This is a genomic window from Sphingopyxis sp., from assembly GCF_036675685.1.
Lineage (GTDB): Bacteria > Pseudomonadota > Alphaproteobacteria > Sphingomonadales > Sphingomonadaceae > Sphingopyxis.
Genome location: NZ_JAKFEM010000011.1, coordinates 57,370 through 115,040 on the forward strand (window position 1 = coordinate 57,370; position 57,671 = coordinate 115,040).

Annotated in this window: 42 protein-coding genes, 1 pseudogene and 1 riboswitch (2 of these 44 only partly in view); of the genes and pseudogenes, 24 read left to right on the top strand and 19 right to left on the bottom strand. The window is 65.4% G+C overall.

Annotated features, from left to right (window positions below; genetic code table 11):
* Nucleotides 1-912, bottom strand: the start of a protein-coding gene (locus V6M50_RS05800) for a TonB-dependent receptor (RefSeq protein ID WP_332817608.1). 2,124 nt of this gene lie to the left of the window's left edge; 912 of the gene's 3,036 nt are visible here — the first part of the coding sequence; its start codon is at nucleotides 910-912; its stop codon lies off the left edge, out of view.
* Between the two features lie 246 nt (nucleotides 913-1,158).
* Between V6M50_RS05800 and bglX the strand changes: the two genes are divergently transcribed.
* The 8 genes from bglX (at nucleotide 1,159) to V6M50_RS05840 (ending at nucleotide 11,986) form a co-directional block, all read left to right on the top strand.
* Nucleotides 1,159-3,477, top strand: coding sequence for a beta-glucosidase BglX (gene bglX / locus V6M50_RS05805; protein ID WP_332817609.1), 2,319 nt, complete (start codon nucleotides 1,159-1,161; stop codon nucleotides 3,475-3,477).
* Nucleotides 3,478-3,487: 10 nt separating this feature from the next.
* On the top strand, nucleotides 3,488-5,047 hold the full coding sequence (locus V6M50_RS05810; protein WP_332817610.1) for a sulfatase family protein: 1,560 nt from the start codon (nucleotides 3,488-3,490) through the stop codon (nucleotides 5,045-5,047).
* An 81-nt stretch (nucleotides 5,048-5,128) separates the two neighbouring features.
* Nucleotides 5,129-6,367, top strand: a complete 1,239-nt coding sequence (locus V6M50_RS05815) for an MFS transporter (RefSeq protein WP_332817611.1) — start codon at nucleotides 5,129-5,131, stop codon at nucleotides 6,365-6,367.
* Between the two features lie 78 nt (nucleotides 6,368-6,445).
* Nucleotides 6,446-6,664: riboswitch (cobalamin riboswitch) on the top strand.
* Nucleotides 6,665-6,842: 178 nt separating this feature from the next.
* Nucleotides 6,843-8,765: a TonB-dependent receptor plug domain-containing protein gene (locus V6M50_RS05820; protein ID WP_332817612.1), complete on the top strand. Its 1,923-nt coding sequence runs from the start codon at nucleotides 6,843-6,845 to the stop codon at nucleotides 8,763-8,765.
* On the top strand, nucleotides 8,765-9,373 hold the full coding sequence (gene cobO, locus V6M50_RS05825) for a cob(I)yrinic acid a,c-diamide adenosyltransferase (RefSeq protein WP_332817613.1): 609 nt from the start codon (nucleotides 8,765-8,767) through the stop codon (nucleotides 9,371-9,373). Before V6M50_RS05820 ends, cobO begins: the two co-directional genes overlap by 1 nt.
* Entirely contained in the window at nucleotides 9,373-10,227 is an 855-nt protein-coding gene (locus V6M50_RS05830) for an ABC transporter substrate-binding protein (protein WP_332817614.1), read from the top strand. The genes cobO and V6M50_RS05830 overlap by 1 nt, the downstream gene beginning before the upstream one ends.
* Nucleotides 10,224-11,216 (top strand): FecCD family ABC transporter permease, encoded by a 993-nt coding sequence (locus V6M50_RS05835; protein WP_332817615.1) that lies wholly within the window; start codon nucleotides 10,224-10,226, stop codon nucleotides 11,214-11,216. Before V6M50_RS05830 ends, V6M50_RS05835 begins: the two co-directional genes overlap by 4 nt.
* Nucleotides 11,210-11,986 carry an ABC transporter ATP-binding protein gene (locus tag V6M50_RS05840; protein ID WP_332817616.1) on the top strand — a complete coding sequence of 259 codons (777 nt, stop codon included), beginning with the start codon at nucleotides 11,210-11,212 and terminating at the stop codon, nucleotides 11,984-11,986. Before V6M50_RS05835 ends, V6M50_RS05840 begins: the two co-directional genes overlap by 7 nt.
* Before the next feature lie 9 nt (nucleotides 11,987-11,995).
* Here the strand turns inward: V6M50_RS05840 and V6M50_RS05845 are convergent, their stop codons facing one another.
* Nucleotides 11,996-14,521, bottom strand: coding sequence for a family 20 glycosylhydrolase (locus V6M50_RS05845; RefSeq protein WP_332817617.1), 2,526 nt, complete (start codon nucleotides 14,519-14,521; stop codon nucleotides 11,996-11,998).
* A gap of 352 nt (nucleotides 14,522-14,873) precedes the next feature.
* On the opposite strand from V6M50_RS05845, the gene V6M50_RS05850 reads away from it, so the two are divergent.
* The 5 genes from V6M50_RS05850 (at nucleotide 14,874) to nagE (ending at nucleotide 22,371) form a co-directional block, all read left to right on the top strand.
* Nucleotides 14,874-15,611 (top strand): GntR family transcriptional regulator, encoded by a 738-nt coding sequence (locus V6M50_RS05850; RefSeq protein WP_332817618.1) that lies wholly within the window; start codon nucleotides 14,874-14,876, stop codon nucleotides 15,609-15,611.
* Between the two features lie 341 nt (nucleotides 15,612-15,952).
* On the top strand, nucleotides 15,953-16,990 hold the full coding sequence (locus V6M50_RS05855; protein WP_332817619.1) for an SIS domain-containing protein: 1,038 nt from the start codon (nucleotides 15,953-15,955) through the stop codon (nucleotides 16,988-16,990).
* Nucleotides 16,987-18,153: an N-acetylglucosamine-6-phosphate deacetylase gene (nagA, locus tag V6M50_RS05860; protein WP_332817620.1), complete on the top strand. Its 1,167-nt coding sequence runs from the start codon at nucleotides 16,987-16,989 to the stop codon at nucleotides 18,151-18,153. The genes V6M50_RS05855 and nagA overlap by 4 nt, the downstream gene beginning before the upstream one ends.
* Nucleotides 18,154-18,202: 49 nt before the next feature.
* Nucleotides 18,203-20,692 (top strand): phosphoenolpyruvate--protein phosphotransferase, encoded by a 2,490-nt coding sequence (ptsP, locus tag V6M50_RS05865; protein WP_332817621.1) that lies wholly within the window; start codon nucleotides 18,203-18,205, stop codon nucleotides 20,690-20,692.
* A complete protein-coding gene (gene nagE, locus V6M50_RS05870; RefSeq protein ID WP_332817622.1) occupies nucleotides 20,689-22,371 on the top strand; it encodes an N-acetylglucosamine-specific PTS transporter subunit IIBC in 1,683 nt (560 codons plus the stop codon). The genes ptsP and nagE overlap by 4 nt, the downstream gene beginning before the upstream one ends.
* Before the next feature lie 20 nt (nucleotides 22,372-22,391).
* On the opposite strand, the gene V6M50_RS05875 is transcribed toward nagE, so the two are convergent.
* Nucleotides 22,392-22,712: a DMT family transporter gene (locus tag V6M50_RS05875; protein ID WP_332817623.1), complete on the bottom strand. Its 321-nt coding sequence runs from the start codon at nucleotides 22,710-22,712 to the stop codon at nucleotides 22,392-22,394.
* A 648-nt stretch (nucleotides 22,713-23,360) separates the two neighbouring features.
* On the opposite strand from V6M50_RS05875, the gene V6M50_RS05880 reads away from it, so the two are divergent.
* From V6M50_RS05880 to V6M50_RS05915, 8 genes are all read left to right on the top strand, one after another.
* Nucleotides 23,361-25,370: a TonB-dependent receptor plug domain-containing protein gene (locus V6M50_RS05880; RefSeq protein ID WP_332817624.1), complete on the top strand. Its 2,010-nt coding sequence runs from the start codon at nucleotides 23,361-23,363 to the stop codon at nucleotides 25,368-25,370.
* A 3-nt stretch (nucleotides 25,371-25,373) separates the two neighbouring features.
* Nucleotides 25,374-25,907: a MotA/TolQ/ExbB proton channel family protein gene (locus V6M50_RS05885; RefSeq protein ID WP_332817625.1), complete on the top strand. Its 534-nt coding sequence runs from the start codon at nucleotides 25,374-25,376 to the stop codon at nucleotides 25,905-25,907.
* Nucleotides 25,904-26,275: a DUF2149 domain-containing protein gene (locus V6M50_RS05890; protein ID WP_332817626.1), complete on the top strand. Its 372-nt coding sequence runs from the start codon at nucleotides 25,904-25,906 to the stop codon at nucleotides 26,273-26,275. Before V6M50_RS05885 ends, V6M50_RS05890 begins: the two co-directional genes overlap by 4 nt.
* Nucleotides 26,272-30,021, top strand: coding sequence for a cobaltochelatase subunit CobN (locus tag V6M50_RS05895; protein WP_332817627.1), 3,750 nt, complete (start codon nucleotides 26,272-26,274; stop codon nucleotides 30,019-30,021). The genes V6M50_RS05890 and V6M50_RS05895 overlap by 4 nt, the downstream gene beginning before the upstream one ends.
* 445 nt (nucleotides 30,022-30,466) lie before the next feature.
* Nucleotides 30,467-32,911, top strand: coding sequence for a TonB-dependent receptor (locus V6M50_RS05900; protein ID WP_332817628.1), 2,445 nt, complete (start codon nucleotides 30,467-30,469; stop codon nucleotides 32,909-32,911).
* On the top strand, nucleotides 32,911-34,407 hold the full coding sequence (locus tag V6M50_RS05905) for a CehA/McbA family metallohydrolase (RefSeq protein ID WP_332817629.1): 1,497 nt from the start codon (nucleotides 32,911-32,913) through the stop codon (nucleotides 34,405-34,407). Before V6M50_RS05900 ends, V6M50_RS05905 begins: the two co-directional genes overlap by 1 nt.
* Nucleotides 34,408-34,761: 354 nt before the next feature.
* The gene (locus tag V6M50_RS05910) at nucleotides 34,762-35,118 is read left to right on the top strand and encodes an ArsR/SmtB family transcription factor (protein ID WP_332817630.1); all 357 of its coding nucleotides are present in this window, start codon (nucleotides 34,762-34,764) and stop codon (nucleotides 35,116-35,118) included.
* Nucleotides 35,102-35,605, top strand: a complete 504-nt coding sequence (locus V6M50_RS05915) for an SRPBCC family protein (protein WP_332817631.1) — start codon at nucleotides 35,102-35,104, stop codon at nucleotides 35,603-35,605. Before V6M50_RS05910 ends, V6M50_RS05915 begins: the two co-directional genes overlap by 17 nt.
* Nucleotides 35,606-36,039: 434 nt before the next feature.
* Here the strand turns inward: V6M50_RS05915 and V6M50_RS05920 are convergent, their stop codons facing one another.
* The 13 genes and pseudogenes from V6M50_RS05920 to V6M50_RS05980 form a co-directional block, all read right to left on the bottom strand.
* Nucleotides 36,040-36,381, bottom strand: a complete 342-nt coding sequence (locus tag V6M50_RS05920; protein WP_332817632.1) for a helix-turn-helix transcriptional regulator — start codon at nucleotides 36,379-36,381, stop codon at nucleotides 36,040-36,042.
* Complete coding sequence (locus V6M50_RS05925) at nucleotides 36,296-36,508, bottom strand: DUF2274 domain-containing protein (RefSeq protein ID WP_332817633.1); 213 nt, start codon at nucleotides 36,506-36,508, stop codon at nucleotides 36,296-36,298. The genes V6M50_RS05920 and V6M50_RS05925 overlap by 86 nt, the downstream gene beginning before the upstream one ends.
* Before the next feature lies 1 nt (nucleotide 36,509).
* Nucleotides 36,510-37,730, bottom strand: a complete 1,221-nt coding sequence (locus V6M50_RS05930; protein WP_332817634.1) for a TrbI/VirB10 family protein — start codon at nucleotides 37,728-37,730, stop codon at nucleotides 36,510-36,512.
* Nucleotides 37,727-38,545, bottom strand: a complete 819-nt coding sequence (gene trbG, locus V6M50_RS05935) for a P-type conjugative transfer protein TrbG (RefSeq protein WP_332817635.1) — start codon at nucleotides 38,543-38,545, stop codon at nucleotides 37,727-37,729. The genes V6M50_RS05930 and trbG overlap by 4 nt, the downstream gene beginning before the upstream one ends.
* Nucleotides 38,542-39,357 carry a conjugal transfer protein TrbF gene (gene trbF / locus V6M50_RS05940; RefSeq protein WP_332817636.1) on the bottom strand — a complete coding sequence of 272 codons (816 nt, stop codon included), beginning with the start codon at nucleotides 39,355-39,357 and terminating at the stop codon, nucleotides 38,542-38,544. The genes trbG and trbF overlap by 4 nt, the downstream gene beginning before the upstream one ends.
* 3 nt (nucleotides 39,358-39,360) lie before the next feature.
* Complete coding sequence (trbL, locus tag V6M50_RS05945) at nucleotides 39,361-40,719, bottom strand: P-type conjugative transfer protein TrbL (RefSeq protein ID WP_332817637.1); 1,359 nt, start codon at nucleotides 40,717-40,719, stop codon at nucleotides 39,361-39,363.
* Nucleotides 40,720-40,833: 114 nt separating this feature from the next.
* Entirely contained in the window at nucleotides 40,834-41,550 is a 717-nt protein-coding gene (gene trbJ / locus V6M50_RS05950) for a P-type conjugative transfer protein TrbJ (protein WP_332817704.1), read from the bottom strand.
* A gap of 51 nt (nucleotides 41,551-41,601) precedes the next feature.
* Nucleotides 41,602-44,022: pseudogene (gene trbE, locus V6M50_RS05955) on the bottom strand (conjugal transfer protein TrbE); the annotation flags it as partial.
* Nucleotides 44,016-44,276: a VirB3 family type IV secretion system protein gene (locus V6M50_RS05960; protein WP_332817638.1), complete on the bottom strand. Its 261-nt coding sequence runs from the start codon at nucleotides 44,274-44,276 to the stop codon at nucleotides 44,016-44,018. The pseudogene trbE and the gene V6M50_RS05960, both read right to left, overlap by 7 nt.
* Nucleotides 44,273-44,605, bottom strand: a complete 333-nt coding sequence (locus tag V6M50_RS05965) for a TrbC/VirB2 family protein (protein WP_332817639.1) — start codon at nucleotides 44,603-44,605, stop codon at nucleotides 44,273-44,275. The genes V6M50_RS05960 and V6M50_RS05965 overlap by 4 nt, the downstream gene beginning before the upstream one ends.
* Before the next feature lie 12 nt (nucleotides 44,606-44,617).
* Nucleotides 44,618-45,562, bottom strand: a complete 945-nt coding sequence (trbB, locus tag V6M50_RS05970) for a P-type conjugative transfer ATPase TrbB (protein WP_332817705.1) — start codon at nucleotides 45,560-45,562, stop codon at nucleotides 44,618-44,620.
* Between the two features lie 32 nt (nucleotides 45,563-45,594).
* Nucleotides 45,595-46,017: a CopG family transcriptional regulator gene (locus V6M50_RS05975; RefSeq protein ID WP_332817640.1), complete on the bottom strand. Its 423-nt coding sequence runs from the start codon at nucleotides 46,015-46,017 to the stop codon at nucleotides 45,595-45,597.
* Nucleotides 46,014-48,053, bottom strand: a complete 2,040-nt coding sequence (locus tag V6M50_RS05980; RefSeq protein ID WP_332817641.1) for a conjugal transfer protein TraG — start codon at nucleotides 48,051-48,053, stop codon at nucleotides 46,014-46,016. Before V6M50_RS05980 ends, V6M50_RS05975 begins: the two co-directional genes overlap by 4 nt.
* Before the next feature lie 322 nt (nucleotides 48,054-48,375).
* Here V6M50_RS05980 and V6M50_RS05985 point away from each other — a divergent pair, with 322 nt between their 5' ends.
* The 3 genes from V6M50_RS05985 (at nucleotide 48,376) to V6M50_RS05995 (ending at nucleotide 51,234) form a co-directional block, all read left to right on the top strand.
* Nucleotides 48,376-48,945: a TraY domain-containing protein gene (locus tag V6M50_RS05985; RefSeq protein ID WP_332817642.1), complete on the top strand. Its 570-nt coding sequence runs from the start codon at nucleotides 48,376-48,378 to the stop codon at nucleotides 48,943-48,945.
* Between the two features lie 184 nt (nucleotides 48,946-49,129).
* The gene (locus tag V6M50_RS05990) at nucleotides 49,130-50,038 is read left to right on the top strand and encodes a tyrosine-type recombinase/integrase (protein ID WP_263587997.1); all 909 of its coding nucleotides are present in this window, start codon (nucleotides 49,130-49,132) and stop codon (nucleotides 50,036-50,038) included.
* A gap of 5 nt (nucleotides 50,039-50,043) precedes the next feature.
* The gene (locus V6M50_RS05995; protein ID WP_263587998.1) at nucleotides 50,044-51,234 is read left to right on the top strand and encodes an IS91 family transposase; all 1,191 of its coding nucleotides are present in this window, start codon (nucleotides 50,044-50,046) and stop codon (nucleotides 51,232-51,234) included.
* 480 nt (nucleotides 51,235-51,714) lie between these two features.
* Here the strand turns inward: V6M50_RS05995 and dpdD are convergent, their stop codons facing one another.
* The 3 genes in view from dpdD to dpdJ are tightly spaced (each overlapping or abutting the next) and all read right to left on the bottom strand, a layout consistent with a single transcriptional unit that may run on beyond the window.
* A complete protein-coding gene (gene dpdD / locus V6M50_RS06000; RefSeq protein WP_332817643.1) occupies nucleotides 51,715-53,850 on the bottom strand; it encodes a protein DpdD in 2,136 nt (711 codons plus the stop codon).
* Nucleotides 53,847-54,374, bottom strand: a complete 528-nt coding sequence (dpdK, locus tag V6M50_RS06005) for a phospholipase D-like domain-containing protein DpdK (protein WP_332817644.1) — start codon at nucleotides 54,372-54,374, stop codon at nucleotides 53,847-53,849. Before dpdK ends, dpdD begins: the two co-directional genes overlap by 4 nt.
* On the bottom strand, nucleotides 54,374-57,671 hold the 3' portion of the coding sequence (dpdJ, locus tag V6M50_RS06010) for a protein DpdJ (RefSeq protein ID WP_332817645.1). It continues 1,292 nt past the right edge of the window; only the last 3,298 of its 4,590 coding nucleotides appear in the window; its start codon lies beyond the right edge, outside the window; its stop codon occupies nucleotides 54,374-54,376. Before dpdJ ends, dpdK begins: the two co-directional genes overlap by 1 nt.

Here is a 57,671-nt window from a genome sequence, read left to right on the forward strand (position 1 = left end):
GCCGAACTGGAAATCCTTCGTCTTGACCTTGCGGGTCGTGAGTTCGGTCGGCCGCGCGTCGCGAAGGCTCTGGTCGGTATAATCGATAAAGGCTTCGCCGTGGAATTCGTTGGTTCCCGACTTGGTCACCGCGGTGATCGCGACCGAGCTGACCTGGTCGAATTCGGCCTTATAGTTCGACGAAATGACGCGATATTCGCCGACCGCGAGCTGCGGGAAGGGATTGCCCTGCGTCGAATCCTGGCCCGTGATGCCGTTTTTAAGGACATAGTCCTTCTGCCCGACGCCATCGATGAAGATGTTGACGCCGCGGCTGTCCTGGGCGCCGCCTTGCAGACGCGATTGGCCCGTGCTGCCGGTCACGAACTGGACGCCCGGCGCCAGGTCGGCAAAGGCCAGGAAGTTGCGGTTGTTCTGCGGCAACACCTCGATCTGGCGCTGGGTGATGTTCGAACCGACCTCGCCACCCTCCATCGAACGGATGCGGGTGCCCGTGACGATGATCGCGTCGCCCGCGCCTTCGGCGATGTCGGGCTGCGAGAAATCGAAGTCGAGCACGGCACTCTGCCCAACCGAAAGGGTGAATTCGTCGGTGTTGCGCACGCCGCCCGGGGTCGTGATTTCAAGCCGATAGGTCCCGACCGGAAGCGAAGCGATATTGTAGCTGCCGCTTTCGCCGACCGCGACGCTGCGCGTCAGGCCGGTGTTGACGTTGATCGCGGTGACCTGCGACACGCCGCCTTCGGCCTTCACCGTCCCGCGTAGCGATGCGTTCGACACCTGCGCATGGGCCGGGGTCGCGACCCCGATCGCCAAGGCCGTACCGGCGCTGCTCCACGCCAGAGCGGCGGCGAGCGTCCGGGCGCGCGACCGGCGTGCGGAATTGGTCTGAAAATCATGCGAAAACTTCACGGCATCCTCCCTTTTTGGCCCCGACATTTCCCGCTTTCGCCTCATTCGCTGGTCGGCCTTGCCACCCGGTCAGCGACGAATCGCGGGAAATCGCGTCGTTGTTTTTTTGATTTGTAACCGGTTTCACGATCACTGTATAGGGGGAAGCGACACAGGTGGACACGATCGGGGACCAGCCGGTTTTTGGCCGATTTCGGCCAATCCGCGTGACAATGTATAAACAAATCCGACTGGGAAGGACGAATCATGCCGCCGAAAACGCGCAACCTGACATATCTGACGCTGGCGACCCTGATGATGGCGGGACAGCTCGCCCCTGCGCCCCTGCTCGCGAAGCCCGCCGAGAGCGCGAGCCAGAAGGCGCCCGCCGATTCGACGGGCTGGATGCGCCCCGATCCGAAGATGGACCGTTTCGTCGCCGATCTGATGGCGAAGATGACGCTCGACGAAAAGGTCGGCCAGCTGAACCTGCTGACGAGCAATTGGGAATCGACCGGCCCAACGATGCGCGACAGTTACAAGGAAGACATCCGCGCCGGGCGCGTCGGCGCGATCTTCAACGCCTATACCGCCAAATATACGCGCGAGCTGCAGCAGCTCGCCGTCGACGGAACACGGCTGAAAATCCCGCTGATCTTTGGTTATGACGTGATCCATGGGCACCGCACCATTTTCCCCATCTCTTTGGGAGAAGCCACAAGCTGGGACCTTCAGGCAATTGAAAAGGCAGCACGAATTTCTGCGATCGAAGCGTCGGCCGAGGGCATCCACTGGACCTTTTCGCCGATGGTCGACATCGCACGCGACCCGCGCTGGGGCCGTATTTCCGAAGGCGCGGGCGAGGATGTCTATCTCGGCAGCCTGATCGCCAAGGCCCGCGTGCGCGGGTATCAGGGCGACGATTTGTCGCGCCCCGACACGATCCTCGCGACCGCGAAGCATTTCGCCGCCTATGGCGCGGCGCAGGCCGGGCGCGACTACCACACCGTCGATATTTCGGAACGCACGATGCGCGACGTCTACCTGCCGCCGTTCAAGGCCGCCGCCGATGCCGGCGCCGCGACCTTCATGACGTCGTTCAACGAATATGACGGCGTACCGGCATCGGGCAGCCGCTATCTCTTGACCGACGTGCTGCGCGACAAATGGGGCTTCAAGGGTTTCGTGGTAACCGATTACACGTCGATCAACGAAATGGTCCCGCACGGCTTTGCCAAGGACCTGAAACAGGCGGGCGAGCAGGCGATCAGCGCCGGGGTCGACATGGACATGCAGGGCGCGGTCTACATGGAAAACCTCGCCGGGTCGGTCACCGAGGGCAAGGTCGACATGAAGCGCATCGACGCGGCGGTAAAGTCGATCCTCGAGATGAAATATCGCCTCGGCCTGTTCGAGGATCCCTATCGCTATGCCGACGAGGCGCGCGAGAAAGCGACGATCTATAAACCCGAATTCCTCGACGCGGCGCGCGACGTCGCGCGCAAGTCGATCGTGCTGCTCAAGAACAAGGACAATGCCCTCCCCCTCGCCGCGACCGCGAAATCGATCGCGGTGATCGGTCCGCTGGGCAACAGCAAGGAGGATATGATCGGCAGCTGGTCGGCCGCAGGCGACCGCAAGACGCGGCCGGTGACGCTGCTCGAAGGGTTGCAGGCGGGCGCGCGGAAAGGGACGAGCGTCGCCTATGCCAAGGGCGCGAGCTATCGTTTCGAGGATGCGGGCAAGCAGGACGGCTTTGCCGAAGCGCTGGCGCTGGCGCAGAAATCGGACGTCATCATCGCCGCGATGGGCGAGCGCTGGGACATGACCGGCGAAGCGGCGAGCCGCACTTCGCTGGACCTGCCCGGCAACCAGCAGGCGCTGCTCGAAGAGCTGGAAAAGACCGGCAAGCCGATCATCCTCGTCCTGATGAGCGGGCGCCCGAACAGCATCGAATGGGCCGACGCCAACGTCGATGCAATCGTCGAGGCCTGGTATCCGGGCACGATGGGCGGCCATGCAATCGCCGATGTGCTTTACGGCGACTATAACCCATCGGCCAAATTGCCCGTCACCTTCCCCCGCACCGTCGGGCAGGTGCCGATCCATTATGACATGAAGAACACGGGGCGCCCGATCGAACTGGGTGCGCCCGGCGCGAAATATGTCTCGCGCTATCTCAACACGCCGAACACGCCGCTTTATCCCTTCGGCTATGGCCTCAGCTACACGAGCTTCGCCTATTCGCCGGTGACGCTCGACAAGGCGCAGATCCGGCCCGGCGAGCCGTTGACCGCGACCGTCACCGTAACCAACAGCGGCGCGCGCGACGGCGAGGAAGTGGTGCAGCTCTATGTCCGCGACCTTGTCGGATCGGTGACGCGGCCGGTGAAGGAGCTGAAGGGCTTCCAGAAGATAATGCTCAAGAAGGGCGAAAAGCGCACGATCCGCTTCACGCTGACCGACGCCGACCTGGCGTTCACCCGCGCCGACATGAGCTGGGGCAGCGAACCCGGCCAATACAAGCTGTGGGTCGGCCCGTCGTCGGCCGAAGGATCGGAAACGAGCTTCGAACTGACCGAATAGGATGACGCCGATGCGTTTTCGCCGCTTGATTGCCCTTGCCGCCGCGCCGCTGGTTTTTACCGCGCCGGCGCGTGCGCAAGGACCCGAGCGCCCGAACATCGTCTACATCATGTCGGACGATCACGCCTATCAGGCCATCTCGGCCTATGGCTCGTCGCTGTCGAAACTCGCGCGGACGCCGAATATCGATCGTATCGCGAAAAATGGCGCGATCTTCACCAACAGCTTCGTCGGCAACTCGCTCTGCGGGCCGAGCCGCGCGACGCTGCTCACCGGGCGCCAGAGCAACGCCCACGGCTTCAAACAGAATGGCAACAAGTTCGACAACAGCGTCTGGGTATGGCCGCGCGCCTTGTCGCAAGCCGGCTACACGACCGCAATGTTCGGCAAATGGCACATCAACTATTCGCCCGAGGGGATCGGTTTCGACGACTGGAAGGTGCTCGACGACCAAGGCGAATATTATAACCCCGACATCATCACACCCAAAGGCCGCGACGTCGTCGAAGGCTATGCGACCGACCTAATTACGCAGTTCAGCCTCGACTGGCTGAAGAACGGCCGCGACAAGTCGAAACCCTTCGCGATCCTGATCCACCACAAGGCGCCGCACCGCAATTTCATGCCCGCGCTGCGCCATGTGCAGAAATATCAGGGCGTCACCTTTCCCGTGCCCGTCAATTATTTCGACGACTATGTCGGCCGCAAGGCAGCGGCGATGCAGGAAATGAACATCTATCGCGACATGTACGAGGGCCACGACCTCAAGATGACGGTCGCCGAAGGATCTGCGCAGCTACGCTATAACCGCTGGCCCGGCGCGTTCGACCGCATGACGCACAAGCAGCAGGCCGAATGGGACGCGCTGATGCAGGCGGACAACGACCGGATGAATGCTGCGAAGCTCTCGGGCCGCGACCTCGCGCTATGGAAATATCAGCGTTACATGCAGCAATATCTCGGCACCGTCGCCTCGGTCGACGAGGGCGTCGGCGCGGTGCTCGATTATCTGAAGGACAGCGGGCTCGATCGGAATACGATCGTTGTCTATACCTCGGATCAGGGCTTTTACCTTGGCGAGCATGGCTGGTTCGACAAGCGGTTCATCTACGAAGAATCGATGCGCACGCCCTTCCTGATCCAGTATCCCGGGCATATCCGCCCGGGCACGCGGGTCGCGGCGCCGATCCAGAATATCGACTATGCACCCACCTTCCTCGACTTTGCGGGGGTCAAGGGCGCGGACACGATCCAGGGCCGGTCGATGCGGGCGTTGTTCGGCGCAAAACCGCCGGCCGACTGGCGCAAGCATGTCTATTATCATTATTATGAATATCCGGGCTTCCACGCGGTGCGCGCGCATTATGGCGTGCGCGGCGAGCACTACAAGCTCGTGCGTTTCTATGGCGCCGACATCGATAGCTGGGAATTTTATGACCTGAAGACCGATCCCGGCGAAATGCACAATCGCATCGACGACCCGGCGATGAAGACGCCAGTCGCGACGATGAAGCGGAAACTGGTCGAGCTTCGCCGCCAATATCAGGACGATAGTGGCCCGGCGATTTAGAGCGGCATTCCGGCACACGATGGTTCGCCGTCCAACCTCATGCCCTTGTCGCGAAGTGCCAGCAGGGCTACGCGCTTTCCTGTGAGTCCCGACGCGCCATCCCCGCCATCGTCTTTCGCGCCCTTCCGCTACCCCGCATTTCGCGCGATCTGGATCGCCAACCTCGCGTCGAACATGGGATCGATGATCCAGGCGGTCGGCGCGGCGTGGCTGATGACCGAACTCACCAATTCGCACCTGCTGATCGCGTTGGTGCAGGCGGGCGCGACGATCCCGATCCTGCTGCTCGGCATCTTCGCGGGCGCGATCGCGGACAATTTCGACCGGCGACGGGTGATGCTCGCGGCGCAAACCGGGATGCTCATCGTTTCGGCGCTGCTGACGCTAACCACCTATCTGGGCGCCATCACCCCGCTTTCCCTGCTCTGCTTCACCCTCGCCGTCGGGTGCGGCACCGCGCTCAACGGGCCGGCGTGGCAGGCGTCGGTGCGGCTGCAGGTCGGGCCACGGGATCTGCCGCAGGCGATCGCGCTCAACACCATCGCCTATAACCTCGCGCGCAGCGTCGGCCCCGCACTTGGCGGACTGCTGATCTCGATTGTCGGCACGGCAGCGGCCTTTGGCCTCAACGCGATCAGCTATATTGTGCTGATCGTCGTGCTGCTGCGCTGGCATCCCGAAACCACGCCGCCGCGGCGTATTTCGATGCTGACCGCGATCGCGGCGGGCATCCGTTTCTGCGCGCATTCGAACCCGGTACGCCGCGTGCTGATCCGCGGCTTTGCCTTCGGTTTCGGCGCGGCGGGGTTCCAGGCGCTGTTGCCCTCGCTCGTCCGTGACCGGCTGCACGGAACCGAAATCATCTATGGCCTGTGCCTTGCCGCCTTCGGCGCGGGGTCGATCTTCGGTGCGCTGTGGGTGAGTTCTGCGCGGCACCGCTGGGGCAGCGACCGGGTGGTGACCGCGGCCTCGCTCATCTTCGCCGCCGCGATGCTGCCCGTCGCGCTGACCGCAAGCCTTCCGTGGGTCGTGGTCGCCGCCTTCGTCGCGGGCGGGGCGTGGGTGTCGATGCTGACGACGCTCAACGTCGCGATGCAGCTGCGTTCGCCCGAGGAAATCCTCGGCCGCTGCCTGTCGATCTATCAGGCGGTGACTTTTGGCGCGATGGCGCTCGGCGCCTATGCACTCGGGCTGATCGCCGACCTCGCCTCGCTGCCGGCTGCCATCCTGGCATCGGGCGGCTGGCTTGTCCTTTCCGCATTGGTCCTGCGCTTCGTCGCGCCGATGCCGCGGCGCGATGAGGGGCGGCTCCTGCCCTAGGCCCCGATCGTCGAGCGCCAATAAAGCCGATTGCGCAAAACCGCGGTTCCGCTATGGGCGCCCTGTGCGGGGCTTGCCCCGCGCATGATCGCGCCGGTGCCCGAAAGGGCTTAAAATGGGAACGCGGTAACGGGGTTCGTCCTGAACCCCCGAAGCCGAGGCTGTCCCTGCAACTGTAAGCGGCGAGCGCGATGCACCGATCCGAAGCTTTCGGATCAGCCACTGGGGCAACCTGGGAAGGCGTGCATCAAGCCCCGACCCGCGAGCCAGGAGACCTGCCGGCGTGGGTCGCTCAATGCCAAGGCCCAGGGAAAGGCCGCGGCACGGAGAATTCCGTCGAGCGACGACCAAGCGGCTGGAGCCGCTTCGGTGCCGGGGCCGCAGGCATTTACGCCACTTGCGAGTCACGGCATTGGTCGATCGCGCCCGCGCATCGGCAGGCTCCGCCTTCGTTGCCGGCGTGCGGGGGTTTCCCATGTTGAAATTTACGACCATTTCCTTGTTCGCACTGGCGACGGCGACGCCAGCCCTTGCCGAGACCGCCGGCGGCGAACGCCCCGGCGACGAGATCATCGTCACCGCCTCACGCTCGGGTGAGGGCATCGAAGCGGATCAACTCGGCGCGTCAGTCACGGTGATCGACAGCGAGGCGCTGGAACTTCGCCAGACACGTATCGTTTCCGACGTGCTGCGCGATGTGCCCGGCGTCGCGGTGACGCGTATCGGCGCGGTCGGCGGCCAGACGCAGATCCGCATCCGCGGCACCGAGAGCAACCATGTGCTGGTGCTGATCGACGGCATCGAGGCGGCCGACCCCTATCAGGGCGAATATGATCTCGGCACGCTGATCGCCGATCCCGCGGTGCGCATCGAGGTGCTGCGCGGCCAGCAGTCGTCGCTCTATGGCAGCGACGCGATCGGCGGGGTGATCAACTATATCACGCTGTCGGGCCGCGAGGCGCCGGGGATCAGCGCGCGGATCGAGGGCGGATCGTTCGGGACGATCAGCGGCGGCGCGCGCGCGGCGGGCGCTTCAGGCGCGTTCGACTATGCGATTTCGGGCAGCTATTATGGCACCGACGGCTATCCGACCGCGCGCGGCGGCACGCGTGACGTCGGGTCGGACAGCATCGGCGCGACCGCCAAGGTCAACTGGACAGCGAGCGAGGCGTTCAAGCTGACCGGCGTGCTGCGTTACAGCCACACCGACGCCGACACAAACAACAGCGAGTTCGATACGACGAACCCGCTGTTCGGCTTCACGGTCGACAGCCCCGGCGTGTATTTCAAGAATGAGGCCTTCTTCGGCCTGCTATCGGCGCAGTTTGCCGCGCTCGACGGCCGCTGGGTCAGCACATTGTCGGGCCAGTTCGCCGACACCAAGCGCAAGGGTTTCAGCCCCTTCGGGCTCGATTATGGCAACAAGGGACAACGCACCAAGGGCAGCTTCACCTCGGCGCTCAGCTTCGGCACCGACGCGGTCACGCACCGACTGACCGGCGCGGTCGACGTCGAGCGCGAGAATTTCCAGACGCTGACCCCCGGCGGTTTTCCGGGCGAGAAGCATGCGAACAACCTCGGCGTCGTCGGGCAGTATGAGCTGCTCGCGGGCGATCTCTCGCTCGGCGCATCGGTGCGCTACGACGACAACAACCGTTTCGACGATGCGACGACGTGGCGCGTCCAGGGCAGCTATCGCCTGCCGACCGGAACGCGCGTTCGCGCCGCCTATGGCACGGGCGTCAAGAACCCCGGTTTCTTCGATCTTTATGGTTTTGTCGATGGCACCTACATCGGCAATCCGAACCTGAAGCCCGAAAAATCCGAAGGCTGGGAAGCCGGGCTCGAGCAGAGCTTTGGCGCGGACGATTGGGCGACGATCGGCGCGACCTGGTTCGATTCCAAATTGAAGAACGAGATCTTCATCGACTTTCCGCCGCCGAATTTCGACGCAACGCCGGGGAACCGCACGACCGACAGCAAGCAGCATGGTATCGAGGCGTTCGTCAGCGCGCGGCCGATCCCCCAAATCCGCTTCGACCTCGCCTACACCTGGCTCAACGCCAAGGAAAATGGCGTCGCCGAAGCGCGCCGTCCGAAGCATGTCGCCAGCCTTAACACGACAATTTTCAGCGCCGACCAGCGCTTTTCGGGGACGCTGACCGTCCGTTACAACGGCCGCACCACCGACCAGGCCTTTACTGATCCCAGCTTCATCCCGGTAACCGTGTCGATGAAGGAATATGTGCTGGTCAACCTCGGCGCCGACTACAAGCTGTCCGATCGCTTCGCGATCTATGGCCGCGTCGAAAACCTGATCGGCGAGGATTATGAGGAGGTCTTCAGCTTCGCCTCGCCGGGCCGCGCGGCCTATGGCGGCGTGCGGGTGAGCTTCTGATGAAGGCGCGCACCGACGCCGAGCACACGGCGAAGATGAAGAAGATCCAGGCCGCGCAGGCGAAGAAGGTCGCGGCGAAGACGGTCGAAAAGGGGCTGATCATCGTCCATACCGGTCCCGGCAAGGGCAAGACCTCAGCGGCGCTCGGCATGGCGGTGCGCGCGATCGGTCACGGGATGAAGGTGGGGGTCGTGCAGTTCGTGAAGGGCGCGATGGCGACGGGCGAAAAAGCGGTGTTCGACCGCTTCCCCGACCTGATCGAATTTAAGCCGATGGGCGAAGGCTTCACCTGGGATACGCAGGACCGCACACGCGACATCGCGGTGGCGCGCACCGCGTGGGACGAGGTCAAGCGCATGATCGCCGACTCGTCCTATGCGATGGTGATCGCCGACGAGCTCAATATCGTGCTGCGCTATGATTATCTGCCGGTCGACGAGGTGCTCGAGGCGCTGGCCGCCAAGCCGCCTATGACGCATGTCATCGTCACGGGCCGCAATGCACCGCAGCTGTTGATCGACGCCGCCGATCTGGTGACCGAAATGGCGCAGGTGAAGCATCCGTTTCGCGAACAGAATGTGCGCGCGCAGGCGGGGATCGAATTCTGATGTCGCCGCGCGGCCTCTTTGCCTTCGCGCTGCTGCTCGGCGGCGTGGGCACACTATGGGCCACGACTGGCCGCCCGGTCGCGAAAGCCCCGGCGGTGCCGCAACGCATCGTCTCGATCAACCTGTGTGCCGACCAGCTCGTGCTCGCGCTCGCCGACCGGGGGCAGATCGCGGGATTGACGCACAATGCCACCGACGCCGAAATGTCGGGCGAGGCGGCGAAGGCGCGTGAGCTGCCGCTGCTCAGCAATTCGGCCGAGCAGATATTGGCGATCGAGCCCGATCTGATCGTCGGCATGCCAGCAAGCCGCAGCGCGGCGCTGGCGGCGCTGCCCTCGCAGACCTATCCGCTGCTCGATCTGGATACGGCGAACACGCTCGAAGAAATCTATATCTCGATCCGCGAGACCGCCGCTGCCGTCGGCCACCCCGAGCGCGGCACCGCACTGATCGCGCGGATGGAAGGCGAACTTGCGGGGCTGCCCAAGCCCGGCAAAGGCCGCGTCGCGGCCTATTACCAGCGCCGCGGTTACATGACGGGGACGGGAACGCTGATCGACGATCTGATGACGCGCGCCGGCCTCGTCAATTTGGCCGGCAAGCTCGGCAAGCCGCCGCTGTCGCAGCTGAGCCTTGAGGAAATGGTCGCGGCCGAGCCCGATTTCCTGATCGTCGAAAGCGCGACCGACAAGGTGACCGATCAGGGCAGCGAAATGCTGCACCATCCGGCGTTGAAAGACATCCCGCGCATCAGCGTGCCGCAGGCGTGGACGGTGTGCGGTAGCCCCGCTTATGCGCAGGCGGCGCGCAGCATGGCGGACCAGATCGCGCAGCACGGGAGAAAACCGTCATGACCCTCCCCCGCTGGTCGCTGATCGCGGCGCTCTCGCTCCTCACGCTCGCCGCCGCTATGGGCTCGCTGCTGTTCGGTGCTGTCGACCTGTCGGTCGCGCGGCTGATTGCCGCCGCAACCGGCAACGACGACAAGGTCGCGACGATCATCCTCTTCGACCTCCGCCTGCCGCGCACCATCCTGGCGCTCGCGGTTGGCGCGATGCTCGGGCTCTCGGGCGCCGCGTTGCAAGGCTATCTGCGCAATCCGCTTGCCGAACCCTCGGTGCTGGGCACGTCGAACGCCGCGGCACTCGGCGGCGTGGCGGCGATCTATTTCGGCTTGGCCGAAATCCATCCCGTCGTGTTGCCATTGCTCGCGACAGGCGGCGCGCTGTTGTCGCTCGCGCTGCTCTTCGTCCTTTCGGGCAAAGCAGAAAGCCCGCTGACCCTAATCCTTGCCGGGATCGCGGTCGGGACGCTGGCGGTCGCGGGGACCAGCCTCGCGCTCAACCTGTCGCCGAACCCCTTTGCGGCGATGGAGATCATGACCTGGCTGCTCGGCAGCCTCGAAAACCGGTCGTTCGATCATGTGTGGATCGCGCTGCCCTGCATCGCGATCGGCACCGCGATGCTGCTGTGGAATGGCCGCGCGCTCGACGCGCTGACGCTGGGCGAGGATGCGGCGCAGGCGCTCGGCACCGACCTGCGGCGCACAAGATTGCGATTGCTGATCGGCACCGCAATCGGCGTCGGCGGCGCGGTGGCGGTAACGGGCGCGATCGGCTTCGTCGGGCTGATCGTCCCGCACCTGATCCGGCCGCTCACCGACCGCAGCCCGTCGGCGATCCTGTGGCCCTCGGCGATCGGCGGCGCGGCGCTGCTTACGCTCGCCGACCTTAGCGTGCGCATCATCCCGACGACGAACGAGCTGAAGCTTGGCGTCGTCACCGCCTTTCTGGGTGTCCCGGTCTTCCTTGTCCACCTGATGCGGGAGCGGCGGCTATGGTGAGCCTGGTCCTCGACCGTGTCGGCGTGATGCTCGGCCGCCGCGCCGTCGTCCACGACGTCAGCGCCGAGTTCGGCCCCGGCACGCTGATCGGGATCGTCGGCCCCAATGGCGCGGGCAAGTCGACGCTTGCGCGAGCGATGCTCGCTCTGGTGTCCGCAACGGGTCAAGTGCGCGTTGACGGCGTCGATGCGGCAGCGATGCCCCGCGCCGACCTCGCACGACGGATCGCCTATGTGCCGCAGGGGCAGACCTTGCACTGGCCGCTGACCGTCGAGCGGCTGGTCGGGCTCGGGCGCCTGCCGCATCTCGCGCCGATGTCGCGGATCGCCGACGCCGATACCGCGGCGATCGAACGCGCGATGGAACGCGCCGACGTCCTCGATCTGCGTGACCGGGTCGCGACCGAATTGTCGGGCGGCGAACGCGCCCGCGTGCTGTTCGCGCGCGCACTCGCGGTCGAGGCACCCGCGCTGATCGCCGACGAGCCGCTCGCGAGCCTCGATCCGGGGCACCAGATCGACGTGATGGACATGCTGCGCGCCGAGGCGGCGGGCGGCGCGCTCGTGATCGCGGTGCTGCACGATTTGACGCTCGCCGCGCGCTATTGCGACCGGCTGCTGCTGATCGACGAAGGGCGGATCATCGCCGACGGGACGCCTGCCGAGGTGCTGACCGCCGAACGGCTGCGCGCGGTCTATGGCATCGACGCGCGGGTCGAAACCGGCGGCGAATGGCCGACGATCACCACCTTCGGCCGGGCGAAACCGTGAGCGCGCCTTTCACGGGGAAGGTTCGACCCGAACCGTCCGGCTGGCGCGCTTGCCGTCGGCGGATCGGCTGCGCAATTCGACCGCGCCGCTGACCGCCACCGGTCCCGCATAGCGCGTCCAGGCGCCGTCGCCGATACGATATTCGATGGCGGTGCCGGGGAACATGCTGTTCGCCTCGAGCTTGCCGCCCACGATCCGCGCGCCCGGGGGAGCGACGCGATAGGCGATCCCCATGCGCTCGAGCATCGGGAATTGCGCTGCGACGCGCCCGGCAAAATCCTGCCAACCCGCCTTCAGCTTGGCGCGATCGACGCGCGCGTCATTCCACTCATAACTCGCGCCCGCCTGATAGGCGGGGGTCCACGGCGCCGGGCTCCACGCGCGCTCGGCGAGCGCGAGCAGGCGCGGGAAGAGCATATAATCGACCTGCCCGTCGGTGCGGATCGTCTCGCTCCATAATTGCCCCTGTACGCCCACGACCCGGTGTCCGGGCTGGAGGACGGGCTTGTCCTCGATCGCCTTGCCCTCGGCATGGATGTTGCGGATCGTCGCGGCGTTGGCGGGCAAGTTGCCGGGCATGAAACCGAAGACCTGATACGGGTCGACCCCGCGCGATGCCCAGTGATACCCGCCCTCATCGGGATGCGGCGCATAGGGCATGTCGAAATAGCCGAGGTCGGGGATCGACAGCACGGCGTCCCAGCCGCGGTTCATCTGGTCGTGCGCCTCGCGGATCGCGCCGTTGTGGAGCACGCCCCAGATGTTGGTCTGAACCTTCTTCGGCAAGCTCGCGGTTTCGGTATGCCCCATCCCGTCGCTCCAGCCGCCGGCCTTCAACCCCTTGGCGGCGAGGCTTTTCGTCACGCGTTCGATGAAGCGCGGGGTGAGCTTTCCCGCATCGCCGCCATTTTCGGCGATCATCGCCTTGCACGCCGGCGATTTGACCCACGCGCCCGCGGTCTCGTCGGCGCCGAGGTGGAAGGTCTTGAGCGGCGCGCCGGCCTGTTCGTGCATGGCGGCGAGCGCGTCGACCACGGTGTCGACGAAGCGATAGGCGGCGGGCAGGCAGACGTTCAGCGTGTTGTCGCTGTAATTCTGGATGCTGCGATATTCGGTGGTGTCGGCGGGGTCGATCAGCCGGTATTGCTCGGCCTCGGCCCTTTTCCCCTCCGCGGCCAGCCGGGCATAGCGTGCCTCCATCGCCTTGATCGCGGCGCGCGAATGGCCGGGCATGTCGATCGACGGGATCACCTCGATCTGCCGCGCCGCTGCCGCCTGCACGATCGCCACATAATCGGCGACGCTCAGGTAGCCATTGACCCCGCTGGTCCCGTCCGGGCCGGCGCCGAGTTGGGGCAGGAGGCAGGTCTGCTCGGACGGATCGTGGCAACGCTTCGATCCCACCATCGCCAGTTCGGGAAGCGCCGGGATCTCGATCCGCCAGCCTTCGTCCTCTGCAAGATGGAGGTGCAGCCTGTTGAGCTTGTACGCCGCCATCGCCTCGACCAGCTTCAATATCTGGTCGCGGCCGTGGAAGTTGCGGCCAATGTCGATGTGCAGCCCGCGGAAGCCATATTCGGGGGCATCCTCGACGTGCAACGGCTTCAGCTTGCCGTTGTCGAACGCGGCCTGCTGTGCGAGCGAACGCAGCGCATAGCTTGCCCCCGCGGCGTCGCGCGCGGTGACGGCGATGCCCTCCGCGGTAGCGTCGAGCACATAGGCTTCGGGCTTCATCGCCGTGTCGACGCGGATCGCCAGCGGCACCACGCCGCCTTCGGCCACGCTGGAACCGCGCAGCGCCGCCAGCGCCGGTGCGATGGCCTCGCGTCCTATCCCCTGCAGCATCACCGCAATGCCGCGGCCAAGATCGAGCGGCTTGCCTTTGCCCTGCAACGCTTTCGCCGGTTTCGGCAGGATTGCGATCCCCGTCGCCTCGGGTGCCTGCCGCCCGGCCTGCAAGTCAAACGCGCGCTCGGCGGTCAGCCAGCGCGTCTTGTCGGTATCGCTTTTCGTCGCAAGCCGCGCCTCGTCGGTCATTGGCGCGACAAAGGGCAGTATCTCCAGCCCGGTCTCGGGATCGATCACCGCGCGGGTCGCCGCGATCGTGCGCGGCTTCAGCCCGTCGGCGACCAGATAGGCGTTCGGCATCGCGAACGCCTTGGAGAAATTGGCGCCGACGCCCCACAGCTTGATCCGATGCTTCGCGCCCGGCCGCAGCGCCACGCCGGGCTTCAGCGTCAATTGCTGGACGTCACCGTTGATCAGCCGATGCGTGAAGATGTCGCTTTCGACGAGCGGCAGCCGATTGACGAAGCTGAAGGTGAGCGAGAGGCCCTGTGTCGGCAGATTGTCGGGCAAGGTTTCGGGAATCGTCAGCGTGATCGTCGACAGGAAGCAGGCTTCGATCCCCGCCGGGCACGCCGGTCGGTTGTCGACGACATCGAGCCGGTAACCAAGGGTATCGGCCAGGCGGTCGAGCGACGCCTGCGATGGAACCGCGCTCGCCTGCACGGCCGGTGCAACCAGCGCTGCCATCGCTATCCCCAGAAGCCCGCCGCTCCGCATTCCACTCTCCCGCTCGATAATTTGTATCTAATTTGTCATGCAGGTGCAGGCTGGTCAACGCCTTTCAGATACGGCTGTTTTAAAAGGAAAATGACAATATGCCGAAAAATACAACGCGCCGCGCTATTGCCGAAACCTTGATTGGTTTCATATTAGTATCATAGTCCGGACGTATCATCGTCCCACCCCGGTGCCGTCTTGGTCGGCTATATCGCCGCGTTCAAGGGCTCGGAACGATTGACGCAACGATACCAATGCAACACATGGGGCTATGGCACTGGTCCTATGGCCAGCGCACAGGCTATCAGGGTGGAGCAAGTCCTTGTCACTGATCGAACGCGTGGGTCCGCTCCAGAAGGATGATCCCACCCCGCTTTACATGCAGCTGCAGAAGATCCTGCGCGACGCGATCGAGGGGCAGGTGGTGAAGGCCGAGGAGGCCATCCCCACCGAGCGCGATCTCGCCGAGGAATTCGACGTATCGCGCATCACCGTGCGCAAGGCGATCGACGGGCTGGTCGCCGACGGCATCGTCACGCGCCGGCGCGGCGCCGGCACCTTCGTCACGCGGCCGCGCGTCGAGAAGAGCTTTTCGAAACTCACCTCCTTTTCGCAGGATATGGTGTCGCGCGGGCGGCGGCCGACCAGCAAATGGATGAGCAAGACCGCCGGCGCGGTGACCCCCGAAGAGGCGCTGTCGCTCGGCCTGTCGCCGGGCTCACTCGTCTATCGCTTCCATCGCATCCGCTATGCCGACGACACCTCGATGGCGCTCGAATATGCGACGATCCCGGCTTACTGCCTGCCTTCGGTCGAGGCGGTCGGCGCGTCGCTCTATGAAGCGCTGGAGGCGGCGGGCCACTTGCCCGTGCGCGCGCTCCAGCGGCTGCGCGCCATCGCCTTTTCGCCCGAACAGGCCGAGGTGCTGGGCATCGAGCCCGGCATGCCCGGGCTGTTCATCGAGCGCCGCGGCTTCCTCGCCGACGGACGCACCGCCGAATTCACCCAGAGCTTTTATCGCGGCGACGCCTATGACGTCGTTGCCGAGCTGAACGGGTAGCGCATAGTCGCTTCGATTGTCCCGTACCCCTTCCCCCTTGATGGGGGAGGCAGCGAGACTTGCCAGCTTGCTGGCTAGTTGCAGTGGTGGGGGTGCTCTCTCGGCCTGAAGCAGCGGCGGCGCAAGGACGCGCCACCAACTCCGCCTAGCCGCTTCGCGGCAAGGCTGCGTATCTTCCCCCATCAAGGGGGAAGGTGGATCCTTCGGGATCCTAACGTCGGTTGCAACAGCCGGATCATCAAAAATTTGATGCACGCAAACATACATCTTGATGAGTTATATATAACCTATATAGTACCAATCACCGAGCGGTCACATCGCCCGATCCGGAGACAAGATATATGACGCCGAACGCCGCAGTAGACGGACGACAAACGCTGATGGAGAGGGAAGCCGGGGAAGCCGCCGTCGCCGTCACGCGCATGCTCGATGCGAATCGCTCGGCCTTCGCCGAGATCGGCCGGCGCCTGCGCGCCTCGCCGCCGGCAGCCGTCGTGACCTGCGCGCGCGGATCGTCGGACCATGCGGCAACCTATGCCAAATATCTGATCGAGACGATGACGGGGACGCCGACCGCATCGGCCGCGCTGTCGATCGCCTCGCTCTATGACGCCCCCGCCGTTGCGGGAAACCGCCTGTGCCTGGCAATTTCGCAGTCGGGCCAGAGCCCCGACCTGCTCGCCGCGGTCGAACAGCAGCGCGACGCCGGCGCCTTTGTCGTTGCGCTCGTCAATGCCGAAGATACGCCGCTCGCCGCGTTGGCCGATGTGACGATCCCGCTTTCCGCCGGGGTCGAACGATCGGTCGCCGCGACCAAATCCTATATCGGCTCGCTCGCCGCGATCGCGGCGCTCGTCGCGGCGTGGGCCGAAGACGCCGCGCTCGAAGACGCGCTGGCCACCCTGCCCGCGCAGCTTGAGCAGGCCTTCGCGCTCGACTGGTCGCCCGCCATCGCGGCGTATCAGGGCGCCACGAACCTGTTCGTCCTCGGCCGCGGCTACGGCCTCGGCATCGCGCAGGAGGCGGCGCTCAAATTCAAGGAGACCTCGGGGCTCCACGCCGAATGTTTCAGCGCCGCCGAAGTGCGCCACGGCCCGATGGCGATCGTCGGCGACGCCTTCCACGTCCTCGCCCTGGGCGGCAGCGACCGCGCGGCGGTGAGCGTGCGCGAAGCGGCCGACGAATTCCGCGGCCGCGGCGCAACGGTCCTGCTCGCCGATCCTGACAGCGGCAACCTGCCGGCCATCGCGGCGCATGCCGCAATCGAGCCGATCCTGATGATCCAGAGCTTCTACCGCATGGCGAGCGCACTCGCGCTGGCGCGGGGCCACAACCCCGACTCGCCTCCGCATCTCAACAAGGTTACCGAGACTTTATGATCTTTCGTTTCCACAACGGCTGGGTCGCACTGCCGGGCAGCACCGTCGACGCGGCAGATATTGCCATCGCCGACGGCGCCGTCATATCCGTCACGCCCGCCGCAGACACGCCGGCGGACCAGGTGATCGACCTTGACGGCGGCTGGCTGCTTCCCGGCTTTGTCGATACGCAGGTCAATGGCGGCGGCGGGGTTCTGTTCAACGACCAGGTCGATGTCGAAGCGATCGCGGCGATCGGCGCGGCGCATGCGCGGTTCGGCACGACGTCTTTCCTGCCGACGCTGATCAGCGACACCCCCGCCCAGATCGCCTCGGCGCTCGCGGCGATCGATGCCGCGATCGAACAGGGGGTGCCGGGGGTCGTCGGCATCCATATCGAAGGGCCGTTTATCAACGAGGTGAAGCGCGGCATTCACGAAGCCCACCGCATCCGCCGCCTCGACGCCGACACGCTCGCAACGCTCACCGCACCGCATCGCGGGCGCGTGATGCTGACGCTCGCGCCCGAACTGTGCGACGAGGACGACATCCGCACCCTCGTCCGCCACGGCGTGATCGTCAGCGCGGGGCATAGCGACGCAACCTATGACGAGGCACAGCGCGCAATCGGCGCGGGGCTCACCGGCTTCACCCATTTGTTCAACGCGATGTCGCCGCTGCATCATCGCGAGCCGGGCGCGGTCGGCGCGGCGTTTGATTCGGATAGCTATTGCGGGCTGATCGTCGACGACGTCCACCTCCATCCCGCGGTCGTGCGACTCGCAGTCAAGGCAAAGGGCAAGGACCGCATCATGCTGGTCACCGATGCGATGCCCAGCGTTGGCACCGACGTCAGCGAATTCACCCTGCAGGGCAAGCGCATCGCGGTGAAGGACGGCGTCTGCATTTTCGAGGACGGCACGCTTGCCGGCACCCATCTCGACATGGCGTCGGCGCTGCGCAAGACGGTCGAGGTGACGGGCCTGTCCGTGACCGACGTGTCGGCGATGGCCAGCGCGACTCCTGCCGCCTTCCTGTCGTTGCAGGACAGCATCGGGGCAATCGCCCCCGGCCACCGCGCCGACTGGGTCTGGCTCGACGCCGCGCTGTCGCCGCGCGCGACGTGGATCGGCGGACGGATCGTCCCGCAAACCGCGGCGGATCTTGCCCAAGCCGCACAATGATACACAAGCCGCATGACAACAAGCGGCGGAAGTTTTGGGGAATAGACCGATGAGCCTGATTATCACCTCTCCGCTCAGGGGTTGGGTCTCGGCACTCGACAGCGTTCCCGACCCGGTCTTTGCCCAGCGGATGATGGGCGACGGCGTCGCGATCCAGCCGCTCGGCGACACGATCTTCGCCCCGTTCGACGGCGAGGTGGTGACGCTCCACGACGCGGGCCATGCGATTTCGCTGCGCAGCGCCGAGGGCGCCGAGGTGCTGATCCATATCGGGCTCGACACCGTGATGCTGAAGGGCGAAGGCTTCACCGCGCTCGTCGCGATCGGCGAGAAGGTATCGCGCGGCGATCCGCTGATCCGTTTCGACCTCGACGCGGTGGCGCTCGCCGCGACGAGCCTGATTACCCCGGTCATCGTCACCAACGCCGAAGCCTTCGCGATCAGCCGCCGCACGATCGATTGCACGATCGGGGCGTGCGAGGCGCTGATGACATTGGTCCCGGTGCAGGGCAAGGCGCGGCGCCGGTCGGACGACGGCACGGTGATCGAGCAGGTGGTGACGCTGTCGCTGCCCCACGGCATCCATGCCCGCCCGGCGGCGCGGATCGGCGAAACCGCACGCGGCTTCGAGGCCGAAGTCCATCTGCTGAACGGCGACAAGCGCGGCGATGCGCGCAGCACCGTCGCGCTGCTCGCGCTCGGCACCCGCCTTGGCGACAACGTCGCCGTGCAGGCGCGCGGCGACGATGCCGAGGCGGCGCTCGCGGCGATTGTCGCGCTGCTCGGAACCGACATGGGCGAAGGCGCGCCGGCCACGGCGCCCGCCACGGCAATCGAGGCGCAAGTGCTGCGCGCGGGACAAATTGGCGGCGTAATCGCGTCCCCCGGGCTCGCCATGGGGCCGGCGGCGCGGCTCCGCCAAGCCGAAATCGCGGTCGCGCGCGAGGGCATTGGCGCAGTCGAAGAACGCACCGCCCTGCTCGCCGCGCGGAGTGACGTTCGCGGCCGGATCGCGGCGCGTGCGGACAGCGCGGACGGCAACGTCGCGGCGGTGATGCAGGCGCATCTCGCGTTGATCGACGACCCCGAACTGCTCGCAGGTGCAGAGAAGCGTATCGTGGAAGGACGCAGCGCCGGATTTGCCTGGCGCGGCGCGATCCACGACCAGATCGACGCGATCCGCGCGACGGGCAACGCGCATCTGATCGAACGCATCGACGATCTCGTCGATATCGAGCGCCAATTGCTGTCGACGCTGACCGGCACGCCGGTCGATGCCGATGCGGTTTCCGCAGGCGCGATTGTGGTCACCGACGATTTGTTGCCGTCGCAGCTCGTGGTGCTCGCGGCGGCGAAACCCGCGGGCATCTGCCTCGCGCGCGGTGGTCCGACGTCGCATGTCGCGATCCTTTGCGCGGGCATGGGGCTTCCCGCGCTTGTCGCGATGGGCGATGCGCTCGATGCGGTCGAGGACGGAACGCCGTTGCTGCTCGATGCCGAGATGGGGCATGTCACCGCCGCCCCCTCGCCCGCCGATGCCGAAGCCTTCACGGCGCGGCTGGCGAAGCGCGACGCGCGACGCGAAGCGGCGAAGGCGGCGGCGAAGGATGCATGCCAGACCGCCGATGGCACGCGCATCGAAATCTTCGCCAATCTCGGCAGCGCCGAGGATGCCGCGCTCGCTGCCACGCAAGGCGCCGAGGGATCGGGGCTCGTCCGCAGCGAATTCCTGTTCTTGGGCCGCGACACCGCGCCGTCGGAGGACGAACAGCACGCTGCCTATCAGGCGATCGCCGACGCGCTGGCGGGCCAGCCCGTCATCATCCGCCTGCTCGACATCGGCGGCGACAAGCCCGCCGCTTATATCCCCATCGCGCATGAGGAAAATCCGGCGCTCGGCCAGCGCGGCATCCGCGTCGCACTCGCGCACCCCGCGCTGCTCGAAACGCAGGTCCGCGCGATCCTGCGGGTCCAGCCCGCCGGCCAGTGCAAGATCATGATCCCGATGGTCGCGAACATCGACGAACTGCGGCACGTGCGCGCGCTCGTCGACCGGCTGCGCGGCGAGATGGGGATTGCGACCCCGGTCGAGGTCGGCGTGATGGTCGAGACCCCGGCGGCGGCGATGACCGCCGACCTGCTCGCGGTCGAGGCCGATTTCCTGTCGATCGGCACCAACGACCTCACCCAATATGTGCTGGCGATGGATCGCGGCAATCCCGCGGTCGCCGCCGGGGTCGATGCGATGCACCCCGCCGTCCTGCGCATGATCGGCGAAACCTGCCGCCTCGCCACCGCGCGCGGGCGCTGGGTCGGGGTGTGCGGCGGGCTCGCCTCCGATCCCGCGGCGCTGCCGATCCTTGTCGGGCTCGGCGCCACCGAATTGTCGGCCGTCCCGGGCTTCGTCGCCGAGGCGAAGCAGATCGTGCGCGGCCTGACCATGGTCGAAACGCGCGCGCATGCCGAGCTCGCGCTGCAATGCAAATCGGCGGCCGAGGTTCGCGCGCTCGCCCGCGCATTCGAGGAGACACGTCGATGAAAAAGATGCTCGAAGCGCTCCAGCCGCTCGGCCGTGCGCTGATGTTGCCGATCGCGGTGCTGCCGATCGCCGGTCTGCTGCTGCGCATCGGCCAGCCCGACCTGCTCGACATCGCCTTCATCACCGCCGCCGGTGCGGCGATCTTCGAGAACCTCGGCATATTGTTCGCGATCGGCGTCGCGGTCGGCTTTGCGCGCGACGGCAATGGCGCCGCCGCGCTTGCGGGCGTGGTCTGCTATCTCGTCACCACCACCGGCGCGCAGACCTTCCTGACCGCGCCGCCCGATATTGCTACTGGATTGCCCGAGGCGGCGGCGGCGCTAGCGGGAAAGAACTGGGCATTGACCCAGATCGACAAGCTCGAAGTGCCGATAGGCATTTTGTCGGGGTTGATCGGCGGCAATTTCTACAACCGTTTCGCGACGATTGCGCTCCCCGAATATCTCGCTTTCTTCGGCGGCCGGCGTTTCGTGCCGATCGCCAGCGGCGTCGCGGGCCTGCTCCTCGCGGCCGTGCTCGGCTATGGCTATGCGCATATCAGCGGCGCGATCGATAGCGCGAGCCGCACGGTGGTCGAGAGCGGCGGCGCTGGCCTCTTCGTCTATGGCGTGCTCAACCGGCTGCTGATCGTCACCGGGCTGCACCACATCATCAACAACGCCGCCTGGTTCGTCGTCGGCGATTTCGGGGGCGCGACGGGCGACCTGCGGCGCTTCTTTGCGGGCGATCCCAACGCGGGCGCGTTCATGTCGGGCTTTTTCCCGGTGATGATGTTCGGCCTGCCCGCCGCGTGTCTCGCCATGTATCACGAGGCGCGGCCCGAACGGCGCAAGGCGGTCGGCGGCATGCTCTTCAGCCTGGCTTTCACCAGCTTCCTGACCGGCGTGACCGAACCCATCGAGTTCACCTTCATGTTCGTCGCGCCGCTGCTTTACGCGATCCACGCGCTGCTCACCGGCGTCTCGATGGCGCTGATGAATGCGCTAGGCGTCAAGCTGGGGTTCGGTTTTTCGGCGGGGCTGTTCGACTATGTGCTGAACTTCAGCCTCGCGACGCGGCCGTGGATGCTGCTGCCGATCGGCGCCGCTTATGCCGCACTCTATTACGGCCTGTTCCGCTTCTTCATCCGCCGGTTCGACCTCGCGACGCCGGGGCGCGAAAAGGGTGCGGTCGCCGAAGCCGCGATCCAATCGGCAGGCAGCGGGCGCGGCGAAGCCTTTGTCGCGGCGCTGGGCGGCGCGGCCAATCTGGTCAGCGTCGATGCCTGTACCACCCGCTTGCGCCTGATCGTCGCCGACCAGCAGGCGATCGACGATGCGGCGCTCTCCGCGCTCGGCGCGCGCGGGATCATCCGCCCGTCGGAAAAGGCCGCGCAGGTCGTGCTCGGGCCGATCGCCGATCTGGTCGCCGAGGAAATCCGCGGCGCCTTGGCGTGGAGCGGTGCTGCGGCGGCTGCGACGCTCACCCCGGTGGTGGCTGGCAGCGCCGACGCCTCGGGGCTTCCGGCGGAAGTTATCGGCGCGCTCGGCGGCGACGCCAATGTCAGCACCGTCCACGCGCTGCATGGTCGCGTCCGGGTCGAACTCGCCGATGCTGCCCGTGTCGACGAGGGGGCGCTCGCGCGCCTGACGCACGGCGTCGTCCGCCCGCGGCCCGATGTCTGCCATATCCTGATCTGACAGGGCGAGCGGCGCGCCGATCAGGCCGGCGACGAGATTTTCATCAGCACCAGCCCGCCGACGATCAGCAGCGCGGCGGTGATGCGCATCGCGTTCGCCTGTTCGCCGAGGACGACGATGCCGACCAGGAACGCGCCAACCGCTCCGATCCCCGTCCAGATCGTATAGGCGGTGCCGAGCGGCAGCGATTTCATCGACAGGGAAAGAAGCGCGAAGCTCGCGGTCATCGCGACGAGCGTGACCAGCGACGGGCCAAGCTTGGAAAAGCCTTCCGATTGCTTCATCGAAAAGGCCCAAACGATTTCGAGCACACCGGCAATTGCGAGATAGATCCAGGCCATGACAGCCTCCTTCAAAGGCTGCCGGGCCGTCCCGGACTTGTAAGCCCGCGCAGAGGCGCGGGCGAGGACGTGGCCTCTTGATGGCGACCTGGCAGGGGCAGTAGGACACAAGACCTTGCCATAACGCACTGATTTATTTAAAAAATTACTCGAAAAAGATGTGAAATACCAACAAAGTTACCCTACAATTTCTGGGCTGTAGTGGGGTCAATTGGGACCCTTTGGTCCATTATCGATCAATAACATATTTTTCGGGATGAATTGAGACAAATTCTGTCATTGGCGCCAACTCCTGCTTACTTCATCCACCACCCGTCGGGCTGCGTAACCATCGAATCGGCGCGACGATGGATGCTCTGCGGTGATCTCAATGACAGGAATTGGCCGACAGGAGACGGTCCGCTTCTGGACAGAAATCTTGAAAACCGGACACCGGCAAAGCCGCCGTCCGACAAGCCGCGTCGAGATCGGGTCGGGACGAGCAGAGGGCGGCTGGCCTCGGCACCCCCCCAAGGCAGTTCTTCTTCCGGATCGCAATAGCGATTTGCCAAATAGAAATGATATGTTATCTCGTATCTCGAATCAGCAAATTTGGGGGTCGTTTTGAGTTCAGCTTTCGATGCCGCGCGCCTTTGCGCTGCGGCTGCAATGGTTTTCCCCGGCGCCGCTTATGCCCAGCCCCCTATCGCCAACCAGACCTCTCCAGCTTCGGATATCGTCGTCACCGCGAGCCGGACAGCGGAATGGCGCGACAATGTCGCCTCTTCGATCGAAGTGGTAAACAACGCGCAACTCGCCGATACCGTCGGCACGACCTTTCTCGACCAGCTCAAGAAGACGGCGAGCGTCGATGTCATTCAATATCCGAACGGGCTCGGCGGGATCGGCTTGCGCGGGCTGCGTCCCAATTTCGAGTTCACGATCAACCCGCAGGTGCTGGTGCTCGTCGACGGTCGCCCATCCGGTTCGACCAGCTTCACCACGATCGCGCCCGAGAGCATTTCGCGCATCGAAGTGCTCAAAGGCCCCGCCTCCGCGCTCTATGGCGCGTCGGCGGTCGGCGGTGTGGTGAACATCATCACCAGGCAATCGTTGGGTCCGCTCGAAGGCCGGTTCACCATCGGCGGCGGATCCTTCTCAACGGTGCGGGCGGGCGCGACGCTGGGCGGCGACCTGGTCGACGGCATCGATTTCGATCTCGATCTCGGCTACGTCAATCAGGATGGCGACTTCCGCCTCGGCAACGGCCGGGCGCAGTTCAACAGCGCTTCGCAGCGCGGATCGGGGCGTTTCCGGGTCGGCAGCAACCTGTCGCCCATTGCGCGCCTCGATACGAGCGTCGATTTCGCGAGCCTCGACAATGATGCCCCCGGTCCGCAATCCTATAGTCCGAAGACGCCTTCGGGCAACCAGACCGACCGGGTCAGCGGCGACATCCGGCTGGAGCTGTCCCCCCGCGACCATGCGATCCGGATCGTCGGATATGCCTCGCGCGAGAATTACGACTATTATACCGTACCGCTCTCCGCCGCCCGTTTTGTGTCGAGCAACACGCGCACCGAATATCGGGGCGGACAGCTCCAGGACAGTTGGCAAATCCGCCCGGCGCTGCGCCTCACCTATGGCGCCGACTGGCAGCGGGTCGAGGCGACGCGCCGATCCTTCCTAGCCAACGGTACGCGCAAGGCACCCTTTTCTCCCAACGAAAGCCGCGAAACCCGCGCCCTGTTCGCCGAGGCGGGGCTCGGCCTGTGGGATCAGCGGCTGATCCTGACGACGGGCGGGCGCTACGACTGGATCAAGGTCCAGACCTATGCGACGCCCTACAAAAGCAATTTCACGCCCGGCACCGCCGATTTCGGCGTGTTCAACCCACGCGGCGGCGCGGTCCTGAAGCTGGGCGGGGGCTTTCGCCTGCACGGCACGATCGGGCGGGCGTTCGTGCCGCCGCAGGGCAGCGAGCTCGCGGGAGAAAATGAGGAATTCGCCGGCATCCAGCGCCGCGTAACCTACGGCAATCCCGACCTCCAGCCCGAGCGCAACACCAGCTGGGACGCCGGAATCGGCTTTGGACGCGGCGCGCTGACCGCCGACCTCACCTATTTCCGGTCGCGCACCAGGAACCGGATCACGACCGAAATCCTCTCCGACACGCCGACGCTGCGCGAGACGAGCTACATCAACGCCAACCGGTCGCGCATCGAGGGCGTCGAGGGGCAGTTCGCGCTCGACGCCGGCGGAATGCTGGGATGGCCCCCCGACCGTGTCACGCTGATCGGCAGCGTCACGCACATCCTGAAAGCCGAGGATGTCACCGGCGGCATGATCAGCCCGATCCGCAATGTCGCCGACTGGAAAGCCACCGGATCGCTGACTCTGTCCAATGGCCGGACGCTGTTCGGCACCGTCACGATGCGTTTCAACGGCGACCGGGTCGACACCGACAACAGCCAAGGGCGGATTTTCACAAGCGGGGCGGGCGGCGTTTTCACGCTCGACCGCTTCACCGCCGTCGATCTCAGCATGCGCTGGCAGCCGACGGCGAAGGATGGCTTCCGCCTCGAAATCGCCAACGCCTTCGACATCACCTATTATGAAAAGGCCGATTACTGGATGCCCGGACGCACCGCCTATCTCCGCTATGTCAGGAGCCTTTGAGCGATGTGGGCCAAGGAAGCGCTCGGCGCGATCGCCGACCTTTTGTTCGTGCCGGTGGTCGTCGGCCTGATCGGGGTCGTCATCTGGACGATGGTCGCCGTGGGGCTGTTCCTGCGCAGCTTCGCGGGACGCGCGCGGGGCCGGCGTCCGGCGCGCGACCGCTATCGCGCGGCGATCGACGCGGCGCTGACCGGCAACGCCCATGACGACGAACTCGCCGCCGAGGAAGTCGTCGCGCGCGCCGAAAGCGACGCGGCGCGCTCGCTCAATTCGGTACGCTTCGCGATCCGCGTCGGGCCATCGCTGGGGCTGATGGGCACGCTGATCCCAATGGCGACGGCGCTCTCGGGGCTGGCGCGCGGGGACCTCCAGGTCCTCGCGTCGAACATGGTCATCGCCTTTTCGAGCACCGTCGTCGGGCTCGCGGTCGGCGTCGTCGCCTATCTGGTCGCAATGGTCCGCGAAGGCTGGGCGCGCGCCGATCTCGATGCCGTGCGCTTCCATGCCGAACGCGCACTGCGGCGCGAGGAAGCATGAGCCGCCGCCGTCCCGTCCGATTCGCCCGCCGCCGCGACGAAGAGAGCTGGCAGGAAGACCCCTTGTCGGGCGTCGCCAATCTGTTCGACATCAGCCTCGCCTTCATCGTCGCGATGGTCGTCGCGCTCTATTCGATGACGGGCGCCCCGTCGCTGCTCGATCCCGACAGCAGCTGGACAATGACACGCACCGACGCGCAGGGGCGGATGGAAATCGTGCGCAAGGACGGCAAGCAGATCCGCGTCGAGAAGGTGAGCGATCGCAAGCTCAGCGGCAACGGCGACCGGCTCGGTGTCGCCTATCGCCTGCCCGGCGGCAAGGTCGTCTACGTCCCCGAAGCGGAGGCGGCCGCCAAGGACGCGCCATGATCCTGCGCGCCGTCGCCCTGCTTCTGCTCCTCCTTGCGACCATCTTGCCGGTGGAGGCCGAAGAAGCCAAGCCGCGCATCGCCTTCGTATCGATCCACATCGCCGAAATGCCGACCATCGCGAGGGGCGGGGCGAAGCGCATTGAAGACCAGGTATCGGTCGATTTCTTCGGCCTCGGCGGCGGCCTGCTGCCCAGCATCGAGGGCGTCGATCTCGGGCGCTACGACCTCGTGCTGCTCGATGCCCCCGGGCCGCGGCTGCTCAATTTCACCGCGCAGATCGAGGCCGCCAAGCGCCGCACAAAGATACTCGTTGTCGGATCGGGTACGCCGATCGCGGGCAATATCGACCCGGCGCTCCATCCCGACGTCGCGCGCTATTGGAACAATGCGACCGAAGATAATTATGCGGGGCTGTTCGCCTACGCCGCCGTGCGGCTGCTCGAACGCCGCGTCGCCGTTCCGCCGCCGGTCGAATATCCGCCGCTGGCGCTCTGGCATCCCGAAGCGCCCGCGCCCTTCGCCGCGCCGCAGACCTATCTCGACTGGGAGACTGCGCGGCTTCCGAACGGTGCGAACCGCCCCAGGATCGGGCTCATCTTCTATCGCAGCCTCGTGCTCGCCGACAATGCGCGGATGGTGAGCGCGCTGATCCACGAGATCGAACGGCAGGGGGGGCTGCCGATGCCGATCTGGCGCGAGGGCGGCGGCGATCTCGCGTCATCGCTCCTTGGCGATACCCGGCTCGACGCGCTGATCCTCTGCGCGAACCGGATCGATTATGCGTCGGCCGACGCCGGCGTCGCCGAGGCCGAGCGGCTGGGCGTGCCGCCGCTCATGTGTGCGACCGACTATCGCCGCGATGCCGAAGCCTGGGCGAAGAGCCTCGGCGGCTTCGCTCCGGCCTCGACCGGCGAACTCGCGATGAGCGAGCTCGACGGCATCGTCGAACCGATGGTTGTCGCGGCGCGCGAACGCGCGCCCGACGGCACGGCCCGCTACGAACCCATCGTGCAGCAGATCGACTGGCGCGTTGCGCGCGCGATGGCGTGGGCACGGCTCCGCCGCCTGCCCAACGCAGAGAAGCACGTCGTCATCAGCTATCATAATGAAGAACCGGGCAAGGCCGACGTCGGCAGCGATCCCGATTCCTATATGGATGCGCAGGGCAGCATGGTCGCATTGCTCCATCGCCTGAAGGCAGAGGGCTATGATACAGGAACGGGGCGGATTCCCGATCGTGCCGAGCTCGCCCGGCGGCTGGCGGACGAGGCTACCAATGTCGCGGCGACCGACGTTGCAGGGCTACGCAATCGCATCGCGCAAGGCGCGATCGTCATCCCGCTCGCAAACTACCGCAGCTGGTATGCGACCCTGCCCGAAACCCTCCGGCAGGATGTCGAACGGATCTGGGGTCCGCCGCCGGGAGATGTCATGGTGATCGACGGACAATTGGTGATTCCCGCCCTTCATTTCGGCAAGATCACGCTTGCCGCCCATCCGCTCTGGGGTCCCCAAACCGGCGGCAAGGCGCTCGCGGAAATCGGTGCGCTGCCGCCGCATCATCAATATCTCGCCTTCTACCTCTGGATGCAACACGAGGGACGGACCGACGCCTTCGTGCCGCTCTTCACCCAATTGTCGCTGATGCCCGGAAAGCAGGAAGGACCCGCAGCGGCCGATCCGGTCGGGCTGCTGATCGACGCGTTGCCGCATATCCAGCCGCTGCCCCTCCAGGCCAATGGCGGGGTCGGCAACAAGCGGCGGACGCAGGCGGTAACGATCGGCTTCATGCCCGAGTTCGCGCGCGCCGGCCTGCCTCCGCACCTCGCGACCATCCGCTCGCTGCTGGACGCCGGGCCGGTCGATCCGGCCACGCTGCGCGCCGCCGTGCTCACAGCGGGTCTCGGCGCGGCATTGGGCCTCGACCCGGCAACCACGCCGTTCGAACGGCTTCGGCACGCGCTCCTTTCCTATATCGCCGAGACCGAAGCCGCACCCATTCCGCTCGGCGGCCATATCCTCGGGCAGGCGCCGCCCGACGACATACAGGCGAGGATGGTTCAGGCGATGCTCGGCGTTGGAACAGCACCGCCCGATCTGGACGATGTCGGCCGCGCCATCGCCGGGCAAGCTGGCGCGCTCGATCCGGCTACGGCCGCGCGGGCCCGCGACTATGCCGCGCGGATCGCAAGCGCGCCGCGCGAAATGGACGCGGTCATCGCAGCGCTGGGGGGCGCCTATGTGCCGCCCGGACCGATGCGCGACGCCATCCGCAACCCCGACGCACTGCCCGCCGGGCGCAATCCCTATACGCTCGACGTCCGCGCAGTGCCGACCGAAGAGGCGTGGCAAACGGGCGTCAAGCTGGCGGACGAACTGCTCTCCGACTATCGCACGAGGCACGGCCGACCACCGCGCAACGTCGCCTTCGTCCTCTGGTCGAACGAAACCGCGCAAAATGGCGGGACGAACGAAGCGCAGATATTCCACCTGCTCGGCGTCCGTCCGGTTCGCGACGCGCGCGGCAAGGTCGTCGATGTCGCGCTGACCGATCGCGCATCGCTCGGCCGCGCGCGCGTTGATGTGCTGGTCACGACCTCGGGCACCTATCGCGATCATTTCGGCGAGAAGCTCTCGCTGATCGCAAAGGCGGTGAGGCTGGCGGCCGCGGCCGACGAGCCCGACAATCCCGTCCGTGCCGAAACCCGCGCCCGTATCGCCGCGCTGGAGGCGCAAGGCATAGCGCGACAGCAGGCCGAAAAGCGCGCACTGCGCCGCATATTTTCCACCGCGCCCGGCGCCTATTCGCCGTCGACGCAGTTCGCCAGTCGCGAAGGCTGGAGCAAGCAGGAACTGAACCGGCTCTACCAGGCCCGCATCGGCCACGCCTATGGCGACGCGGACGAAGGCGAGCCCGACGGCACCGCCTTTACCGCCAATCTTCATAGCGTCGATGCCGCCGTCTTCAGCCGCACCTCGAGCGCCTATGGCCTGCTCGATACGCCGATGCCCGCCGCCTATCTGGGCGGCCTGTCGATGGCGGTGCGCGAGACCAGCGGACGCATGATCGATGCCTATATCGCCAATGAGCAGACGCCCGGCCAGCCCCGGATCGAAACGCTCGATCGCTTTTATGGCCGCGAGCGCGACAGCCGCTATCTCAATCCCGCGTGGATCAAGGCGATGCAGTCGAGCGGCTATAATGGCGCGCGCTACATGGCCGACCTCACCGACTCGCTGTCGCTGTGGGAGCAGATGCGCCCCGAACTGGTGACCGACCGCGACTGGGAGGCTGTACGCGACGTCTATCTGCGCGATCGTTACAAGCTGGGCATGGACCGCTTTTTCGCCGAGCATAATCCCGCCGCGCGCGACAAGCTTGTCCGCACCATGCTCGACGCCATCGATCGCGGCGACTGGACAGCCGATGCCCGGACCCGCGCCGAGCTGGAGCGGCTGGCGACGGTTGCCACGCCCGCCTTGTCGCACCCGCGAACCGCGGCTGAGGCGGGGCGGACCGACGGAAGGCGGTCCCGCAATTCGGCGCCCGACCGCTCGGGAAAGGCGGCCATAGCCCATGCACCATCCCCATCAGTGCAGGCACCGATATCCGGCTACGAACTGATAGCGGCTCCTCCTACATTGGCGAAGCCCCGCTCGCTGCCGTCTTTCTCCATGGCGGCCATCGCCGCGCTATTCTTGGCGCTCTTCTCCTGCGGCGCGGCGTTGAAGCCTAGGTGGTAGAGCCGGGCCGCGCACTGTTCGCCAGCGTCAGGGCACGCTACTGGTCAGCCCAAGCCAAGGGCACCGGAAACATCTTGTTTTGGCCGGTTGCGGCCTGACCGCTTTTAGGACCAAGCCTTGCAAAGCCACCATTCGCGGGTGGCCCGAATGGCCGCCTCCCGATTAATCCGCCATCACCTGGCCTCGGACCGCGCCCGCACCGCGTCGAAGTCGTGACGCACCCAGCAGCTCGCCGCAACGCCAGAGACGAGAAACCGGTGTCACAACAACGCAGCGTGACTGTCATCGTAGCGTCCCGTCGCGGCCATCGAACCGCAACGCTGCCGGCCTAGCGGACTCCCCAACCGCAATCGGCGGCATCCAATCCAGGGGTTTGAGAATGACGATCAGAGGTCTTGCCTCCGCCAGCTTATTTGTCCTTTTTGCGAGCACAAGCAGCGTTGCAATGGCGCAATCCGATACCGACGGCACATCTGCAAGCGCCGAAGCGCAGGGCGACGAAATCATCGTGACCGGCCGCGCTGGCGCCGGAGAGCGCACGCGGATCGAAACCAGCTATGCAATCACCTCGATTGACAATGATACGCTGCGCTCGCGCGCACCGTCGAGCGTCACCGAAGCGCTGAAGTCGGTTCCCGGTTTCTGGGTCGAGGCATCGGGCGGCGAAGGCAGCGGCAACGTCCGCGCCCGCGGCATTCCGGTCGACGGGTTCGGATCGATCACCTTGCTCGAGAACGGTCTGCCGGTGCAGCATGATCCGTCGCTCGGCTATCTGAATGCCGACCAGGCCTTCCGTATCGACGAATCGATCGAGCGCGTCGAGGTGGTGCGCGGCGGCCCGTCGTCGATCTTCTATTCGAACGCCCCCGGCGGCGCGGTCAATTTCATCACGCGTCAGGCCAAGGACGAGCTGACGGGTGTCGCGCGCATCCTCTATGGCCCCACCGCCGACCTCTTCCGGTTCGACGGCTGGGTCGGGGCACCGCTCGGCAACGGATGGAGCTTTGGCGTCGGCGGCTATTATCGCAAGGAAGACGGCGTCCGCGACCCCGGCTTCGCGGGCAATCAGGGCGGACAGATCCGCGCCGACCTCAACTATGATTTCGGCGATGGCCGGATCACGCTCGGTTACAAGCGGATCGACGACAGCACCATCTTCTACACCGGCATCCCGCTCACCAAGGACCGCAAGGGCAATATCGTCGGCCTGCCGGGCTTCGACCCGCATTATGGAACGACGGCGAGCCGGGCGACCGCATTCCTCACGCTGCGCGACGCCAATGGGCCGGTCCAGTTCGACAATGCCGATGGCACCGATGTCAATCTCGACCAGTTCAGCCTGCTCGCCGAGTGGGAGTTCGCGCCGGGCTGGAAGCTCAGCAACCGGGCGCGCTACCGCGATTCGCTGACGGTGCGTAACGGCGTATATCCCGCCTCGATCAGCACCGCGACCGCCTTTCTCAACCAGAACCGCACGTCGCTCCTCGCCGCCTTCCCCGGCGCGGCCAGCGTCCAGCTGCGCTACAGCGACACCGGCGAGGCGTTCGACGTCACCGGCCAGAACGGCAATGGCGATGTCTTCATCAACGCCGCGCGGCCGGTCACCGTCGACGAGAGCGAATTCCTCAACGACCTTCGCCTTGCCCACAGCTTCGACATCGGCGGGATGACGCATGATTTTTCGGTCGGCTTCTACTACGCCCGGATCGAAGAGACCTTCCGTCGCTATTCGGCCTCGACGCTGCAGGACGTATCGGACAATTCGCGCCTTCTCGACCTCGTCGCGCTGAACGGCGCGGGGCAAGTCGTCGGGGCGGCGACCGAGAATGGCGTCGTCCGCTATGGTTCCGAATTCGCCAATGGCAGCGGCACGCAGGACAGTTTCGCGCTTTATGCCGCGGACGAATGGCAGGTGATGCCCGGACTGCGCATCGACGCCGGCGTCCGCTGGGAAACGGTCAAGACGCGCGGCGCGCAGGAGGGCAGCAAGACCGTCAATCTCGGCAATGCGGCGACGCTCGCCGACAACAATGTGCTGACCGGAAACGGCATCTTCACGCCGTTCGATCGAAAGTTCGACAAGGTCGGCTACACGATCGGCGCCGACTGGCAGTTCGCGCCGCGCGCCGGAGTCTTCGCACGCTATACCTCGGCCTTCCGCCTGCCGAGCGTCGGCAGCTTCATCACCAGTGCGACCGCGGTTCCGCGGACGCAGGGCATCGACCTGTGGGAAGCGGGCGTCAAATATCAGTCGCGCGTCGCCAGCGTCTACCTCACCGGCTTCCTGACCGACTTCAATTCCTACGGGATCGGCAACACAAGGTTCGACCCGGTCACCAACGGCTATGTGTCGCAGACCGTCTATACCGACACGCGCGCTTACGGCGTGGAGTTCGAGGGGACCGTGCGGCCGGTGTCCTGGTTCGACTTCACCCTCAACGCGACCTGGCAGGACCCGACCTTCCGCAACCTGCGCTATGACGAGCTCGCCACGGTGAACGGACAACCGACGCTGGTACCGCGCGATTATACGGGCAATCAGCTGATCCGCGTCCCCAAGATCGCGCTGCGCGCGACGCCGGCGGTGACCCTGCTCGGCGACCGACTGCGGGCGCAGGTCGATGTCGAGCATTATACGAAGCGCTTTGCCGACGCGGCGAATATATCGAAGCTGCCGGCGTACACCGTTCTCAACGCCAGCGTCCGGTTCCACCTGACCGACCAGATCACCCTCTGGGCCTATGGCGACAATCTGACCAACGAGATCGGTCTCACCGAGGGCAATCCGCGCGCGGGCGAACTCACCAGCGGCCAGGCGAACGACCTCTTGTTCATCGGTCGCCCGATCGTCGGCCGCAACGTCCGCTTCGCCGTCGACTTCCGCTTCTGATGCTGCACCGCGCGATCCTGTTCGCCGCGGCTCTGGCGATGGCCGCCCCCGTGGCGGCCATCGAACAGACGCCTCCCGATGTCATGGTCACCGGCGAGATCACCGGGGTCGAGCATCAGACCTATCGGGAGGTGCCGTTCGACGTGCCCGAAGGGACCGAACGGATCACGGTGACGCTCAGCTACGACAAGTCGAACAAGACCGTCGTCGACATGGGCGTGTGGGATCCGGCGCGCTTTCGCGGCTGGAGCGGCGGCTCGCGCGACCGCTTCACGATCGCGCCAAGCGATGCGACTCCGGGTTACCTGGCGGGTGCGTTGCCCGCCGGGCGCTGGCGCGTCATGCTGGGGGTTCCCAATGCCAGGGCGGACAGCCGGGCACCCTATTCGGTCCAGATCTTCTTCGATCGCGCCGGGGAACGACGCGCCACCGCCGCGATCGCCGATCCGCCGCTCAAGGCCGGACCGGGCTGGTATCGCGGCGACCTCCACATGCACGATGCGCACAGCGACGGGAGCTGCCAGAGCCGCGGTGGCCGGAAGGTGCCGTGCCCGCTCTTCCGCACCGTTGCTGCAGCGGCCGAGACAGGGCTCGATTTCATTGCGGTCACCGACCACAATACGACCGCGCATTTCGGAGAACTTCGCGAACTCCAACCCTATTTCGACACGATGCTGCTGATCCCGGGGATCGAGGTGACGACGTTCGGCGGCCACGCCAATATCTTCGGCCCCACCCGCTTCGTCGATTTCCGCGTCGGGATGCCGGGCCGCCCCGATATCCGTGCGTTGCAGCGCGATGTGGCGGCGGCGGGCGCTATCCTGTCGATCAACCATCCCGCCTTGCCTTCGGGCGAGCAATGCATGGGCTGCGGCTGGACCTGGCAGGGCACCGATTATCGCGCCGTCACGGCGATTGAGGCGATCAACGGCACGATGACCGAGGGGCCTTTTGCCGGGCTCGGCTTCTGGTATGCGCGACTGGGCGAAGGCCACCGCCTGACCGGCATCGCCGCCAGCGACAACCATAATCCGGACGTGGCGCCCGGCAATCCGCCGCCCGGTCCGGCGCCGATCGGCCGGCCGCGGACGGTCGTCCATGCGCGCGCACTTTCGATGCCCGCGGTCCTCGACGGCCTTCGCGCGGGCAATGTGTTTCTCGATATCGAGGGGACGAACACACGCCTCCTCGAGGTGGAAGCCATGGCGGACGGGGAACGCGCAGCGATGGGAGAAACATTGCAGGGGCATCGTCGCACCACCGTCGGGGCGCATGTCGCCGATGCAGCCGGGGCGTTTGCAGAGCTGATCCTGAACGGCCAGCCAACCGGGGCGCGCCAGCAGGTCGGCTCCGATGACGCCCGGCTGACGTGGGCGCTGGACGCGGGGCAGGCCTGCGGCTGGCTTGCGGTCAATGTTCGCGACAGCGCGCGCAAGCTGCTGCTCGTCGGCAACCCGGTTTATCTCTCCTGCAGCGCGGTTCAGCCGCAACGATGAGAGTGGAGACCGGTGCCTGGCTTCGCGGTCGTCGATTGACTGCGCAGCAGTCATTGCGGACAAGAATTGTTGGGCCGGCCACGCTGTTGCTCGCTGCCGGCCCTCCTGCCCTTCCTAACACCGCCTCGAGATAAAGCTCGATAAGCAATCCTGGCCGTTAGCGGGCGGACTGCTTTCGGGGAGCAGGCGCTGAAAGCCGACATTCGTTCTCAGTGGCTCCAAGGTCCGCTTTTGACCCGCAGCAGACGATTTTTGCTGCCGCCGCGGCGGTGCATGACCTCGAATGACCGGTCTACGGCGGGAAAGTTCGGGACGCTTGCGCTTCCTGCGCGCGCAGGCTAAATACTGAACTATATGGTTCAGTATATAAGCCCTCCCCTCGATCGCTCGTTCGCGGCGCTGTCCGATGCGACCCGCCGCGGAATCATCGATCAGCTTGGCCGAGCGGACGCGTCGATCACCAGTCTCGCGGACAAGTTCCAGATGACGCTGACCGGCATGAAGAAGCACGTCCAGGTTCTGGAGCGGGCGGGGCTCGTCGTCACGCAGAAGGTCGGACGGGTGAGAACCTGCAAGCTTGGGAAACGCGGCCTCGAGGCGGAAGCGGAGTGGATCGAGGCGCACCGCAAGCTCTTCGAGGCCCGCTTCGAAGCATTGGACGAAATCATCAGCGAAATGAAACAGGAGGAAAGCGATGGATCGGCAAGTTAGCAATGCAGGTGGTGCGCAGAACCGCACGTCGGTCGAGCGCAGAGGGGATCGCGAACTCGTCGTAACGCGGACATTCAATGCACCGCCGAGCATTGTTTACAGGGCGTGGAGCCAGCCCGAGCTGTTCCAACGCTGGTGGGTGCCAAAATCACTATCCGGCGTTTCGCTCGTATCGTGCGATATGGACGTCCGTACCGGCGGCAAATATCGGCTCGAGTTCAGCGCCGGCGGTTCGGACACCATGGCCTTCTATGGCAAGTATCTCGACGTGGTGCCGAACGAGCGCATCGTCTGGACCAACGACGAGGGCGAAGAGGGCGCGATCACGACCGTGACCTTCGAGGACCAGGGCGGGAGGACACTACTGAATTTCCACGAAATCTATCCGTCCAGGGAGGCGCTTGAGGAAGCACTACAGGGTTCGGCGGCCGGATTGCCGGAGCAGCTGGAGCAGCTCGACGAATTGCTTTCCAGCTTAGGCGAGTAGGGCGGGTCGGGAAACTCGCCTCGGGGAACGTCCGCTCTTGGGAAGTGACTCCACCCGCCTTTCCGGCCGGGGACGTCATGGGACGATATGGAACGACCTGGCAGGGGCAGCAGGACTCGAATAGACGCCATAACTTATTGAAATATATAGCGCGGCAACGTCAAAAATCGCAATATACCAACAAGAATACCAAGCTTTGGGCGGGCTTTTGCGACCCGATTTCGCCCTTTATAACACCTCTTCGATCAATTGGGCATTAGCTGGGACGAACTGATCATAAGCGGGACGAAGGAGATGTGTTCTTCACGCTCGCGACGCCAAAGCGCTCGTGCCCCACGGCGATGCTGACGCATTTTGCCGTTCGAATCGCCTATTAAACGGTGATCTTAGTTCAGCAGAGGAGCAAAGATTTTGCAGAAGGTCTGCAGCCAAGTTCACCCCCGGTAGCCGAGAGGGTCCGCGATCCATTCTTCAAGTTGAGACTCTCGCCAGGCTGAGCTGCGAGCCGCGATTTGGACCTGCCTCGGGAAGGTGCCCTCAGCTATCTTGCGGTATATAGTCGTGCGCGAAAGACCCGTGCGGAAGATGACGGTGCTAATCCTGACAAGGCGTTCGGGGCAACCGGTCACGACCGCCACCGTTGCTTTCTGCGCGTCCTTAATCCTCGTTTGGTGGGCCAGAGTGCCATCGCTATTTCCGCCATTTACGAGAAAATTCTCTGTCGCTCTCGAGAAAGGCGTGGAGCATATAGGGAATGAGATCGGCGGGCTTTTCATGTTTCCCGTAGGCCGCTTCATAAGCCGCGGCGTAATCGGCCAGCGCCTGTTCAAGGTGGGGCATGATTTCGATCGCCAGTTTGACGGGTTTGCGGTCGGGCAGCCGGGCGAGCTTGAGATCGGGCATCTCAGCCTCGCCACGGCGCAAGGACGAGGTCCTTATGGACGATCACGCGCACTGGCCAGCCGGGCCGCACGACGATGGTCGGCTGGATGTCGAGGCTCTTTTCAACGAGCCGGTCGCCGGCACGCCCGCTGCCTTGCTGGGCGGACTCGCGCATCGCGCGTACGATCTCGCTTTCGTCGTCGCCGAAGCTGAGCTCGGTCCCGACGCCGAGCAAGGTCGAGAGCGCAACGCCCTTGATCAGCTGCCACCCGTGGGTATCGACGCGGTCGGCAAGCCCCGCATAGCCCGAGGGATCGCTGGCCGGCGCATCATCCATCGCGAGCGAAGAGCCGTCGGGCCAGACGATGCGCTGCCAGACGACGAACGCGCGCTTCTGTCCGTAGCTCGTTCCGCTTTTGTAGCGCCCGATCAGGCGCGCGCCCTGCGGGATCAGCAAGGTCCGTCCGGTGATGCTGTCATAGGTGTTCTGGCTGACCTGCGCGACGACCAGCCCGGGAAGATCGCTATTCAGACCGGTCACGAGGCTCGCGGCGATGACGCTGCCGCTGCTAAGCAGCCAAGGCGATGCGGCGGGTGCAATGCGTTGCGGGCTGACGTGCGCGTTGCCTTCCGTGTCCGCTTTGGAGGCGGATGCCAACACGCCAGAGGCAGGCGTGCCCTCGGCCGGCTCGTCACTGGTTCGCGCTGCTGCAGGCTTTATTCCGCGGCTCGATCCGAGCGACATCATGACCGGTGACTGGCGTGCGGCCCCTTCTTCAGCGAGGCGACGCTCGCGCTCGGCCGCCTCGGCTGCCGCCTTTTCGTCGGGCGCGGCCGCAGCCGGATACTCGCCTTCCATTTTGCGCTGATGTTCGAGGATCGGCCGCCCCAGATCGCCCGGGAGCGGCGGCCCGAGCTTCGGGATTTCATCGTAACGACCGGGCGTACCGGTCAGGGCTTCGGGCGGCTTGCCTTGCCTCTTCTCGAACATCTCGTCACCGCTGGCCGCGAACTTAAAGGAGACGGGGTCAAGCGCGATCCAGGTGACCGCTGAGATCGCAAGCGCGCCCACGGCCGCTACGCCGATGATGATCTCACGCCGGAAGCGCGCCACGCGCCGGGGCGCGCCGCGCAGGACGAGAGTTTCGGGATCGACCTTGGCCGGTGGCCTGGACTCACCTTCGCGAGCGTTCCCCGGGTCCTCCAGAGGCCGATCGGCGGCGTCTTCGTCGCCCGCTATCACTGTTCACCTCCCGTCCGAACGATACGGACGATCTTGTGGCGCTTCGCGCCAAGTCGCAGCTCGGCGCGCTCAAAGAGACGGTCGACGATGTAGAAGCGGCCGGAGACGCGGTAATTGACGAGTTCGGGCTCGCCCGCTTCGCCGGTCACGAAGAGCGGCGGCGCCTCGCCCTGCGCCAGGCTCGGCGGAAACTCGATGAAGGTCTGCTGGCCATCGTCGAACGCGCGCAGCGGCCGCCACGGGGCGCGGTCGCCGCGGATGCGGTAGCCGAAGTGGAACGCTACGGGGTGGACCACGCCGCGCCCTGTGGCGCGGTCATGCACCGTCGAAGCCCCGCGCTTGATCGCCAGCAGCGCGTCATCGGGATACGTCCAGCGGATCGCCGCCATCGCCGTCGCGGCGGTGCTGGTGAGCGCAACATGGTACACGCGCCGGTCGGTGGTGATGATCAAATTCGTAGCCAGACCAGGCGCGAGCGGCTTGATCATGACATGGATGCGCTGCGCGTCCCCTGCCCCGCTTATTGTGTCGCCGACGGTCCAGCGCGCCGTATCGCCGGCTGCCACCGCGAGGAGTGCCTCGCCAGGTTCGAGCGCAATCTCGGTCACATGCCCAGGCGCACCGACGAGCCGGTAGATTGCGCCCTCGGCATAGGCGTAGGACTGGATCGCGCCGCGATAATCCTCGCGCCGCGGCTCTCTCGTCGCGGCCGCTTCCGCCGCGCGTATCCGCTCGGTGCTGCGAGCCGCTGCGGCCTCGGCATCAGTTGCTGCGACGATCCCGGTGGCCAGTAGGCAAATAAGAAACGACTTCATGGGAGTTTCCCTTCCGAAGCAGTGGGGGTTGAAGGCGGAAGCTCTAGCGTCGGCTCTTGGGCAAGCTCGGCATCCGGAGCTCTGTCCTCGTCTGCCAAGGCAGAGGGCGCAGCTCGCACCGGCTCGGCGGTCTCATATTCCCGGCTCCAGTCGATCGCCTCGACGTAGAGCCCGAGCGGATTTTTGCGCAGCACCTCGGCGGTTCGCGGCGGCTTGACCGCGACGGTCAGGATCGCCGTCCAGCGCGACGTCGATACGAGACTGCCGCGTTCGAACAGGCTCTCGCGCCACTTGACCTGGAAGGATCGCGGCGACGCACGGACCACGCTGACGATCTCGACCGACAGCGAGTGCGTTCCGACCTTCGCAAACGGGTCGGCCGAGCGAGCATATTCGTCGAGGAAAAGCTCGCCGCGGTCGGTGACGAAATCATAGGCACCAAGCCAGTTCTCGCGCATCAGCACCGGGTCGAGCGATATACCACGCACGTTGCGGATAAACTGACCGAGCGCCCAGGCGATCTGCGGGTCGGTCGGGTTGTAGTCGGCGACGGCGGGCGCGACGCTCCGGGCCTCGCCGAGCCGGTCGACCTCGACCACGTACGGGGTCACGCGGCTTTGCACCGATTGCCAGACGAGGCCGCCCGCGAGGCCGGTCGTAAGGAAAAGCCCGCCGAACGCCATGATCCGCCAGTTTCGTGCCTGGACGCGCGCCGACCCGATCCGGTCGTCCCACTGCTGCGCGGCGCGCTGATAGGGGGTAACGGGTTCGGGCGTCCGCCCGTAACGCTGTACCGATCGCTTGAAACGCATTGCTCAATCCTCCTTTTCGGCAATGTCGGGCGACGCGCCGCTTCCGCCGCGGCTCCCGTCGGAAATTACATGGACGGCAGCTTGCCGCGCAGACCGGCGGCGCTGATCGGCCTTCATGTCGGCGGCCCAGGGCGGAGCGCTATCGCGCGGCGCCGACGTCGACGAAACAGCTGGTGAACCGTCGGCGCGAGCGCTGGCGGCCGGCGCAGATGAAGATGGTTCTGCCTTGGTTGTGCCGGCGTTCCACGCCGCGTCGCGCCCGGCGGCGGCGGCGGCCGCCAGTCCGAGCTTGCCGCCGGCGCGCTGCGACAGGTTCGAGGCGGCGCCCTTCATCGCGGTTCCGACGCCCGAGAGGCCGGCACCGACCGTGCTCGAATCGGACGTCTCCTGGCCCAGCTTGTAAGCTGTCGAGGCAGCGCTTCCCATCGACGTACCCGCGCGGACCGCACCAAGTGCCGCGCCGCCGCCCGTACGCGCCGCGGCCATTCCAGCGCCGCCGGCGATAACCATCGTGCCCGCTGCGGCGGCGACCGTTCCGATTGCGGCGCCCGCCCCGAGCTGCGGCGCGCCCGCGACCAGGCCCGATGCGATACCGGGGCCGTAAATGCCCAAGCCGAGCAAGGCGAGCGCACCAAGCGCAAGCGACATGGCTTCCTCAATGTCGGGCTCGGAACCCGCCATCGCCGAAAGAAAATCGGGAAAAAAGCCCGAGCCGATGCCGACGATCACGCCAAGCACCATCACCTTGACGCCCGACGACACGATGCTTCCCAGAACGCGCTCGGCGAGGAAGGCGGTCCGGTTCCACAGGGCGAACGGCATGAGCGCAAAGCCCGCAAGACTGGTGAGCTTGAACTCGATCAGCGTGATGAAGAGCTGGATCGCGAGGATGAAGAAGGCGAGGATCGTCAGCACCCACGCGATGAGCAGGACGACGATCTCGAGGAAGTTTTCAAAAAAGCCGATCGGTCCGAGCAGCTCCTTGATCTGGTCGATGAGCGGGTGTGCCGCCTCGAAACCCGTGCCAGCAAGTCGGCCCGGCTTGAGCAGATCCTCGGCCGACATCGTGCCGCCGCCTGCGGTGATGCCGAGCCCCGCGAAGGACCGGAAGATAATGTCGGCGAGCGTACCGAAGCTGCCGATTATGAAAGCAAAAACACCGACATAGAGAATCTTTTTCAGAAGCTTCGCGATGACGTCATTCTCACCGCCCATGGCCCAGAAGAGTCCGGCCAGCGTGATGTCGATGCCGATCAGGATGCTGGTGAGGAAGGCGACGTCGCCGCCGAGCAGTCCGAAACCGCTGTCGATATAGCGGATGAAGGCTTCCATGAAGCGGTCGATGACATTGAGATCGTCCATCGGGCGGGCTTTCAAGAGCGGAGGAACATATCCGCGGGGTCTCAGGGGAGCATCCGAGACCCCGCGGCGAACGGCGGGCGAAGAGAGGGGCAGCCGGCGCCGTTCGTGCCTGGATCAGCGGATCGGCGTGTAAGCCTTGCCGTCGCCGAGGAAGCGGCGGGTGCGCTCGCGCGCTTCGGCCGCGCTCTGCGCCGCGCGTGCACGGTCGAGCATGTCGGCCTCGTAGGCGGCTGCCATCATCTGCTGGACCTGCATCTGCTGCTTGGCCGCCAATGCGAGAAGCTGGTTGGTTGCCTGCTGGGCTTGCAGGCTACCTTCGGCTCCCGAGCTTCGCGCCGCGATGTCGGCGAGTACGGCAGCATCGTCCTTCACATCGGCGGCAATGCGCGACTGGACCGCAAGCGTGCGCCGATACGAAGCCATGGCAGCCTCGAGCCGCGCCTTTGCTTGGGCAATGCTCGCCGACCGAGTCATCCCAGCAAAGTCCTTCGGGAACAGAGCAGTCATGCGCGCGTCGAGCTGGTCGACTCCGAAATCGATCCCCTCGGCCTGCCCCATCAGCCCGTCGACGCGGGCGAGATTGTGCTTGAGCTTCTCGATCTCGGGAAAATCGATACGCTTCAGATTCTTGTCCATGTTGGACAGCATCTGCGCCTCGTTCTGCAACTGACTGATTTGCTGGTCGATCTGCTTCAGCGTGCGTGCGGCGGTGAGCAGATTCTGCTGATAGTTGGCGCTGTCGAAGACCGGCATTGCCGCGGCGGGCGGCGTCGTTAGCAGCAGCGCCGGGACGGCGGCGCCGATCAACATCATATGGGCAAGCGTCTTCATGGCATGTCTCCTTCTTTGGGGGTTCGGTTCGTCTCTCGTCTTGCTTCCTTGGAAACCGGCGAGGAGGTCGGCGGCCCAGTCGAGCCCGGCATCGCGAAGGAAGTAAGCCGCGAAATCCGCTTCGCCATACTCGGCGAGGAGGGCGTCGATCCGTGCCTGCACGGCCGGATCGGACGCGCCGCAAAATGCGAGCGCTATCGGACCAAGCCCGAGCTCGAACAGCCGGTTGCCGCGCGCCGACTGGAGGTAATAATGGCGCTTGGGCGCCGCGCGCGCGACGAGCTCGATCTGCGCGTCGTTGAGCCCGAAAGACGAATAGGCTGCCCGGCTCTGCGGTTCGACCGCGCGGTCGTTCGGTAGCAATATGCGCTGGGGACAGCTCTCTATGACCGCCGGTGCGATGCTGCTGCCGGCGATGTCGGCGAGGCTCTGCGTCGCGAAGATCACCGCGACATTCTTCTTGCGGAGCACCTTCAGCCACTCGCGGATGCGTGCAGCAAAGAGCGGGTTATCGAGGAAGATCCAGGCTTCGTCGAGAATGAGCAGCGTGGGCCGCCCATCGAACCGCGCTTCCAGTCGGTGGAAAAGGTAAGACAGCACGGGCTCGACGACGCTCGCTTGCCCCATCAGCGTCTCGGTCTCGAAACATTCAATCGATCCGAGCGCCAGCCCCTCCTCGGCCGCATCGAGCAGCCGACCGTGCGGCCCCTCGAGCGTGAAGGGCTGGATCGCCGCCTTCAGCGCATTCGACTGCAGCAACAGCGACAGCCCGGTCAGCGTCCGTTCGGCTTCGGGCGCCGTCGCTAGGCTGCGCAGCGCCGACCAGATCGTGTCCTTGATGTCGGGCGTGACCGGCACGCCTTCGTGCGCCACGAGCGCCGCGATCCAGTCGGCCGCCCAGCCCCGCTCTTCTTCACGGTCGATTCCGCGCAGCGGCTGGAACGCAAGCGAAGCACCGCCATCGCCGAGCGCATGATGGCGCCCGCCCATCGCGAGCACGGCGGCGCGGGCCGAATAGCCCTTGTCGAATATATAGAGCTGCGTGTCGCGGTACCGCCGGAACTGCATCGCGATGAGGGCGAGCAGCACCGACTTCCCTGCCCCGGTCGGCCCGGCGATCATCATGTGACCGACATCGCCGACATGGGTCGACAGCCGAAACGGCGTCGAGCCGCTCGTCTCCGCGTAGAGCAAGGGCGGACCACCCAGGTGCGCATTGCGCACCGGACCCGCCCATACCGAAGACAGCGGCATAAGGTGCGCAAGGTTCAGACTGTGCACGAGCGGCTGACGGACGTTCGCGTAAGTCTGGCCCGGCAGCGACGAGAGCCAGGCTTCGACCGCGTTCACGCTTTCGCGGATCGCGGTGAACCCAAGCGAATGGACGATCCGCTCCGCCGCGCGTAGCTTTTCCTCGGCACGCGCGCGGTGGCGGTCCGACACCGTGATCGTCGTGGTCAAATAGCCGAACGAGACATGATCGCCGCCAAGCGCTTGGAGCGCCGCATCGGCGTCGACGACCTTGTTGTCGGCGTCGCTGTCGAGCAATTGCGCCGGCTGATTGTACATCACCTCGCGGAGCAGCGCCGAGAGCGACTTGCGCTTGTTGAACCACTGACGCCGCATCTTCGTGAGCGCCGCCGTCGCGTCTGCCTTGTCGAGCGCGATGAAACGCGTCATCCAGCGATAGCCGAAATCCTCGCGGTTGAGCGCGTCGAAGAGGCCGGGGCGGCTCATCGAGGGAAAGCCGAGGATGGTGAGAGTGCGCAGATATTGGTCGCCGAGCACCGGCTCAAGGCCGCCGGTCAGCACAGTGTCTGCGAGCAGACCGTCGAGATAGAAAGGCGTCTGCGGAACGTGGACGCGGTGCCGGTGCGGCGAAATAGCGCGGTGGAGGTAGGTCAAAGTTTCGCTGTCATCCAGCGGACGGACCTCGGGCATGAAGGTCGCCATCAGGTCGATCGCGCGGAGACTCTCGGCGTCGAACCGTGCCAGCGCCTCGCGCCAGTCGCGTCCGCCGTCCCGGCCTTCTGCATCGCCCGGCTGCTCGACAATGAAGCGACCCGCTCTGTCGGCCTGGTCGGCGGGCGGCATCCACACGAGCGTCAAGTGGTACAGACTTTCGAAATGCGACCGTTCGGTATCCTCGAATGACGCGCGGCGCTCAGCTTCAACGAGCCAGGAGGCGGGATCGGGAAAGTCGCTTTCGGGATAGGCAAGCGCTGCGACGCGTTCGGCCTCGAAGAAGAGCGCCCAGCCCGACCCGAAGCGCTTGAGCATATTGTTCGCGCGCGCGCAGGCAGCGACCAGCTCGGCTTCGGTTGCGCTGTCGAGATCGGGGCCGCGGAAGGCGACGCTGCGCTGGAAGCTTCCGTCCTTATTGAGGACGATGCCGGGCGCGACGAGGGCGGCCCACGGCAGATGGTCGGCGAGCCGGTCGGCGCGAGTGCGATATTCGGAGATTTTCAGCACGAGAAAGTGCCTTTCTGCCGGAGGTGGCGGGCGAGGACCGGCGCGAAGTCGGGATCGCGCTTGGCCGCGAAAACCATCAGCGTGTGCCCGAGCGCCCAGAGGATGAGCCCGGCGATCCATTGCTGGAGCCCGAGCCCCATCGCGGCCGCGATCGTACCGTTAACGATCGCGAGCCCGCGCGGAGCCCCGCCAAGCAGGATCGGCTCAGCGAGCGACCGGTGGACCGGCGCTTCATATCCTTCGAGATGACTCATGCGACGAGCGCCCCGCCGCCAAAGCTGAAGAAGGACAGGAAGAAGCTCGAGGCGGCGAAGGCGATCGACAAACCGAAGACGATCTGGATCAGGCGGCGGAAGCCACCCGAGGTTTCGCCGAACGCCAGGGTCAGGCCCGTCGTGATGATGATGATCACCGCGATGATCTTGGCGACCGGGCCCTGCACCGATTCCAGCACCTGCTGGAGCGGCTCCTCCCACGGCATGCCCGACCCTGCGGCGAGCGCGCTCCCGCACGCGGCACCGACGCAAACCAGCAAGGCGAGCGGCAGTCCGGCGGTCGAATGTTGCAACGAGTACAGACGCATGGAGAGTCTCCTTCAGTTCGGATCTTCGGAATGGATGGAAAGGTCAGTGAGCGCGTAATCGCCGGTCGGACCGACGCCCTCGACGCGCGCTATCGTCGCGATGCGCCGCGCGGCGCCGCGTCCGGCGATGAAGACGATGATGTCGATCGCCTCGGCGATCAGGCGCCGCGGAACGGTGACGACGCTCTCCTGGACGAGCTGCTCGATCCGGGTCAGCGCAGATGCTGCACTATTGGCATGCACCGTCGCGATCCCACCCGGATGCCCGGTGTTCCAGGCCTTGAGCATGTCGAGAGCTTCGGCGCCCCGCACCTCGCCGACGACGATCCGGTCGGGCCTGAGGCGCAATGTCGAGCGGACGAGATCGGCCATTGTGACGGAACCGGTGCGCGTCCTGAGCTCAACACGGTCCGGGGCCGGGCATTGGAGTTCGCGGGTGTCCTCGATGAGGATCACACGCTCGTCGAGACTGGCCATTTCGGCGAGCAGTGCGTTGGCGAGCGTCGTCTTGCCCGAGCTCGTGCCGCCCGCGACGAGGATGTTGAGCCGCTCGACGACCGCGAGCGACAATATGCGCGCGGCATCGGCGCTCGCGATCCCGGCGCTGACATAATCCATCAGCGAATAGACCCGCGCTGCTGGCTTGCGGACCGAGAAGCAGGGCGCGAGGCTCACCGGCGGAAGCAATCCCTCGAAGCGCTCGCCTGCGCCGTCGCCGTGCGGCGGCAATTCCGCCGACACGATCGGCGCTGCCATATGCACCTCGGTCCGGGCATGGCTCGCCACGAGCCGAATGATCCGCTCGACCTGTTCGGGCGTCATGCGGACCCCCGTGTCGACCCTGCCCTCGCCGAGGACATCGATGCGGAGCGCGCCGTCCGGATTGACCATGACCTCGACGACATGGGCGTTCGAGAGCGCCGCCTCGATCGCCGGCCCCATCGCGCTGCGCAGCATCGCGCGCCGCCGCTCGGTCGTCTCGGCGGCGCTCACTTGCCCGCCTCCGTCCCGAAGCTGCCGCGCCCCTCGCGAAACGCCTCGGCGACCTTCAGCGTGAACCATTCGAAGCGCTCGCGCCCTTGCGCGCGCGCGACATCATCGCCCTCGGCGACGGGCGGAACCGACGCCAGCAGGTAGCGCACGAGAAGCGCGAGAATTTCGATCTCGATCTGGCTGTTGCGCTCGACGCGCGCGAGCGCGCGGCTGACCCGGTCGAGCCGGGCGCCGAAGCGCAACTGAAGCTCGTCGGCACCCTTGCGCACAAGCCAGGCGTCGAGCGCCTCGGCCATGATCGATGACATGGTGACCCCGGGCTTTCTGGCGAGCGCCGCCAACCGCTCGCTGAGGCCGCGGCTCATGTAAAGCTGGTGGCGGACTTGCCCGCCGCGCGGCTGGCCGCTCCGCGCGCTCACAGCCCGAGATCCAGTTGCTCGCCCTTGTGGCTGGCGGCCTCGTCGAGCGCGTGGCCGATCAGCACCGGCGCGAGCGCGCGCGACCGGTCCATCAACTTCTTGTCGGCCGCAGGATCGATGTCGTCGTCGATGCCGAGCGGATTAGACGGACGCTCGGGCGCCGATGGCGGCGTGACGATGTCGGCCAGTTGCGGCTCGCGCGCCTGCTGTGCACCGCCGTCGTCGACGATCACGCCATCGTTTGAGTTGTCGTCTGCGGCCGACGCGGGCATGACCTCCGCCGCTATGCCAGTCCAGTCGTTCGGACGCGGCTCTGGACTATCGGCATAACTTTGACTGCCAAGCTGCGGAGGGCCACCGAGGCGCGCTTTGAAATTCGTGTCTTCATAGTAGCGCAGTTTCTTCGCGCGGATCGGCGCGAGACCGGCAACGAGGACCAGTTCGTCGGTCGGCGGAAGCTGCATCACCTCGCCGGGTGTCAGCAGCGCTCGCGCGGTTTCCTGCCGGCTGACCATGACGTGCGCGAGCCAGGGCGCCAGCCGGTGCCCGGCATAGTTGCGCATCGCGCGCTGTTCGGTCGCGGTGCCGAGCGCGTCCGAAATACGTCTCGCCGTTCGCTCGTCGTTTGTCGCGAATGCGACGCGGACGTGGCAGTTGTCGAGGATCGCGTTATTCTCGCCATAGGCCTTCGAAATCTGATTCAGCGACTGGGCGATCAGGAAGGCGCGGATGCCGTAGCCGGCCATGAACGCCAGCGCGGTTTCGAAGAAATCGAGCCGCCCGAGTGCCGGGAATTCGTCGAGCATCAGGAGCAATTCATGGCGTCGGACCGTCGACGTGCGATCATCGAGCTTCTCGGTGAGACGGCGCCCGATCTGGTTGAGGATCAGGCGGACGAGTGGTTTGGTGCGCGAAATGTCCGAGGGCGGGATGACCAGATAGAGCGACAGCGGGCGCTTCGCGGAAACGAGATCGGCAATGCGCCAGTCGCAGCCGGACGTCACCGCCGCGACGGTGGGATCGCGGTAAAGTCCGAGGAAGGACATGGCGGTCGACAGGACGCCCGAACGTTCATTCTCGCTCTTGTTGAGCAGCTCGCGTGCTGCCGACGCGACGACGGGATGAACCTTGGGATTCTCGGTCGTCCCCAGATGGTTGGTGCGCATCATCGCCACGAGGGTCGAAGCGAAGCTGCGCGACGGGTCCGAAAGGAAGGTTGCGACGCGCGCGAGCGTCTTCTCCTTCTCGGCATAGAGGATGTGGAGGATCGCGCCGACGAGCAACGAGTGCGACGTTTTTTCCCAGTGGTTTCGACGCTCAAGCGCCCCTTCCGGGTCGACCAATATATCGGCGATATTCTGCACGTCGCGTACCTCGTGCGCGCCGCGACGTACTTCGAGCAACGGATTGTACCGTGCCGAACGCACGTCGGTCGGGTCGAAATAGAGGCAATGCGAGAAGCGCGATCGCCAAGCCGACGTCAGCTGCCAGTTCTCCCCTTTGATGTCATGGACGACAGCCGAACCCGTCCAGCTAAGCAATGTCGGGACGACGAGTCCGACGCCCTTACCGCTCCGTGTGGGTGCGAAGGCCATGACATGTTCCGGCCCCGCATGGCGCAGATAGCGGCCACCGAGCGCACCCAGGAAAACGCCAGCATCGCCGCGAAGGCCAGCGGCATCGATCTCGCGGTCCTTCGCCCAGCGCGCCGAACCATAGGTCGTGACCTGGCCCTTTTGCCGCGCGCGCCAGAGCGAACCGCCGATTGCGGCGCCGCAGCCGATGAAGCCGCTCGTCGCCGCCAGTCCGCCTGCCTTGTCGAAGACATGCGGCGCATAGGCGTCGAAACTATACCACCAAAGGAAGAGGTCCCACGGCCGATACAGCGGCAGCCCCCCAAAACGCGCCAATGGCTGCCCCAACTCGGGCTGATAGCCAAGCATAGCCGCGGCCCATTGAGTAGCTGACCACACACCAAGGATCACGATCGCAAAGACGATCAGAATCTGTCCAACAAGCAATTTGGTCGGGGTCATGCGATGGCTCCCGCCCGAACGAATGCGTTCGAGCCCTAGCCATGAATTTCCGATCTATTGGCTTTAAGTTACAGGGCCGTTCTGGGGCTCCTGAGGACAGTTCTGGGGCTACTACGGTCAGAGACCGCTACGGGATATGCGCTTGAGCGCGCCCCCGGGGGCGATTGCGTGTTGTGCGATCAAGCCGACCTAGCCGCCGAGTCGGAACATCGCCTTGCACGCAGAGCGGCGCGTGTGGTTCGAAAACGTCCCTTGTATTACAATCTTGGCGCCAACGTCATCCCGTCTTACATTCAGATCGCCGAAGCTTGTGGAGATGGGTATGACGATTTTCAACGTGCGGCTGTCGCATGAGGACGAGACGGGGCTTTCTGCGGCTGCGAAGACGTCGGGCCGGAGCAAATCGGAGATCGCGCGCGATGCGATCTCTGCCCATCTGCAAAAGATGGGCGATGACGAGAAGCGGTGGGAAACGCTTCACGACGACTGGAGCGAATATGGAGCCGCGGTGCTCGATGCCTATGGCGCGCTCGTCGGCGCACAGGTTGCCAAGCTGGACGCTCTTAGGAGGGCGTTCGAGACGCGCCTGGTAGAAATCGAGGACATGGACTGGGAAAAGGCGATCGAGCCGGTCTATGAGATATTTCGCAAAAAGGTGATCGCGAAGTCGCGTTCGTATAGCCCGAACCCGTACATAGGGGGTCGAGATATCAAGCAGCCCGACGTGGTTGCCGCGATTGGGTTTGCGGCAGACGATGTGCATGATTTCAAGCTTCCGCTTGAGCAAGTCTTCTATGATTATTGCGGTTCCGCAGGCTGGGAGGCTTTCGACGAAATTCCGGCGATTTATGCGCGCGCGAGGGCACGGCTAGAGGCGAACAAGAAAAAATGATCCATGGCCCCTGCGATTTTGGGATTCGTATGGAGAAAGCGATGGCTACGCTTGGCCGTTGCACGAACCGCTCCGCGGATTGGTGCTAGCCTCGATGTAAAGCGGCCGAGCGAGCGCCGCACCTGATTGAACGTGGGCTGCCGCAGGTGGACCCTCTCGACTCCTTCACCTGAGGAGTCGAACGATGAACGAGCTTATCCAGATTGGCCCGATCAGCCCGCTGCGCCAGCGCCTGATCGACGACATGACCATGCGCCGCTTCTCGAAGGAGACGCAGCGTAATTATCTTCGCGATGTGGGGCGGTTCGCGACCTGGCTCGGACGCTCGCCGCACACCGCAGGCGCCGAGGACATTCGGCGGTTCCAGATCGAGCAGCAGCAGGCGGGCGTCCCGGCGCCGACCATGAACAGCATCGTCGGCGCGCTGAGGTTCTTCTTCACGCACACGCTCGACCGCCCCGACCTCGCGCGCAAGCTCGTCCGCACCAGGCAGGTACGCAAGATCCCGGTCGTGCTGACGATGGCCGAGGTAAAGCGCCTGCTCGATGCGACCCGCAGCCTCAAGCACCAGGCTGCGCTGTCGGTCGCCTATGGCGCGGGCCTACGCGTCGCCGAGGTGTCGGCGCTCAAGGTCAGCGATATCGACAGCAAGCGCATGCTGCTTCGGATCGAGCGCGGCAAAGGCGGGCGCTACCGCAACGCCATGCTTCCCGAAGGCCTGCTCCTGCTCCTGCGCGACTGGTGGCGCGCTGGGCGGCAACAGGGCATCCTTGTCCCCGACGGCTGGCTCTTTCCCGGACAGAGCGCCGCGGCGCCGATCAGCACGCGGCAGCTCTACCGCGTCGTCGTCGAAGCCGCGGAGGCGGCGGACATCGACAAGCGCGTCGGACCGCATACCCTGCGCCACAGCTTCGCCACCCACCTGCTTGAGGACGGTGTCGATATCCGCGTCATCCAGGCGCTGCTCGGTCACGCCAAGCTGGGCACCACCGCCTTTTACACCCAGGTGGCGACCAAGACGGTGCGGTCGATCGTCAGTCCGCTCGACAGGCTCGCGCTCGCATCGCCCAGCGAGGAAGCGCCCGACGGCTGAGGCCGATGCGCGCCTCACTCGAGGTCGCCGACGTCTTCCGCGCTGCCGGGCCAACCTACCGCGCCGCCCATGCCGGGCATCTCAGCCTGCACCAGCTCAAGATCATGTCGGCGATCGAGCATTGCCGCACCGCCGCGCTCGGTGGTCATGTCGAGGCCTGTACCGACTGCGGGCACTGGCGGATCGCCTATAACAGCTGCCGCAACCGGCACTGCCCCAGGTGCCAGGGCGCCGCCGCGCGCAGCTGGCTCGAAGCGCGCGAGGCCGACCTGCTCCCGGTCGGTTACTTCCATGTCGTGTTCACCCTGCCTGCCGAGGTCGCCGCCATCGCCTTCCACAACAAGGCGCTGGTCTACGATCTGCTGTTCAAGGCCGCCGCCGATACGATGCTGACCATCGCCGCCGACCCGAAGCACCTCGGCGCCCGGATCGGCATCACCGCCGTCCTCCACACCTGGGGCTCGGCGCTGACCCACCATCCCCACATCCACATGATCGTGCCCGGCGGCGGCCTATCGCGCGATGGAACACGCTGGATATCCGCGCGCCCCGCCTTCCTGCTCCCGGTCCGCGTGCTCGGCGCCCTGTTCCGCCGGCTGTTCCTCACCCGCCTTCGCGCCCTCCATGACCGCGGGCAGCTCGCCTTCTTCGGCACCATGTCGCAGCTTGCCGAGCGGCGCGCGTTCCTGCGGCACCTCTCACCCGTCAGGAAGAAGCGCTGGGTCGTCTACGCCAAGCCGCCGTTCGCTGGCCCTGAGGCGGTGCTCGCTTATCTCTCCCGCTACACCCACCGGGTCGCCATATCGAACAGTCGGCTCCTCCGGTTCGACGAGGAAGGCGTCACCTTCCGCTACAAGGATTACCGCAAGGCCGGCGCCGGACGGCAGCAGGTCATGACCCTCGCCGCCGACGAGTTCATCCGCCGCTTTCTTCTCCACGCCCTGCCGCGCGGGTTCCACCGCATCCGCCACTATGGCCTTCTCGCCAGCGCACACCGCAAGGATCATCTCGAACGCGCCCGCCGCCTGCTCGATGTCGCACCTCCGCCGACCGACGAGCCCGTCGTCGATGCAGGGCCCGGGCCAACCTGCCCGTGCTGCGGCGGTACCATGATCATCATCGAGGTCTTCGAGCGCCGCTACCAGCCCCGCGCGCCGCCCCAGCTTGCGGTCTCATCCGGGGCACCTGCGCCGTGACCCGGCACGGCCTGGCACCGACACGATCCAGCGCACACCCGCGCCTGGAAGCGGACCCGCTCAAGCCGACGCTGCCCAAAAGCAGACATCACACCACCAAAATCAGCCCGTCTGCTTTTGCATGTCCGCTTTTGCGACCCATATCCAGACGGTCCGATACGCGCACGTCTGCTTTTGGGCAGCGCCTGGCTATCCCAACATCAGCGCAAAACAGCTTTCCCCATAGCTCGCACCATGACCACCGCGGTTCGGGCATCGAAGACTTTCCGACGCCTGGCGGCGTCCGAAACTCTCAACGAGCGGTGACGGTCCGCTTCCGAGCGGGAATGGGGAAAAGCAGTCGCTATCAGGTCACTCCAACATACAGAACTGCACAATCCATCCCATCCAGCCACCGTGGCTGATCGGCGGCACCTTGGCACCGTTGCTCTCTATGTATCGCGCTCTTCGCCGCGCGCCAGCGGGCCAACAGTGATAATGTCACAGTGCGCGAACATAGTCCTCGACAGCACGAAGCATGCTCGAAAAGCCTTTGCCTTGAGAGTAGACAAGCGGCCGATCGCCACGATGAGCGCGAATAAAGTCTGTTGCCGCATGCTTTGCCGACAACCACGTCATCACGAAAAGATCGCTGTTTTCTGCCAGCGCGCGGAGCCGAGCGCTACCGCCGTGATCGGCGTTAATGTCAACCGTCACGGTCGGGCTAATTTCTTCCAACGCCGCTTTGGCCTGACGGCTCGAGGATTCGGTCAGGGAATAGATGGCGATGCGCATACCAGCCAGCCGGCTTGCTAGGCCATCGTCCGCCGGCACGACATCGGACGCCGGTGAGGCGGGCAGTGCCCAGCCTAGCTCGCTCGCCAAGAGTGTGACGGCGATGCGCTGCAGGCGAGACAAGCGCCCGATAATCGGCGCGATTCTAGCAAGAATGCGATGCAGGAATTGCTCGCGCGCGGCCGCGTCGGGGGACGCGGCATTCATGAAGCTTTCGACGAGGTCCAGCACCCAATAGACCATGTCGACGCCAAAGCCCTCCCCCGCGATCTCGTCGGTGTCGGCGATCAGGTCGCGATAGGCCTTCTGGTCGAGCCCGGCGGCAAGCAGCGCCTCGGCCAGAACCTGGCTCGATTCATAAATAGTTGCGCCGCGCGCGCTGCCGAGCGCGAACAGGGTCAGCAACCCGCCGTAGACCGGCGATAGCGCAGCCCTGGGAAAGCCTTCGTCGCGCTGCAGCCAGGCAACCAGATAGGGCAAGGCTTGGGTCGTTCGCTCGGCGGCAAGCGGATCGCCCTGGACCTTTTCGAGCGCTGCCACGAGGGCACTAACCGCGACCGGATCAGCGGCCGATGTTCCAATCGCCCATTCATCCTTGCCGCGCCGCGCGACCTCCAGAGCGTCGGCAAACGCCGGATCGGTAGCACGCTCAAGCCACGCAACCCATGAGGTCGGAGGCGCGATGCTGGCAAGATCGTCGGTCGCTTGTACGATCGGCCGGAACGGCATTGTTTCGCGCAGTAGCGCCAATTCGTCTGGGCTGAGACGCGCCATCGCAGCCATGGCGTCCGCAAGCAGATCGATGCTGTCGACCGCCTCGGCTTGGATCAGCGCGTCGCGCGCCGCGTCGATCGGTGCCGCAACCTCCACCTCGGGTGGCGCGTCTGGCGCCTGAGCCGGAAGATAATCGGTGATCCAGCCGAGGTCTGGATCACGGTCCGCAATCGCGGCGCGCAGGTCATCACGGCCGGGATCGTCGAGGATCTCCAAACCAAGCAATCGCCACCCACCTGACCGCAACGCGAGAGGCGGCGTGGTAATCCGCATCGACTGAACGAAGCTCTGGACCTTCTGGGCGTACGTCGCGCGTGTGTCGGCGACATTTCCCGCGTCGAACAGGCCGGCGATGAGCGTCCGATACAACGCCTCCAGGAGAATCGTGGTAATCGCCGGCGTTCGGCGCGCGACGCAAAGACTGGGAAATTCAGGGAGGGCGACGATCGCCGCCCAATCGTCGAATGCCGCGAACAGTTGAACTTCGAGAAATTTTACGTTGAGCGCATCGAGACGGAGTTCGGTGCGGAGTCGATCGAGGATCGCGGCTGCCGCATCGCGGCGCCCGACGTTGAGATAGTCCTGGAACCGCGCCAGCAGCCAAGAGGTCGGAACCGGGGCCGAGCGCTGCAGTTCGGGGGCGCGTGCCAAGGTGTCACGGGCGCGCAAAACGGCCCGTAATGCGGCGAGGCGCCCGCGCTCGTCGGCTGGCAAGCGCATGATTGCGGTGACCGCGGGCGCGGCCTGTTGCAGGCGGGCGCCCACCGGATCGGTCGCCGCGAACGGCTCCGGCAGGCCATCGAAGCCAGTGAGGGTCGGTCCGGCAAACGCCAGCAGGACAGGCTTGAGCCGCCGCCAGTCCGACATGGTCGGTGCCGCGACGTCGATCTGCATCGATCCACCGTTATCGATGACCGGAACCAGCGCACCGGGAAATAGCTCGGAGATCACCGATCGCGTCACGTCCACGCACAGCGCCGCGATGTCCGCGCTCGCGCCGGTGCATGGCTGAAGCGCGGTCACATCCGCGAGCAAGGCCCGCGCGGCCTGGAGGTCTGCGCCGATCATGCCATCAGGCCTTCCCAGCGTGTTTCGAGCTCGATCGACTGCTCGGCAACCGCTGCCGGGTCGGTCCGCAGCACGAGATGTTCGCCGTTTATCGAGATGCCGTTGAGCGTGAGATTCATCGAACCACTCAGGAAATAATCGGCACCGAGCAGCCCCTTGGCGTGGAAGCTCTTCTCGACGATCCACTTGATCTGGTCGCCATAGCGCGCCTTGAGATTCTGGAGCCGGGCGATGAAATAGTCATTGTGCCCATCGGCGCGGATCACCAACCGGATCGCGACGCCGCGCGCGAGCAGGGCGCGCAGGACTTGGGATAAGCGGATCGGCGCGGCAGGCCAGTCAGGCTCGAGCGCTGCGAACTCGCGCGCCGAATTGTCGATGATCTCGACGTCGCTGATCCATGCAAAGAATAGCCACAGCTTGGGGCTGGGATGGATGAGTTCGGCGACGAATAGGCTTTGGAACAGGTCGCGCACCGCGCGCGACTGCGCTGGGCCATGAAGATCGCGTGAGGGATACAGCATCAGACCTGCTCCCTCAGCGTCAACGTGGTGAAGATTCTGCCGTCCGCGCGCTCGACGCGTTCTATGGCGGGGAAGAATTGCAGCACACCGACGCTGACGGGCGTCGCCGAGAGCCGGACGAGCGCAGCGCGAAACAGTCGTGCCTCACCGCCATCGGCGACAAGCCGCGCCGTGCCCTGGCCTTCGAAGGCGGTCGCAAGTTGCGTTTCCCAATCGACATCGCTGAACGCGATGGTCGCGATAGTTCGGCTTAGTAGGAGATGGCGGACAACGGCGGGATCGGTCGAACGGGTCTGGCGGAACGGATTAAAGGACTGGAGTACGCGCTGGCGCACTTCATTGGCACGCGGCCAGAGCAAGCTGGTGATCGCCGACAGGATTGTCACATGACCGATCGCCGCCGCGGGCAGCGTCGCGACTAGGAACGCACGAACGGCGGTTGCCAGCGTGGCGTCGCGACTTGCGATATAAGCATATTCGCGCAAGCCGATAGCGATGCCGAACCGGTTCTGGGTCACGTCCCAATGGGTTTGAAGATCGAGCAGCAACCTGTCGAGTTGGGGGCCCGAGCCGGCACGTAACAGGCGATTGTTGAGCGAAACCGAAAGCGCATGGCTGAGATCGATGCCGCCGCGCTGCGCGAGCGTGTGCGAGAGCGTTCGCCACAAGATCGCGCGCTCGCTGTGCGAGTTCGTCGCCCGAAGCAGCGCGACCTGGTCACTAATCGCGGCATCGCCGATGCTGAGTGTCAGGATTTCGCGCAAGCTGCCATCGACGAGTTCGAGATCGCTAGGCGCCAGCGCCGCGTCGATCGCAGAGAAGAACAGGCGAGGTTCAGAAGCAAAGCGGTCGGCGAAAGCTTCGAGGACGCCGGCGCCGCCAAGCGTCGTTTCGCTGATCCAAACGCTTGCAATATCGGATGTGGCATCGTCGCGAATGTCGACGAGAAGCGTGTCAACCGTAGCCTGTCGCGGCGCCGCGGCGATGCACGCCTGCAGCATTGCCTCGCCGAGTGTTTCGAGGATCAGCCGGCGAAGCCAAGCGCTGAACATCGCGGGATCGACCGTAACCAGTTGCGCGGCAAGCGCGCGCAGTCGGTCCCGGATGATCGGACGGCCGAGTTGCAGGAGAAGTGCCTGCTGCAAACGCCCTCCTCCGCCCGCCCCACCGGCGCCGGCCGGATGCCCGCCATTTCCGCCTGTACCGTCGTCGGCGCCATCATCGTCGGCATCGCCATCTTGTGTGTCGTCGCTATCCGGCGGCGTTGGGGGCATCGCGCCGAACGCCTCGTCCATGACGGTGCGGAACACCCCTTCGATCCTGTCGTCGTCGAGGAGATCGGCGATCGTCTCGGCAAGCGGCCGATCATTGGCCGCGGCATCGGCAAGCAGCGCTGACAAGAGGAACTGGACCAGCCATTCGCGCTGAAACTGGTTGAGATCGTCGGGTAACTCGGTGTCGAGCCGGATCAGGTCGCGGATATAGGCGAGCTTGCTGGCCGCTAGGACATCGGGCGGCAAGCGGTCGCCATTCAGCATTTCGGCATGCGGCAATGCCAGATCGAGCCTGAACCCATCAACTTCGAGTTCGAATCCGACCGCGGCGGGCCGATCGTCATCGCTGGTGAAAGTCAGCGTGACGGGAAAATCGTCCTGGAGTGTCCGAACATTCGCTTGCGCAGTCCCGGCGAAGCGCCGGACACTAACGCTCGAGCGGAACCGGTGCAGATGGAAATCGATCGCGCGAACATGGTGGCGCCACTCCGACCGTGTCGGCACCGGCACGCCGAGCGCATCGCCATTGACGACGATGTCGGATTGCCAGACGAGGCGGGCATTGCTGCTTGGCAGCGCTTCGGTCCGGGCGGCGCGTTCGAGGCCGACGGTCCAAGGTCGAAAGACCAGCAACGGCGGTCCGCCGACGTGGTCGTTGAGGCTGCCGGTGAAGCTGCCGACAAATTCATGTTCGAGCGCGTAGTCGCTGATCCGGCGGGCCTGCTCCGGAAATGCGGGGTCGACCGGGATCCAGTGTGACAGCGCGCCGCGCTCATGCGCAAAACGGCGGGTGACTCGCCCCGGCACGAATTGATTGAGTGCCTGGAGGATTGGCATCTGTTCGACCCGCTCCTCGTGATTGACGGTGGCGGGCGGGATGATGACCCGCACTTCGGGCAGGCTTAGGTCGCTGAACAGATTGCGTGGGACGAAGTCGGGCAGCGGGTGGTGGTCGACCTGCAGATCGAGCGTCGCGCCCGCAGTCGGGATGGCCAATTGCCAGTTGCGGAACAGTCGACGCACCAGCGTCGGCACCGCCTCGAGCAACAGCGAGCGGGGCGCTTCCCACAGCAATGTCTCGGCCATCTCACGGTCGATCCCAAGCGCGCCCATGAGGTAGGCTCGCAGGTCGTCGATGGTTGCAGCGTCGCCTTGCACCAACTGGGTCAGCTTGGCGCGGGTGCGATCGAGGACCGCGCGCTCGGCGGGACTTGCTTGCGGCAACGGACGGCTGAGGAGGTTCCACTGCCAGCCTTTTTCATAACCGGCGGTGATCGCCGCCAGCCAGTCGAACAGCGCGAACACCGCCTGGATCTTCATCACATAGGGATTGCGGATCGGGAGATATTGCGGATCGAGCGATGGGTCGAAGAGATGTTCGAACGCCTGGTAGAATGCGCGGTCGCGACCATAGTCCGACAGGACGGTTAGCGTGATCGGGCGCATCGCACGGTCACGGCCGGCGCGTCCCTTGCGCTGCAGGAACGACGCCATGCCGCGCGGCGCCTTGTGTTGGATGACGGCACCGACCAGCGGGTCGTTAAATCCGACCTCGAGTGCGGCGGTCGCTACAACGATATTGGCCGATTGGTTTACGCCGGCGTCCTGTGACGTGGTGCGCCCCACTACCAGCCGACGGTCGAGCGGATGCCCGATATCCTCGCAGATCCGCCACCGCTGGCCTTCGACATCGCGCACCGCGGCGTCAGGCCCGGCGCGGCGAATATTTGCCAGCGGCATCCGGGCCGCATCAGGCCGGCCGAAAATCGTGAAAGCTTCGGCATCGCGCAGATCGTCATAGAGGCGATTGGTGACATCGAGGTCGTCGGTGAACAGGAAGGCGCGGCGGCCAAAGACACCTGATGTGTTCGTCCCCCCGGGCGGATCGAGCAATCGGGGCAACAGCATCGAGGTCTGGATCGTCGTCGAGAGCAATGATGCACGCGACGCCGGGTCGCCGCGCAGCAGGATTTGATATTCGGCACCTTGCTCTTCGAACTCTTCGAGTGTCGGCGTGATCTCA

Bases quoted from the DNA above. Each gene is read 5' to 3' on its own strand.
- bglX (WP_332817609.1), top strand. From the start codon at position 1,159: ATGCCGCCGAAAACGCGCAACCTGACATATCTGACGCTGGCGACCCTG.
- V6M50_RS05810 (WP_332817610.1), top strand. From the start codon at position 3,488: ATGCGTTTTCGCCGCTTGATTGCCCTTGCCGCCGCGCCGCTGGTTTTT.
- V6M50_RS05820 (WP_332817612.1), top strand. From the start codon at position 6,843: ATGTTGAAATTTACGACCATTTCCTTGTTCGCACTGGCGACGGCGACG.
- cobO (WP_332817613.1), top strand. From the start codon at position 8,765: ATGAAGGCGCGCACCGACGCCGAGCACACGGCGAAGATGAAGAAGATC.
- V6M50_RS05830 (WP_332817614.1), top strand. From the start codon at position 9,373: ATGTCGCCGCGCGGCCTCTTTGCCTTCGCGCTGCTGCTCGGCGGCGTG.
- V6M50_RS05835 (WP_332817615.1), top strand. From the start codon at position 10,224: ATGACCCTCCCCCGCTGGTCGCTGATCGCGGCGCTCTCGCTCCTCACG.
- V6M50_RS05840 (WP_332817616.1), top strand. From the start codon at position 11,210: ATGGTGAGCCTGGTCCTCGACCGTGTCGGCGTGATGCTCGGCCGCCGC.
- V6M50_RS05845 (WP_332817617.1), bottom strand. From the start codon at position 14,521: ATGGCAGCGCTGGTTGCACCGGCCGTGCAGGCGAGCGCGGTTCCATCG.
- V6M50_RS05855 (WP_332817619.1), top strand. From the start codon at position 15,953: ATGACGCCGAACGCCGCAGTAGACGGACGACAAACGCTGATGGAGAGG.
- nagA (WP_332817620.1), top strand. From the start codon at position 16,987: ATGATCTTTCGTTTCCACAACGGCTGGGTCGCACTGCCGGGCAGCACC.
- ptsP (WP_332817621.1), top strand. From the start codon at position 18,203: ATGAGCCTGATTATCACCTCTCCGCTCAGGGGTTGGGTCTCGGCACTC.
- nagE (WP_332817622.1), top strand. From the start codon at position 20,689: ATGAAAAAGATGCTCGAAGCGCTCCAGCCGCTCGGCCGTGCGCTGATG.
- V6M50_RS05875 (WP_332817623.1), bottom strand. From the start codon at position 22,712: ATGGCCTGGATCTATCTCGCAATTGCCGGTGTGCTCGAAATCGTTTGG.
- V6M50_RS05880 (WP_332817624.1), top strand. From the start codon at position 23,361: ATGGTTTTCCCCGGCGCCGCTTATGCCCAGCCCCCTATCGCCAACCAG.
- V6M50_RS05885 (WP_332817625.1), top strand. From the start codon at position 25,374: ATGTGGGCCAAGGAAGCGCTCGGCGCGATCGCCGACCTTTTGTTCGTG.
- V6M50_RS05890 (WP_332817626.1), top strand. From the start codon at position 25,904: ATGAGCCGCCGCCGTCCCGTCCGATTCGCCCGCCGCCGCGACGAAGAG.
- V6M50_RS05895 (WP_332817627.1), top strand. From the start codon at position 26,272: ATGATCCTGCGCGCCGTCGCCCTGCTTCTGCTCCTCCTTGCGACCATC.
- V6M50_RS05900 (WP_332817628.1), top strand. From the start codon at position 30,467: ATGGCGCAATCCGATACCGACGGCACATCTGCAAGCGCCGAAGCGCAG.
- V6M50_RS05905 (WP_332817629.1), top strand. From the start codon at position 32,911: ATGCTGCACCGCGCGATCCTGTTCGCCGCGGCTCTGGCGATGGCCGCC.
- V6M50_RS05910 (WP_332817630.1), top strand. From the start codon at position 34,762: ATGGTTCAGTATATAAGCCCTCCCCTCGATCGCTCGTTCGCGGCGCTG.
- V6M50_RS05915 (WP_332817631.1), top strand. From the start codon at position 35,102: ATGGATCGGCAAGTTAGCAATGCAGGTGGTGCGCAGAACCGCACGTCG.
- V6M50_RS05920 (WP_332817632.1), bottom strand. From the start codon at position 36,381: ATGAAAAGCCCGCCGATCTCATTCCCTATATGCTCCACGCCTTTCTCG.
- V6M50_RS05925 (WP_332817633.1), bottom strand. From the start codon at position 36,508: ATGCCCGATCTCAAGCTCGCCCGGCTGCCCGACCGCAAACCCGTCAAA.
- trbG (WP_332817635.1), bottom strand. From the start codon at position 38,545: ATGAAGTCGTTTCTTATTTGCCTACTGGCCACCGGGATCGTCGCAGCA.
- trbF (WP_332817636.1), bottom strand. From the start codon at position 39,357: ATGCGTTTCAAGCGATCGGTACAGCGTTACGGGCGGACGCCCGAACCC.
- trbL (WP_332817637.1), bottom strand. From the start codon at position 40,719: ATGGACGATCTCAATGTCATCGACCGCTTCATGGAAGCCTTCATCCGC.
- trbJ (WP_332817704.1), bottom strand. From the start codon at position 41,550: ATGAAGACGCTTGCCCATATGATGTTGATCGGCGCCGCCGTCCCGGCG.
- V6M50_RS05960 (WP_332817638.1), bottom strand. From the start codon at position 44,276: ATGAGTCATCTCGAAGGATATGAAGCGCCGGTCCACCGGTCGCTCGCT.
- V6M50_RS05965 (WP_332817639.1), bottom strand. From the start codon at position 44,605: ATGCGTCTGTACTCGTTGCAACATTCGACCGCCGGACTGCCGCTCGCC.
- trbB (WP_332817705.1), bottom strand. From the start codon at position 45,562: ATGCTGCGCAGCGCGATGGGGCCGGCGATCGAGGCGGCGCTCTCGAAC.
- V6M50_RS05980 (WP_332817641.1), bottom strand. From the start codon at position 48,053: ATGACCCCGACCAAATTGCTTGTTGGACAGATTCTGATCGTCTTTGCG.
- V6M50_RS05985 (WP_332817642.1), top strand. From the start codon at position 48,376: ATGACGATTTTCAACGTGCGGCTGTCGCATGAGGACGAGACGGGGCTT.
- V6M50_RS05990 (WP_263587997.1), top strand. From the start codon at position 49,130: ATGAACGAGCTTATCCAGATTGGCCCGATCAGCCCGCTGCGCCAGCGC.
- V6M50_RS05995 (WP_263587998.1), top strand. From the start codon at position 50,044: ATGCGCGCCTCACTCGAGGTCGCCGACGTCTTCCGCGCTGCCGGGCCA.
- dpdD (WP_332817643.1), bottom strand. From the start codon at position 53,850: ATGATCGGCGCAGACCTCCAGGCCGCGCGGGCCTTGCTCGCGGATGTG.
- dpdK (WP_332817644.1), bottom strand. From the start codon at position 54,374: ATGCTGTATCCCTCACGCGATCTTCATGGCCCAGCGCAGTCGCGCGCG.